The organism is Actinomadura sp. NPDC023710 (genome assembly GCF_040639875.1).
In the GTDB taxonomy this organism is placed as follows: Bacteria; Actinomycetota; Actinomycetes; order Streptosporangiales; family Streptosporangiaceae; genus Spirillospora; species Spirillospora citrea.
Genome location: NZ_JBFAGB010000020.1, coordinates 110,982 through 161,931, shown reverse-complemented (window position 1 = coordinate 161,931; position 50,950 = coordinate 110,982). Strand labels below are relative to the sequence as shown.

Annotated in this window: 49 protein-coding genes (1 of these 49 running past the window's edge); 21 read left to right on the top strand and 28 right to left on the bottom strand. The window is 74.8% G+C overall.

The window, feature by feature from the left end; genetic code table 11:
- Nucleotides 1-111: 111 nt before the first annotated feature.
- The 7 genes from AB0H37_RS23750 to AB0H37_RS23720 form a co-directional block, all read right to left on the bottom strand.
- The gene (locus AB0H37_RS23750; protein WP_360615184.1) at nt 112-1,950 is read right to left on the bottom strand and encodes a glycoside hydrolase family 3 protein; all 1,839 of its coding nucleotides are present in this window, start codon (nt 1,948-1,950) and stop codon (nt 112-114) included.
- A 131-nt stretch (nt 1,951-2,081) separates the two neighbouring features.
- Entirely contained in the window at nt 2,082-3,284 is a 1,203-nt protein-coding gene (locus AB0H37_RS23745) for an AI-2E family transporter (RefSeq protein ID WP_329090797.1), read from the bottom strand.
- A gap of 107 nt (nt 3,285-3,391) precedes the next feature.
- Nucleotides 3,392-6,595: a DUF4132 domain-containing protein gene (locus AB0H37_RS23740; protein WP_360615182.1), complete on the bottom strand. Its 3,204-nt coding sequence runs from the start codon at nt 6,593-6,595 to the stop codon at nt 3,392-3,394.
- Between the two features lie 159 nt (nt 6,596-6,754).
- On the bottom strand, nt 6,755-7,162 hold the full coding sequence (locus tag AB0H37_RS23735) for a DUF2255 family protein (protein WP_329090801.1): 408 nt from the start codon (nt 7,160-7,162) through the stop codon (nt 6,755-6,757).
- A 119-nt stretch (nt 7,163-7,281) separates the two neighbouring features.
- Nucleotides 7,282-7,698, bottom strand: coding sequence for a cupin domain-containing protein (locus tag AB0H37_RS23730; RefSeq protein WP_360615180.1), 417 nt, complete (start codon nt 7,696-7,698; stop codon nt 7,282-7,284).
- A 29-nt stretch (nt 7,699-7,727) separates the two neighbouring features.
- A complete protein-coding gene (locus tag AB0H37_RS23725; protein ID WP_360615178.1) occupies nt 7,728-8,606 on the bottom strand; it encodes an aldo/keto reductase in 879 nt (292 codons plus the stop codon).
- 53 nt (nt 8,607-8,659) lie between these two features.
- Nucleotides 8,660-9,694, bottom strand: coding sequence for an alcohol dehydrogenase catalytic domain-containing protein (locus tag AB0H37_RS23720; protein WP_360615177.1), 1,035 nt, complete (start codon nt 9,692-9,694; stop codon nt 8,660-8,662).
- A gap of 200 nt (nt 9,695-9,894) precedes the next feature.
- Between AB0H37_RS23720 and AB0H37_RS23715 the strand changes: the two genes are divergently transcribed.
- Nucleotides 9,895-10,785 (top strand): helix-turn-helix transcriptional regulator, encoded by an 891-nt coding sequence (locus AB0H37_RS23715; protein WP_179838699.1) that lies wholly within the window; start codon nt 9,895-9,897, stop codon nt 10,783-10,785.
- Nucleotides 10,786-10,904: 119 nt separating this feature from the next.
- Here AB0H37_RS23715 and AB0H37_RS23710 read toward each other — a convergent pair whose 3' ends face one another.
- The gene (locus tag AB0H37_RS23710; protein ID WP_360615175.1) at nt 10,905-11,498 is read right to left on the bottom strand and encodes a TetR/AcrR family transcriptional regulator; all 594 of its coding nucleotides are present in this window, start codon (nt 11,496-11,498) and stop codon (nt 10,905-10,907) included.
- Nucleotides 11,499-11,615: 117 nt separating this feature from the next.
- On the opposite strand from AB0H37_RS23710, the gene AB0H37_RS23705 reads away from it, so the two are divergent.
- Both AB0H37_RS23705 and AB0H37_RS23700 read left to right on the top strand, forming a co-directional pair.
- Entirely contained in the window at nt 11,616-12,437 is an 822-nt protein-coding gene (locus AB0H37_RS23705; RefSeq protein WP_360615173.1) for an SDR family NAD(P)-dependent oxidoreductase, read from the top strand.
- A gap of 40 nt (nt 12,438-12,477) precedes the next feature.
- On the top strand, nt 12,478-14,133 hold the full coding sequence (locus AB0H37_RS23700; RefSeq protein ID WP_360615190.1) for a TlrC/CarA/OleB/SrmB family ABC-F type ribosomal protection protein: 1,656 nt from the start codon (nt 12,478-12,480) through the stop codon (nt 14,131-14,133).
- On the opposite strand, the gene AB0H37_RS23695 is transcribed toward AB0H37_RS23700, so the two are convergent.
- Nucleotides 14,105-14,662, bottom strand: coding sequence for a TetR/AcrR family transcriptional regulator (locus AB0H37_RS23695; RefSeq protein ID WP_179834908.1), 558 nt, complete (start codon nt 14,660-14,662; stop codon nt 14,105-14,107). The genes AB0H37_RS23700 and AB0H37_RS23695 overlap by 29 nt on opposite strands.
- Before the next feature lie 104 nt (nt 14,663-14,766).
- Between AB0H37_RS23695 and AB0H37_RS23690 the strand changes: the two genes are divergently transcribed.
- Together AB0H37_RS23690 and AB0H37_RS23685 are read left to right on the top strand one after the other, a co-directional pair.
- Nucleotides 14,767-15,174 (top strand): nuclear transport factor 2 family protein, encoded by a 408-nt coding sequence (locus AB0H37_RS23690; RefSeq protein ID WP_360615171.1) that lies wholly within the window; start codon nt 14,767-14,769, stop codon nt 15,172-15,174.
- Between the two features lie 184 nt (nt 15,175-15,358).
- Nucleotides 15,359-15,859: a DinB family protein gene (locus tag AB0H37_RS23685; protein ID WP_360615169.1), complete on the top strand. Its 501-nt coding sequence runs from the start codon at nt 15,359-15,361 to the stop codon at nt 15,857-15,859.
- Nucleotides 15,860-16,002: 143 nt separating this feature from the next.
- Here the strand turns inward: AB0H37_RS23685 and AB0H37_RS23680 are convergent, their stop codons facing one another.
- From AB0H37_RS23680 to AB0H37_RS23670, 3 genes are all read right to left on the bottom strand, one after another.
- Nucleotides 16,003-16,740 (bottom strand): alpha/beta hydrolase, encoded by a 738-nt coding sequence (locus tag AB0H37_RS23680; protein WP_360615167.1) that lies wholly within the window; start codon nt 16,738-16,740, stop codon nt 16,003-16,005.
- Between the two features lie 261 nt (nt 16,741-17,001).
- On the bottom strand, nt 17,002-17,271 hold the full coding sequence (locus AB0H37_RS23675; RefSeq protein ID WP_360615165.1) for a helix-hairpin-helix domain-containing protein: 270 nt from the start codon (nt 17,269-17,271) through the stop codon (nt 17,002-17,004).
- Between the two features lie 47 nt (nt 17,272-17,318).
- Nucleotides 17,319-18,179 carry a sigma-70 family RNA polymerase sigma factor gene (locus AB0H37_RS23670; protein WP_360615164.1) on the bottom strand — a complete coding sequence of 287 codons (861 nt, stop codon included), beginning with the start codon at nt 18,177-18,179 and terminating at the stop codon, nt 17,319-17,321.
- A 69-nt stretch (nt 18,180-18,248) separates the two neighbouring features.
- Here AB0H37_RS23670 and AB0H37_RS23665 point away from each other — a divergent pair, with 69 nt between their 5' ends.
- Nucleotides 18,249-19,391: an alkene reductase gene (locus tag AB0H37_RS23665; RefSeq protein ID WP_360615162.1), complete on the top strand. Its 1,143-nt coding sequence runs from the start codon at nt 18,249-18,251 to the stop codon at nt 19,389-19,391.
- Here the strand turns inward: AB0H37_RS23665 and AB0H37_RS23660 are convergent.
- The 3 genes from AB0H37_RS23660 to AB0H37_RS23650 all read right to left on the bottom strand — a co-directional run bounded on the left by AB0H37_RS23660 (nt 19,388) and on the right by AB0H37_RS23650 (nt 21,022).
- Nucleotides 19,388-19,762 carry a nuclear transport factor 2 family protein gene (locus AB0H37_RS23660; protein WP_360615160.1) on the bottom strand — a complete coding sequence of 125 codons (375 nt, stop codon included), beginning with the start codon at nt 19,760-19,762 and terminating at the stop codon, nt 19,388-19,390. The genes AB0H37_RS23665 and AB0H37_RS23660 overlap by 4 nt on opposite strands.
- A gap of 97 nt (nt 19,763-19,859) precedes the next feature.
- A complete protein-coding gene (locus AB0H37_RS23655; protein WP_360615158.1) occupies nt 19,860-20,237 on the bottom strand; it encodes a VOC family protein in 378 nt (125 codons plus the stop codon).
- Complete coding sequence (locus AB0H37_RS23650; RefSeq protein ID WP_360615156.1) at nt 20,234-21,022, bottom strand: ArsR family transcriptional regulator; 789 nt, start codon at nt 21,020-21,022, stop codon at nt 20,234-20,236. The genes AB0H37_RS23655 and AB0H37_RS23650 overlap by 4 nt, the downstream gene beginning before the upstream one ends.
- 49 nt (nt 21,023-21,071) lie before the next feature.
- Here AB0H37_RS23650 and AB0H37_RS23645 point away from each other — a divergent pair, with 49 nt between their 5' ends.
- Both AB0H37_RS23645 and AB0H37_RS23640 read left to right on the top strand, forming a co-directional pair.
- Complete coding sequence (locus AB0H37_RS23645) at nt 21,072-22,451, top strand: APC family permease (protein ID WP_360615154.1); 1,380 nt, start codon at nt 21,072-21,074, stop codon at nt 22,449-22,451.
- On the top strand, nt 22,444-22,899 hold the full coding sequence (locus AB0H37_RS23640; protein ID WP_179834897.1) for a thioesterase family protein: 456 nt from the start codon (nt 22,444-22,446) through the stop codon (nt 22,897-22,899). The genes AB0H37_RS23645 and AB0H37_RS23640 overlap by 8 nt, the downstream gene beginning before the upstream one ends.
- Nucleotides 22,900-23,047: 148 nt before the next feature.
- Here the strand turns inward: AB0H37_RS23640 and AB0H37_RS23635 are convergent, their stop codons facing one another.
- The 3 genes from AB0H37_RS23635 to AB0H37_RS23625 form a co-directional block, all read right to left on the bottom strand.
- The gene (locus tag AB0H37_RS23635) at nt 23,048-24,058 is read right to left on the bottom strand and encodes a DUF6569 family protein (RefSeq protein WP_360615152.1); all 1,011 of its coding nucleotides are present in this window, start codon (nt 24,056-24,058) and stop codon (nt 23,048-23,050) included.
- 94 nt (nt 24,059-24,152) lie between these two features.
- On the bottom strand, nt 24,153-25,499 hold the full coding sequence (locus AB0H37_RS23630) for a VWA domain-containing protein (protein WP_179834895.1): 1,347 nt from the start codon (nt 25,497-25,499) through the stop codon (nt 24,153-24,155).
- Nucleotides 25,500-25,554: 55 nt separating this feature from the next.
- The gene (locus tag AB0H37_RS23625; protein ID WP_360615150.1) at nt 25,555-26,268 is read right to left on the bottom strand and encodes a TetR/AcrR family transcriptional regulator; all 714 of its coding nucleotides are present in this window, start codon (nt 26,266-26,268) and stop codon (nt 25,555-25,557) included.
- 95 nt (nt 26,269-26,363) lie between these two features.
- Between AB0H37_RS23625 and AB0H37_RS23620 the strand changes: the two genes are divergently transcribed.
- Together AB0H37_RS23620 and AB0H37_RS23615 are read left to right on the top strand one after the other, a co-directional pair.
- A complete protein-coding gene (locus AB0H37_RS23620) occupies nt 26,364-27,308 on the top strand; it encodes an ATP-binding cassette domain-containing protein (RefSeq protein WP_360615148.1) in 945 nt (314 codons plus the stop codon).
- 15 nt (nt 27,309-27,323) lie between these two features.
- Nucleotides 27,324-28,148, top strand: coding sequence for an ABC transporter permease (locus tag AB0H37_RS23615; RefSeq protein ID WP_179834892.1), 825 nt, complete (start codon nt 27,324-27,326; stop codon nt 28,146-28,148).
- Nucleotides 28,149-28,170: 22 nt separating this feature from the next.
- Here the strand turns inward: AB0H37_RS23615 and AB0H37_RS23610 are convergent, their stop codons facing one another.
- Entirely contained in the window at nt 28,171-29,220 is a 1,050-nt protein-coding gene (locus tag AB0H37_RS23610) for a DMT family transporter (protein WP_360615145.1), read from the bottom strand.
- 154 nt (nt 29,221-29,374) lie between these two features.
- On the opposite strand from AB0H37_RS23610, the gene AB0H37_RS23605 reads away from it, so the two are divergent.
- Nucleotides 29,375-32,212 carry a hypothetical protein gene (locus tag AB0H37_RS23605; RefSeq protein ID WP_360615143.1) on the top strand — a complete coding sequence of 946 codons (2,838 nt, stop codon included), beginning with the start codon at nt 29,375-29,377 and terminating at the stop codon, nt 32,210-32,212.
- A 130-nt stretch (nt 32,213-32,342) separates the two neighbouring features.
- On the top strand, nt 32,343-33,464 hold the full coding sequence (locus AB0H37_RS23600) for a WYL domain-containing protein (protein ID WP_360615141.1): 1,122 nt from the start codon (nt 32,343-32,345) through the stop codon (nt 33,462-33,464).
- 28 nt (nt 33,465-33,492) lie between these two features.
- Here AB0H37_RS23600 and AB0H37_RS23595 read toward each other — a convergent pair whose 3' ends face one another.
- The gene (locus AB0H37_RS23595; RefSeq protein WP_360615188.1) at nt 33,493-33,993 is read right to left on the bottom strand and encodes an ATP-binding protein; all 501 of its coding nucleotides are present in this window, start codon (nt 33,991-33,993) and stop codon (nt 33,493-33,495) included.
- A gap of 550 nt (nt 33,994-34,543) precedes the next feature.
- Between AB0H37_RS23595 and AB0H37_RS23590 the strand changes: the two genes are divergently transcribed.
- Together AB0H37_RS23590 and AB0H37_RS23585 are read left to right on the top strand one after the other, a co-directional pair.
- Nucleotides 34,544-35,416 (top strand): metalloregulator ArsR/SmtB family transcription factor, encoded by an 873-nt coding sequence (locus AB0H37_RS23590; protein ID WP_360615139.1) that lies wholly within the window; start codon nt 34,544-34,546, stop codon nt 35,414-35,416.
- Nucleotides 35,413-36,012, top strand: coding sequence for a dihydrofolate reductase family protein (locus AB0H37_RS23585; RefSeq protein WP_360615137.1), 600 nt, complete (start codon nt 35,413-35,415; stop codon nt 36,010-36,012). The genes AB0H37_RS23590 and AB0H37_RS23585 overlap by 4 nt, the downstream gene beginning before the upstream one ends.
- A gap of 157 nt (nt 36,013-36,169) precedes the next feature.
- Here the strand turns inward: AB0H37_RS23585 and AB0H37_RS23580 are convergent, their stop codons facing one another.
- A complete protein-coding gene (locus AB0H37_RS23580) occupies nt 36,170-36,370 on the bottom strand; it encodes a DUF3040 domain-containing protein (protein ID WP_329090855.1) in 201 nt (66 codons plus the stop codon).
- Nucleotides 36,371-36,427: 57 nt separating this feature from the next.
- A complete protein-coding gene (locus AB0H37_RS23575; RefSeq protein ID WP_360615134.1) occupies nt 36,428-38,017 on the bottom strand; it encodes a family 10 glycosylhydrolase in 1,590 nt (529 codons plus the stop codon).
- 190 nt (nt 38,018-38,207) lie between these two features.
- On the opposite strand from AB0H37_RS23575, the gene AB0H37_RS23570 reads away from it, so the two are divergent.
- The gene (locus tag AB0H37_RS23570) at nt 38,208-39,230 is read left to right on the top strand and encodes an Rv2578c family radical SAM protein (protein ID WP_229810571.1); all 1,023 of its coding nucleotides are present in this window, start codon (nt 38,208-38,210) and stop codon (nt 39,228-39,230) included.
- 7 nt (nt 39,231-39,237) lie between these two features.
- Here AB0H37_RS23570 and AB0H37_RS23565 read toward each other — a convergent pair whose 3' ends face one another.
- Nucleotides 39,238-40,017: an NAD(P)H-dependent oxidoreductase gene (locus tag AB0H37_RS23565; RefSeq protein ID WP_360615132.1), complete on the bottom strand. Its 780-nt coding sequence runs from the start codon at nt 40,015-40,017 to the stop codon at nt 39,238-39,240.
- 118 nt (nt 40,018-40,135) lie between these two features.
- Here AB0H37_RS23565 and AB0H37_RS23560 point away from each other — a divergent pair, with 118 nt between their 5' ends.
- Nucleotides 40,136-41,110 (top strand): helix-turn-helix domain-containing protein, encoded by a 975-nt coding sequence (locus AB0H37_RS23560; protein ID WP_329090865.1) that lies wholly within the window; start codon nt 40,136-40,138, stop codon nt 41,108-41,110.
- 4 nt (nt 41,111-41,114) lie between these two features.
- On the opposite strand, the gene AB0H37_RS23555 is transcribed toward AB0H37_RS23560, so the two are convergent.
- Nucleotides 41,115-42,104, bottom strand: coding sequence for a trypsin-like peptidase domain-containing protein (locus AB0H37_RS23555; RefSeq protein ID WP_360615130.1), 990 nt, complete (start codon nt 42,102-42,104; stop codon nt 41,115-41,117).
- 82 nt (nt 42,105-42,186) lie between these two features.
- Nucleotides 42,187-42,987 carry an SDR family NAD(P)-dependent oxidoreductase gene (locus tag AB0H37_RS23550; protein WP_360615128.1) on the bottom strand — a complete coding sequence of 267 codons (801 nt, stop codon included), beginning with the start codon at nt 42,985-42,987 and terminating at the stop codon, nt 42,187-42,189.
- Between the two features lie 103 nt (nt 42,988-43,090).
- On the opposite strand from AB0H37_RS23550, the gene AB0H37_RS23545 reads away from it, so the two are divergent.
- The 4 genes from AB0H37_RS23545 to AB0H37_RS23530 all read left to right on the top strand — a co-directional run bounded on the left by AB0H37_RS23545 (nt 43,091) and on the right by AB0H37_RS23530 (nt 47,123).
- Complete coding sequence (locus AB0H37_RS23545) at nt 43,091-43,807, top strand: spermidine synthase (protein ID WP_360615126.1); 717 nt, start codon at nt 43,091-43,093, stop codon at nt 43,805-43,807.
- A 142-nt stretch (nt 43,808-43,949) separates the two neighbouring features.
- The gene (locus AB0H37_RS23540; protein WP_329090872.1) at nt 43,950-44,537 is read left to right on the top strand and encodes a biotin transporter BioY; all 588 of its coding nucleotides are present in this window, start codon (nt 43,950-43,952) and stop codon (nt 44,535-44,537) included.
- A 219-nt stretch (nt 44,538-44,756) separates the two neighbouring features.
- Nucleotides 44,757-46,070, top strand: coding sequence for an isochorismate synthase (locus AB0H37_RS23535; protein ID WP_329090874.1), 1,314 nt, complete (start codon nt 44,757-44,759; stop codon nt 46,068-46,070).
- A gap of 30 nt (nt 46,071-46,100) precedes the next feature.
- Entirely contained in the window at nt 46,101-47,123 is a 1,023-nt protein-coding gene (locus tag AB0H37_RS23530) for a WYL domain-containing protein (protein WP_360615123.1), read from the top strand.
- Nucleotides 47,124-47,153: 30 nt separating this feature from the next.
- On the opposite strand, the gene AB0H37_RS23525 is transcribed toward AB0H37_RS23530, so the two are convergent.
- Together AB0H37_RS23525 and AB0H37_RS23520 are read right to left on the bottom strand one after the other, a co-directional pair.
- Nucleotides 47,154-47,969 carry a DNA-formamidopyrimidine glycosylase family protein gene (locus tag AB0H37_RS23525; protein ID WP_360615121.1) on the bottom strand — a complete coding sequence of 272 codons (816 nt, stop codon included), beginning with the start codon at nt 47,967-47,969 and terminating at the stop codon, nt 47,154-47,156.
- A 21-nt stretch (nt 47,970-47,990) separates the two neighbouring features.
- Nucleotides 47,991-49,022 carry an acyl-CoA desaturase gene (locus AB0H37_RS23520; RefSeq protein ID WP_179834873.1) on the bottom strand — a complete coding sequence of 344 codons (1,032 nt, stop codon included), beginning with the start codon at nt 49,020-49,022 and terminating at the stop codon, nt 47,991-47,993.
- A 227-nt stretch (nt 49,023-49,249) separates the two neighbouring features.
- Between AB0H37_RS23520 and AB0H37_RS23515 the strand changes: the two genes are divergently transcribed.
- Nucleotides 49,250-50,038 carry a tyrosine-protein phosphatase gene (locus AB0H37_RS23515; RefSeq protein ID WP_179834872.1) on the top strand — a complete coding sequence of 263 codons (789 nt, stop codon included), beginning with the start codon at nt 49,250-49,252 and terminating at the stop codon, nt 50,036-50,038.
- Between the two features lie 146 nt (nt 50,039-50,184).
- Here AB0H37_RS23515 and menD read toward each other — a convergent pair whose 3' ends face one another.
- Nucleotides 50,185-50,950 carry the final stretch of a 2-succinyl-5-enolpyruvyl-6-hydroxy-3-cyclohexene-1-carboxylic-acid synthase gene (gene menD / locus AB0H37_RS23510; protein ID WP_360615119.1) on the bottom strand. 902 nt of this gene lie beyond the right edge of the window, so only the last 766 of its 1,668 coding nucleotides appear in the window; its start codon lies beyond the right edge, outside the window; its stop codon occupies nt 50,185-50,187.

Sequence of the window (50,950 nt, the reverse complement as noted above, 5' to 3'; positions counted from 1 at the left end):
CCGGTCACTGGATTACCGACGTGTGCACCTCCGACCGCCCGGGCCCGGGGGCGGCCGCGGCCGCCGCCCCGCCACCGGGCCGCCGCACGTGCGGCGGCCCGGTCCGGCGGGTCAGTAGCCCAGGCCGTGCCCGAACGGGTAGAGGACGGTGCCCGGCTCGTCGCGGGCGGGGACGGCGACGGGCAGCCGCCCGCGCGGGTCCAGCTCGCCGAACAGGACCTTGGCGGCCGACCGCAGCGCCTCGGCCGTGTAGGAGTAGGTCGCCAGGTAGGTGGTCGTCTCGGGGAACCAGGCGATGTCGTAGGGGTCGCGGACGGCGACGACGACGACCGGTCTGCCGGTGGCGACGAGCGCCTTGACGAGCTCCGTCTGACCGGGCCCGTTGTGGCCGGGCTCCTGCTTGACGTCCCAGGCGCGGTTGGTGACGGCGACGACCAGGTCCTGGTCCCGGGCGGCGGCGACGGCCTCGTCGATCTGGGCCTGACCGGGGCTGAGGCCGGTCTGCCGGATGGTCGCGGTGGCGCCGCGGCGGGCGAGCTCGGTGCCGAGGGACGTGGTGGTGGACACGCCCCATCCGGTGACCAGGACCTTGCGGGCGCCGGGGCGCAGGGGCAGGACCCCGGCGCCGTTCTTGACCAGGGTCGTGGTGCGGTCGGTGGCGCGCTGCGCGGCGGCCAGGTGTTCGGGCGTCCCGACGACCTGGCCGATCTTCGACTCGTCGGCGTAGGGGTCACGGAACAGGCCGCGCCGCTGCTTCAGCTCCAGGATCCGGTAGACCGACTCGTCGATGCGCTTCTCGGTCAGCTCGCCGGACTTGACGGCGTTGACGACCGCGGCGAGCTGGCGGGGGAACACGCCGTTGCCCTGGGCGTCGGCGGGCGGCTTCAGCAGGACGTCCACGCCGGCCTTGAGGGCCAGGACGGGAATGTTCTCGTCGCCGTACTTGTCTCGGACGCCCTGCATGTCCAGGGCGTCGGTGACGACGACGCCGCGGTAGTGGAGGCGGTCCCGCAGGATGCCGGTGAGGATGGGCCGCGAGAGGGTGGCGGGGTCGCCGGAGGGGTCCAGCGACGGCACGACGATGTGCGCGGTCATGATGGAGTCGACGCGCTGCTTGATCGCGGCGCGGAACGGGGGCAGGTCGAGCCGTTCCCATTCGGCGCGGGTGTGGTCGATGTGCGGGACGCCGGTGTGGCTGTCGGTGGTGGTGTCGCCGTGCCCGGGGAAGTGCTTGACGGTCGGGGTCACCCCGCCGGCCCGGTAGCCGCCGATCTGCGCGGTCACCATGTCCGACACCAGGGCGGGGTCGGAGCCGAAGGACCGGACGCCGATGACGGGGTTGGCCGGGTTGACGTTGACGTCGGCGTCCGGCGCGTAGTCCTGGTTGACGCCGATGGCGCGCAGTTCGCCGCCGGTGATGCGGGCGAGCGCGCGGGCGTCGCCGCTGCGGCGCCCGGCGGCCAGGGCCATGTTGCCGGGCGACTGCGTCGCGGGCGGCTGGACGCGGGCGACGATGCCGCCCTCCTGGTCGATGGCGATCGTGGCGGGGACGCGCAGCGGCTGCGCCGCGGCGGCGCGCTGGATGCCGTTGGAGAACGCGGCGAGCTGCCGCGGGTCGGTGACGTTGTCGCCGTAGTAGATGAAGCCGCCGGGGTGGTAGCGGGCGACGACCTGCGCGGCGTTGTCGACCCCGTACAGCCTTCGGTTGGCGGCGACGTCGGCCGGTTCCGCGGTGGTGGCGCTCTTGCCGTAGATCTGCAGGACGAACAGCTGCGCGGCCTTCTCCTGCAGTGACATCGACCGCAGGATCCGCATCAGCCGCGGATCCTTGCCGGCGTGCGGCGCGGCCTGCACGGCGGACGCGTCCAATGCGCCGAGGCCGGTCACCGCGAGCGCTCCGGCCGTGAGGCCGGCGAGCCACCGGCGCCGGCGCGTGCGGGGACGGTACATGACGGCTCCCTCCCGCCCCCGAGCTGCCTGATGATCAAGGTTCCTCCCGGCACGGTAGCCGTGGCGGGCGGCTCCCGTCCACGGCAATGCTCGACGATCCGCTCCGGAACCGTCCCCGATCCGGTAAAGCCTCAGCCGCGGCGCAGCCACCGCCACCAGCGCCCGGGGGGCGCGTCCGGCTCGGTCAGGGGATGCTCCTCCACCTCGTATCGGCGCACGTACGCGCCGGCGAACGCCTGGAGGCTGGCGCCGAGCGGGATCGCCAGCAGGATCCCGATGGGCCCGGCGACGGCGGCGCCGGCCAGGATGAGCCCGAACGCGACCGCCGGGTGCATGTCCAGGGTCCGGGCGGTGATGCGCGGTTGCAGCAGGTAGTTCTCCAGTTGCTGGTAGGCGATGATGAACAGCAGGATCCACAGCGCCGTGCTCGGTGACCTGGTCAGGGCGATGAGCACCGGCACGGCCCCGGCCAGGTAGGTGCCGACGGCCGGGATGAACTGGGAGACCACGCCCACCCACAGTGCCAGGGCCGCCGCGTACGGGACGCCGAGCCCGGCCATGGCGGCGTAGTGGGCGACGCCGGAGATGAGGGCGAGCAGTCCCCGGGAGTAGATGTAGCCGCCGGTCTTGTCGACGGCGATCTCCCAGGCGCGCAGGACCTCGCGCTGGCGGTGCGGCGGAAGCAGGGAGCACACGGTCCGGCGGAACCGGGGGCCCTCGGCGGACAGGTAGAAGGTGAACAGCAGGACGCCGAGGGTGTTGAAGAGGACGCCAAGGGCGGTGGTGCCGAATCCCCACACGTTCGCGGCGAGGTCCGACAGGTGCCGCGACAGCGCGCCGGTGACCGTGGGGAGCCGCTGGAAGACCGTCTGCTGCGACAGGTGCGTCCCGAACGTGGCGTTCACCCATCCGACGAACCGGCGGACGTAGCCGGGGAACCCGCCGATCAGGTTGGTGACCTGGGCCGCCAGCAGCGACCCGATACCGCCGAGGAACCCTGCGATGAGCAGCCCCACGACGACGAACATCGCCGCGGTCGCCAGGCCGCGGCGCCATCCGCGCGCGGCGAGCCAGTTCACCGCGGGTTCGATCGCGAAGGCCAGGAACAGCGAGATCAGCAGGAGCAGCAGCAGTTCGCGCAGCCGCCCCAGCAGCCACAGGCCCGCCAGGAACGCCAGCACGCTCCCGCCGGCGAGCGCGAACGCCTTGGGCAGCCACGGCGGCATCTGGTGCGACCGTTGGGGGGCCTGCTCGGGGGTGGGGGCGTCGGGCGGTTCATGGGCCGGCGTAGCGCCGGGCGTGTCGCCGGGCGGCTGGCCGGGCGTCTGCGGCATTCCTGCACGTTAACGGCGTCCGGGCGGGCATTCCGGGCGCCCCGCACCGCGGCAGGCGCAAGCTTTGCCGGGATTTCAGCCCCCGCCGCGGTCAGGCGGTGCCGCCGTCATCCCTGGGTGGCCGCGGTCAGTTCGGCGAGCAGTTCGCTGGCCTGGACGGCATCGGGGTCGCCGGTCACGTGGACGCCGCCGATCGTGACGATCTCGGCGGGGTCGCGGTCGCCGATCGCGACCGCGGGCTCGAAGCCGAGCCCGGCGGACACGCCGCCGGGCAGGGTGCGCGTCATCCCGCCGACGATGCCGGCGTCGGCGGGCATGTCGTGCTCCCAGCCGTCGTGCTCCAGGCGCAGGAGCCGCCCGAGCGGGACCGTGGCGCCGTCGAACCGGGCGAGGCGGCCGGTCCGGCGCTCCTCCTCGCCGAGGGCGTACACGGGGCGGTCCAGCTGCGGGAACGGCTGCGCGATCTCGTAGTCGCCGAACACCTGCGTCCAGGCGGCCAGGTCCCGGCCGGCCAGGTCGAGGCGGTGCGCGACGCGGACCCGGGCGGCGCCGTCCAGGGCGAGGGCGTCGTCGGCGGAGTCGGCGAGCGTGCCGTCCTCGGCGACCCGGAAGGCCGTGCCGTCGCCGGTGAGCCACACCAGCCGCCGGACGATGTGGCGCAGCAGCGGGTGGCCGGCCAGGAGCCGCTGGAAGTCGGGCAGGGCCCAGGAGCGCCGCTGGACCATGGCGGACTCCAGCCTGCGCACCTGGCCGGCGGCCACGGCGCGCACGTCCTTGCGCAGCGCCGCGAACCGCTTGTGGGCGGCGGGGGCGAGGTCGGGGTCGTCCTTGGCGCCCGGTTTGGGCAGCGCCTTGCGCGGCCTGCCCGCGTCGTCCAGGACGTAGGGCCTGAGCTGCTCGTCGAAGCCGACGGTGAAGCGGCGGGGGCCGTAGTCCAGGACGAGGGTGCCGGCGGCGTCGAGCCCGAGGTCGGGCACCAGGCGGTCGGCGAGTTCGTCCTCGGTGAGCCCGAGGCCGCCGGCGATCTGGTCGATCTTCTGGCGGGCGCGCTCCTTGAGGGCCGTGAACCGCAGCTTCTGGGAGATGCCGTGCAGGTGCAGGAGCGCGACGTCGGTGCCGATCTCGGCCAGGACGTCCAGGCCGGCGGCGGCGTTCCTGTGGCGGCTCTGGCCGGGCCACGCGCGGATCAGCGGGGTGAGGCGGCGGGCGGCCTCGTCGCCGCCGAGCAGGCCGAGCTGGGTGAGCGCCCAGCCGTCCCTGGCCGGGTGCCCGGCGGCCTCCCACCGCTCGAACACCGCCCAGGAGAAGGCGGCGAGCGACTCGGGGTCGCAGGCCCGTTCGACATCGGCGAGGTCGGGGCGCGCTCCGCCGGGGTGTTCGAGCGCGAGCGTGAGCAGCAGGTTGTGCGTCGCATCGGAGGGTAGCGCCCGGTCGCGCCGGGCGGTCAGGATCTGCGGCAGCAGCGCCGGGTCGGCCCAGCCGCCGATCGTCGGCGTGCGCAGCGGGACCAGGTCGAGCGGGTCGGCGGTCATCAGGTCCGCGATCGCGGCGGCGGCGCGGTCGCCGTGGACGCGGGCGGCCTCCACGACCGCCTCCGCGCCCTCGTTCCCGGCGATGTGCAGCAGAGCGAGCTGCGCGGCGCGGCGCTCGCGTCCGGCCGGGCCCAGCGCCGCGGGGATGAGCTGCGGGACGGCGGCGATCCGGTGGCGGGCGAACCAGTCGTGCGCGATGGGCCGCGCCGACTTCAGCCGCAGCGCCCAGTCCGCCATGAGCGCGGCGATGCGCGGGGTGAGGAACGGGAGCAGCACCTCGCCGTCGGAGGCGGGCGCGTCCGCGGCGGCCTTGGTCAGCAGCGGGGCGGCGTCCAGTTCGTAGCGGGCCGCCATCTCCTTCTTGTACCAGGTGAGGGGCGGGTCACCGGCGGCCCATGCGGCGAACAGGGGCCGCACCAGTTCCTCGGGCCCCTCGGCGAACAGCTCCAACGTCTGCCAGTAGGCCAGCCGCCCCGCCTCGTGGTCGAGGATCCTGCCGACCCAGCCGTCCCGGTCCCACCATCGGCCGGACGGCGACCAGGCCTCCCGTTCGCCACGCTTCCAGCGGACGGCGGCGACGTCCGGCGGCACCAGCCCGTCGATCACCACGGCCCGGCGCTCGCGGCGCCGGCGGCTCCAGGGCGGGGTCACCAGCGAGGCGGGCAGCTCCCGCGCCGCGGCGTCGGGCACGCGCGCCGGCCCCGCCTTACCCCCCTCGCCCAGTTCGGGGTGGGTGAGCAGGTGTTCCTCCAGCAGTTCGGCGGCGACCTCGGCGGCCTTGCCGGTGCCCGCCGCCGCGCCGCCCAGAAGCCGTGCCGCCCTCGCGGGGAACCGTTTCATCGCCGTCGCCAGCGCGGGCCTGACACGGTCCTGGTCGGCGCGGTCCACCAGGGCCTGGAACGCCTCGTCGGTGGGCAGGACCGCCAGCGCCTCGGCGCTGTTCTTGCGGGCCTTGGCGTTGTGCGCCGTGTCGTAGGCGTGGGCCAGCGGCGGCGCGAGGGCAGCGCCCACACCGTCCACGGCGGTGGTCACCAGTTCGGCGTTGCCCGCCTGCCACCCCAGGACGCCCAGGCGGGCCAGCTGCGCCGGGGAGGCGATGGAGCACCACAGCATCCAGGAGTACATGTGGTCCAGCGGGCCGCCGGCTTCGGCCAACGACTCCTCGACCCAGTCCTGCCGGGTGGGCGCGAGGTAGGTGGTGACGGAGCGGAGCAGGACGTTGCCGCGGTACTCCGCCAGGCGCGAGACCGCCCGCTCGTACTCGGTGTCGTCCACGGCGGCGAGAACGGCCCGCATCCGGACCAGCGCACCGCGCATCACCCACCAGTGGCCGTACTTCTCGTGCGGGTCCCGCAGCCGGACCCACGCCTCGTGCCGCACACCCTGCTCGATCCACCGCCACGTGGGCTCGGCCTTGCTGAGGCCCGCGACCGCGGCGGCGGCGAACGCGGCACCGCGCTCGGCGCACCAGGCGTCCGCGAGCAGGGTGTGCGATTCGTCCTGCCCGGACTCCTTGCGGACGGCGATCTGCCCGACGACCGTGGCGCCGAGCGGGTCGTCCTCGCCGCTCAGGTACCGCCGGGCCGCTGCGACGAGCCCGGGGTCGCTCCGCGGGTTGCCGAGCACGTCCTCGACATCGGCCGACCGCGCCCGGATCTTCTCGGAGAGCGCGTCGCCCGCCGCGGGGTCGAGCTTGAGCACGGTGCCGGGCGTGCCGCCCCGCCGCGGATGCAACCGGCGCCGCCACACCGCCGGAACGACCAACGTCTCCTCGTCCATGGCGCCTCACCGTAGGACCAGGCTCCGACAGGCGCCCTGGCGGTCGATCCAGGCGCCCCTGGCCGGAGCGGGCATCGGGTGCGTGTCCGGTCCGATGGTTTCGAGGTACGACGTTGCACCCCGCCGGCACTTCACTGATCTCGGTGCTCGTCCGGCCGCTCACCCCTGAGCGGGCTGCGGGGTGAGGCGCATCGTGGTGGTCGCCGCCTGTGGACTGGTGATGCTGTCGACCGGAGCCGAGTAGCGGTGGTACTTCGTGCGGTAGGCGGCGTCGATCCGGTCGTTGAGGCCCGGGTCGACGCCGGTGCCGACGTCGGTGTAGGCGACGTCCTTGGTGACGCCGCCGGCCTGGATGCGTCCCTGACGGCGTTGGCGGGTGGCGCGGAACCAGACCGATCCGGGCCCGTTCACCGAGCGGACGTACAGGTCGCCGTCGACCTCCACCATCCAGATCGTGCGCGGGCTGCTCAGCGAGCCCTCGTCGCGGCGCGAGGCGATCTGCATTTCGTCGGCGCTGTTGATACGGGCGAACTCGTCGTCGTTCCAGGTCGTTGCGGGCGAAGACATCGTCGTTCTCCTCAGCGGTCGGTTGTGGTGGGCATGGTCGCGGTCATCTCCATTTCCCGCCCTCTCCTCCCTTCAGCGCTCCCGAGCCGTAGCCGGCCGGATGTCCGTCCCGGTGTCCGCTAGGTCGCCGGGGTACGTGGCCCCTGGTACTCGGCGTCGGTGACCTTCTCGCCCCACACCGTCTCGGGCCCGCCGTCCGGTCCGGGCCCCTCCCACAAGGCCAGGTGCTCCATGAAGGCGTCCGGGGTGGCGCCGTGCCAGTGCTCCTCACCAGCCGGGGTGTGGACGGTGTCGCCGGGACGGGCCTCGATGATCTGGCCGCCGCGCGACTGGATCAGGGCGACGCCCGACACGATGTGCAGGGTCTGGCCCATCGCGTGCGAGTGCCAGTCGGTGCGGGCGCAGGGCGAGAACCGCACCAGGTTGGCGCGCATCCTTGACGGCTCCTGCCCGGCGTAGATCACGTCCCACCACACGTCTCCGGTGAACCACTCGGCCGGGGCCTTGCTGGTGGGCTGCCGCTTGAGAATCTCCATGGTCCTCCTCGTCGGGATCGGCGGTGCCATCAGGCCTCGGGGATGGGGCTGCCGTAGGCCTCCAAGGTGATGTCCCGGGGGTCGGGGCCGTGGCGGATGCCGGTGTCGAGGGCGTCCAGGGCCGCGCGTTCGGCGTCGGTGAGGTCGAAGTCGAACACCCCGAAGTTCTCGGCGATGCGTTCGGGCCGCACCGATTTCGGGATGGCCGAGCGTCCTTCCTGCAGGTGCCAGCGGAGCATGACCTGGGCGGGGGTCCTGCCGTGGGCGTCGGCGATCCCGACGATCACCGGGTCGTCGAAGGTGCTGGTCGCGGCGCCGGTGCCCCGGTAGCTGGTGATCCCGCCGATCGGCGACCACGCCTGGGTCACGATCCCCCGGCCGGCGTCGGCGGCCTGCACCTCGGGCTGGGTGAAGTAGGGGTGCACCTCCACCTGGTTCACCGCGGGCACCACGCCCGCCTCCTTCATCAGGGCGTCCAGGTGCTCGGGCATGAAGTTGCTGACGCCGATGGCGCGGACGCGCCCGTCCGACAGCAGCGTCTCCAGCGCCCGGTAGGCGCCCCGGGTCAGGTCGAAGCGGGTCGGCAGCGGCTGGTGGAGGATGAACAGGTCGATGCGGTCGACGCCGAGCTTGCCCGAGCTCTTGTCGAAGGCGTGCAGGGTCTCCTCGTGGCCGAAGTCGCTGATCCACACCTTGGTCTCGACGAACACCTCGTCCCGGTCCAGGCCCGAGCGGCGGATCGCCTCGCCGACCTCACGCTCGTTGCCGTAGGCGGCGGCGGTGTCGATCAGCCGGTACCCGGTCTCCAGGGCGGTCTGCACCGCCTCGGTGGTGGCGTCGGGCGGCGTCTGGTACACCCCGAACCCGAGAGCGGGCATCGAGACGCCGTTGTTCAAGGTCAAGATCATCGTTCGCGCCTCCCAGCACGGTCGTCTACAGGTCGATCCGGGCCTCGGCCCCACTACGGCCGGACGAGGACCTTCAGCGCCTCGCGGCGGTCCATGGCCCGGTAGCCGTCGGGGGCGCCGTCCAGGTCGACGGTGCGGTCGAAGACCTTGCCCGGCCGCACCGAGCCGTCCAGCACCGCCGGCATCAGCTCCTCGATGTAGGCGCGGGCCGGTGCCGGCCCGCCGGTCAGGGTGACGTTCGGGCCGAACAGGCTCGCGAACCCGACCGGCGCCTCCTCGTACTGCGGCGCTCCCACCCGGGAGATCACCCCGCCGGGCCGGACCACGCCGACCGCCTGGGTGTAGGCGGGCATGTGGCCGACGGCCTCCAGCACCTTGCGGGCGCCGTGCCCCCCGGTCAGCTCGCGGACCTTGGCGATGCCCTCGGCGCCGCGCTCGGCGACCACGTCGGTCGCGCCGAACTCGCGGCCCAGGTCGGTGCGGTCCTTGTGCCGCCCCATCAGCACGATCTGCTCGGCGCCCGACCGCCGGGCCGACAGCACCGCCAGCAGCCCGACCGCGCCGTCGCCGATCACCACGACCGAATCGCCCTGGCCGACGCCCGCGCGCTTGGCGGCGTGCCAGCCCGTCCCGTACACATCCGACAGCGTCAGCAGGTCCGGCAGCAGCTCCGAATCCTCACCGACCGGGGCTTTCACCAGCGTCCCGTCGGCCAGCGGCACCCGGACGGCCTCGGCCTGGCCGCCGCCGATCCCCTCCCTGGCCCAGAAACCGCCGTGCAGGCAGGAGGTCTGCAGGCCTTCGCGGCAGAACTCGCAGGTGCCGTCCGACCAGGCGAACGGCGCGATCACCAGATCGCCCCGCTTCACCGTGGACACCTGCGAGCCGGCCTCCTCCACCACGCCGATGAACTCGTGGCCCATGGGGGACGCCTGGCCGGCGGGCATCGAGTGGTAGGGGTGCAGGTCCGACCCGCAGATGCAGGCCGTCACCACCCGCACCAGCGCGTCGGTCGGCTCGGACAGGACCGGATCGGGCACGGTGTCGACCCGCACGTCCCCGGCCCCGTACATGAACACTGCTCGCATATCCAACTTCCTTACGTCAACGCCGGTCAGAACCCCTACCCAGAGGAATCACGGTCCGAGCGGGGCAGGTCGTCAAAGCGACCCATCCCCAGCAAACGTTCTTTTGCCGGGCCCCGGCAGTGCCTGTCGTTCCAGGTAATGCCAGTACCTGCTGCGTCGGCCGACGCCCGCATACCGTGAAGGGCATGGACGAGAAGGGCATGGACGACCGCACCGAGATCAAGGAGTTCCTCGCCTCCCGCCGGGCCCGCATCACCCCCGAGCAGGCCGGGCTGCCCGCCTACGGCGGCAACCGGCGGGTCAAGGGACTGCGCCGCGAGGAGGTCGCCCTGCTCGCAGGGGTCTCGGTCGACTACTACGTCCGTCTGGAGCGCGGCAACCTGTCCGGCGCCTCCGACGGCGTCCTGCACGGCGTCGCCCGCGCCCTCCAACTCGACGACGCCGAGCGCGAGCACCTGTTCGAGCTCGCGCGCCGGGCCACCGGCCCCGCTCCCGCCACCCGCCGCAGGAGCCCGACCAAGCCCCCGCCGCCGGCCCTGCAGCACATGCTGGACGCGATCAGCGACGCACCCGCCTGGATCCGCAACGACCGCCACGACGTCCTGGCCACCAACCGCCTCGCGCGCGCCCTGTACGCGCCGATCCTGGCCGACCCGCGCCGGCCGGCCAACACCGCCCGCTTCATCTACCTCGACCCCGCCGCCAGGGACTTCTTCACCGACTGGGACAAGGCCGCCGACGACGTCGCCGCGATGCTCCGCGCCGAAGCCGGCCGCAACCCCCACGACCGCAACCTCACCGACCTGATCGGCGAGTTGTCCACCCGCAGCGAGGTCTTCCGCAAGCGCTGGGCCGACCACAACGTCCGCCACCACCGCGCCGGCGTCAAAAGGCTCCACCACCCCGCCGTCGGCGACCTGGAACTCCACTTCGAGGCCATGACGCTGACCTCCGACCCGGCGCTCACCCTCCTCATCTACACCGCCGCCCCCGACACCCCCAGCGCCGACAACCTCCGCCTGCTGGCCACCTGGGCCGCCACCCAGGACCACCCCACGCCCACCCACCCCCACAAGGAGCAGCACCCCTGACGCACCTGCTCGATCACAGGGTGAGCCTCGCCATGATCACCGCGGACTCCGGTCGCCCCGTGGGGGCGCGGCGGCCGGCCGGGAACACCGGACCAGACCTGCGGCCTCTCTGACGCGGGTCAGGGGGCGAAGGCGCGGAGGGTGACGTCCACGAGCGCGTCGGCGTACTCGGGGATGAGCGGGCCGGAGCGGTGCAGCCAGCGCTGGTAGAGCGGGGCGTACAGCACCTCCAGCACCAGGTCGAGGTCGGCGTCCGCGCGCAACTGGCCCGCCCGCTGGGCGCTGCGCAGCCGTTCCTTCTTGGCCTGGTCGAGGGGGCCGGCCAGTTTCTCGCGGTACAGGGCGGCCAGGTCGGGGTCATCGATGATCTGGGTGTTGAGCGCCCTGAGGGGCGCCTCGAACGCCGGGTCGGCGAACTCGGCGACCGTCGCCCGCATGACGGTCCTGAGGTCGGCCTCGATGTCGCCGGTGTCGGGGAGCCGGACGCCCTCCTCCCCCTCGCTGAGCGCCAGGAACGAGTCGAAGATCACCGCGCCCTTGGACGGCCACCAGCGGTAGATGGTCTGCTTGCCGACTCCCGCCCGCGCGGCGATCGCCTCGATCGTGACCCTGGCGTACCCGAGTTCGGAGACCAGTTCGCGCGCGGCGGCCAGGACGGCCTTTCGGGATCGCTCGCTGCGCCGCGCGGGGTTCGGTTTTCTGGTGCTGGACACGGCCGGGAGTATACCTCCAACGAGACGAGACGGTCCGTCTTGACTTAGGGGCTGCACATCCCCATACTCGTGGCATACGAGACGGACCGTCTCGTCTCCGAGGAGCGAGGAGCGTGCATGACGACCGCCCGGGTCTGGTTCATCACCGGTGCGTCGAGGGGCTTGGGCAGGGCGTTCGCCGAGGCGGCGCTCGCCGCCGGGGACCGCGTCGTGGCCGCCGCGCGCGACCTCACCCCGCTCGACGACCTGGCCGCCGGCCACCCCGACCGCCTCGCACGGCTGACGCTGGACGTCCGCGACCGCGCCGCCGTGCGGACGGTGGTGGACCGTGCGGCGGCGACGTTCGGGCGGCTGGACGTCGTGGTCAACAACGCCGGGGCCATGCTGCTCGGCATGGTGGAGGAGGCGACCGAGGAGCAGATCCGCGCCCAGTTCGACGTCAACTTCTTCGGCGCGGTCTGGGTGGCCCAGGCCGTGGTGCCGCACCTGCGCACGCAGGGCTCCGGCCACATCCTGCAGGTCACCACGATGGGGACCGGCGGCGGGGTCGCGTCCGCCGGGTTCTACGCGGCGAGCAAGAGCGCGCTCGACTCGCTGAGCCAGGCGCTGGCGATGGAGGTGGCGCCGTTCGGGGTCAAGGTGACGATCGTGCAGCCCGGCGGGTACGGCACGGACCTGTTCACGCGCGGCACCACGGTGACCCCGCCGCTCCCGGAGTACGAGCCGCTGCGCGTCCGGCTGGCCGAGATGTGGGGCGAGGACGCCGGACCCGATCCGAGCACCGCGGCCCCCGTGGTCATGGAGCTCGCCGACCTGGACGAGCCGCCCCTGCGGCTGATCGTCGGCGCCGCCTCCTACGACATGGTCCAGCAGATGGACCGGGCGCGCACCGAGGAGTACCGGGCCTGGGAGCAGCTCAGCCGTAAGGCCCCGGGCTGACCCTGAACGCCGTCCGCACCGACTGGAAGGAGGTGGCGCTCTGCGCGCCCCTGCCCAACTGGCACTCGACCAGATCACCAAGCGCTACGGTACCCGCGTCGTCCTGGACCGGGTCTCGCTCACCGTCAGGCCCGGCGAGCGGCTCGGAGTGATCGGCGACAACGGCTCCGGGAAGTCCACGCTGCTCAAGCTCATGGCGGGCGTCGAGCGTCCGGACAACGGCGAACGCGTGGCCGTCGCGCCCGGCGGAGTCGGGTACCTGCCGCAGTCGCTGGCGCTGCCGCCGGCGGCCACCGTCGCCGACGCCGTCGACCTGGCACTGGCCGACCTGCGCGACCTCGAGGCCCGGATGCGGGCCGCCGAACGCTCGCTCGGCGCGACGGACGCGCAGGAGCCCCCGGGCCTGGACGCCTATGCCGAGGTGGTGGCGGAGTTCGAGGCGCGGGGCGGATACGAGGCCGACCTTCGTGTGGACGTCGCGCTGCACGGGCTCGGGCTTCCGGGGCTCGACCGGGGCCGCCCGCTGGACACGCTCTCCGGCGGAGAGCTCTCCAGGCTGGCCCTGGCCGCCACGCTGGCCTCCGCCCCCGAGCTGCTGCTGCTCGACGAGCCGACCAACGACCTGGACGATCAGGCCACGGCCTGGCTCGAACAGCGCCTGCGCGCCCATCGGGGCACGGTCGTGGCGATCACGCACGACCGGATGTTCCTTGAGCGGGTGACCACCGCCGTGGTCGAGGTGGAGGGCGGGCACGTGCGCCGCTACGGCGACGGGTACGCCGGTTACCTCGCCGCCAAGGCCGCCGAACGCGCCGCGCAGGCGCGGGCCCACGAGGAGTGGAGGACGGAGCTGGACCGGCATGCCGCGCTGGTGGCCGCCAACGCGGGCCGGCTCGCCACGATCCCGCGCAGGACGGTCAAGGCGGGCATGGGCACCGGCGCTTGGCGGGCGCGCTCGCGCACCCACGGTGCCGCCGGGCGCATCCGGCAGTCCCGGCAACGGCTGCGCCGGCTCAACGATCACCCCGTCGCGCCGCCCCCGGAGCCGCTGCGCTTCACCGCCGTCCCCGCCACCGGGGGCGCCGCCGGGGACGAGGTGGCCGCGCTCGACGGCGTGGTGGTGCCGGGGCGGCTCCGCCTGGAGTCCCTGACCGTCCACGCCGGTGAGCGGCTGCTCGTCACCGGCCCGAACGGAGCGGGCAAGACGACCCTGATGCGGGTCCTCGCCGGAGAACTGCGCCCGGACGCGGGCGAGGTGCGGCGGGCCGGCCGGGTCGGGTTCTTCCGGCAGGACGGGCCGACCGGCGCGGGGCACCGCACCGTGCTGCAGGCCTACGCGCACGGACGTCCGGGAAGCCCCGACGAGCACGCGGACGCCCTGCTCGCCCTGGGCCTGTTCCGGCCGTCCGACCTGGGGCTGCGCCTCGGGGAGCTGTCCCATGGGCAGCGGCGCCGGGTCGAGCTGGCGCGGCTGGTGGGCGAGCCCCGGGACCTGCTTCTGCTCGACGAGCCGACCAACCACCTGTCGCCGATGCTCACGGAGCAACTGGAAGAGGCGCTGGCCTCCTACCAGGGCGCGCTGGTGGTGGTCACGCACGACCGGCGCCTGCGCGCCGCGTTCACCGGCGCCCGCCTCGAACTGGCCGAGGGACGCCGGGTGCCGCCGGTCAGGTCAGGCCGTGCCGGACGATCGTGAGCAGGCGGCGGACCTGGCCGGGGTCGGTGCAGGAGGTGGCGATGGCGTGGGCCAGTGTCAGCACCTCGGCCACGGTGATGTCGCCGCGGACGTCGCCCGCCCGCTGCGCTCGCGCGAGGAGCGTCTCCGCCGTGGAGGTCAGCGCGGCGTGCCAGCGCGCGAACAGCTCGGTGCGCCGCGCGTCGTCGTCGCCCGCGCCGGCGAAGGCCGGAGCCCGTCCGGTCGCGACCTGGACGGCGAAGGCCTCCAGCCAGGCGTGGAGCGCCTCGCCTGCGCCGGCCTCGGCCGGCAGGGCGGCGCCCCGGTCGCACAGGGCGGCGACCTCGTCGGCGTAGACGGCGGCGAGCAGGTCGTCGCGGGTCGGATAGTGCCGGTAGAGGGTCGCGTTGCCGACGCCCGCGCGCTTGGCGATCTCGTCCAGGGGGGCGCCCGGGCCCCGCTCGTCGAACAGCTCCCTGGCGGCCGCGACGAGCAGCCGCGCGTTGCGCTCGGCGTCGGCACGGCGCGCCCGGCCGGCGGCGGCGGTCATCGCGGCTCCCTGGTTGTCGAACGGGGACGTCCCCGGTTAGTCTAGCGAGGCATTAAACGGGGACCTCCCCGTTTAATGCCTCCGGACGGACCCGAGGAGGAGCCATGGCGTTCACCGCCGACGACCGCACCGAGATCACCGAGCTGATCTCCATGCACGGCCACCTGTGCGACAGCGGGGAGCTGGACCGGCTGGAGGAGCTGTTCACCCCCGACGTCGTCTACGACGTCACCGACTTCGGGCAGGAGCCCCTGCTCGGCGTTGCCGCATGCGCCGCCGCCGCGCGTGCGGTGGGCGAACTCAACCCCGTCGGGCATCACGTCACCAACATCGTCCTCACCGAGGCCGCCGGCGACCGGGTGCACGCGCGTTCCAAGGGGCTCGGCGTCAACGCGGACGGCACCGTCGGCAGCGTGACCTACGAGGACACCGTCGTCCGCACCCCGCACGGCTGGCGGATCAGCCACCGGACGGTCCGCGCGCACCGCACTCCCCTGGGCGGACGCCTGTGATTCCACGCCCTCGCCGCTCCGCCACCTTCCGGGCGGATCCAGGTCCCTCTTTGCCGGAACCGCAAGATTTCGTGCCGAGTCGCGGCGCGCCTGCCAAGACTGGCCGCAGAGCCATCACAGGCCTGCCGCCGACGACGCGCTGCGGCCCGGCGGTCGGCGCCGGTCCCGCGAAGAGGAGATCACTGTGCCCAGCACCACGCGCCGCGCCCGCCGCGGCGACACCCCGCCGCCGCGCACCGGCGGCGACGAGGCCGGGACCCTGCGCGGGTTCCTCGACTACCTGCGGACCTCGATCGCCGCGAAGGTCGAGGGTGCGCCCGAGCCGCAGGTGCGGGCGGCCGCGGTGCCCTCGGGCACGAACCTGCTCGGCCTGCTCCACCACCTGACCTTCGTCGAACGCTCGATGTTCCTCGGGGAGGACGTCACCGACTGGCAGGCGACGTTCCAGGCCGCGCCGGCCGACGGCGTGGCCGACATCGTGGCCCGCTACCGGGAGGCGGTCGAGCGCGCGAACGAAGTGCTCGACGGGTGCACCGACCTCGGCGCGCCCGTTCCCCGACCGCGGCCGGGGCGCACCGCCCCCAGCGTCCGCTGGGCACTGACCCACATGATCGAGGAGACCGGCCGCCACGCGGGCCACGCCGACATCCTCCGCGAACAGATCGACGGCGCGACCGGGCGCTGACCTCCCGCCGGTGTCATCGCGTCAGGTGGTGCCGCAGGGGCGAACCCTTCGGAGTGGTCGCCGCCGCCCCGGCCGGGCGTACCGACGACGGCCGGTGCGCCCGGCCGGCACCGCCTACCGTGCTGCAGGCCGGCGGCCGGCGGCTATCTCAGATGCCGGGTGAAGAACTGGGCCGCGGCGTCCCCCGCGAACTGCGGGACGCCGGTGTGCCCGCCCATGTTGGCGTGCAGTGTCTTCTCCTTGGCGCCGAAGGCGTCGAACAGGTCCAGGGCGGCTTGCCGGTCGTTGCCTTCGTCGTCCCACTGCAGCAGGACGTGCAGCGGAATGGTGACCTGGCGGGCCTCCTCGAAGATGGTGCGGGGCACGAAACTCCCGGCGAACAGAACGGCGGCCGAGATGCGCGGCTCGACCACCGCCAGCCGGACGCCGATGGAGATCACTCCCCCCGAGTATCCGACCGGGCCGTCGATCTCGGGCAGCGAGAGGAGGGCGTCCAGGGTGGTCCGCCATTCCGGGACCGCCTTGTCGACCAGCGGGAGGACGAGCCGGTCGACGATCTCCTCGCCGACCGGCTCGCCGGCCTCCAGCGCCCGGTGCAGGTCGGCGCGGGCCTGCTCGGCGGCGGCCGAGCGGGGCCGGTCACCGCTTCCGGGGAGCTCGATGGTGGCCGCGGCGAAGCCGTCCGCCGCGGAGTGCCGGGCTCGGGCCGCCAGTCGGGGGCGCATCCTGTGCAGTCCGCCGGGGTGGCCGATCAGGATCAGCGGGGCCGGCGCGGATGAGGATGCGGATCCGGGCGTCCACAGGATGCCGGGGATCTCGCCGAGGGTGAATTCGCGTTCGAGGACGCCGTCGTCGAGGCGCCGCTCGGAGGTGAAGTGCATGGTCGTGCCTTTCGGGAGTGCTCGTGAACGGCGCTCCCGGACGACCTACCGTCCGACCGTGACCCCGGAGGGGAGCACCCATGTCGCAATGTTCACGGGTACCACCTCCTCGTCCTCTGGCACGGCTTCCGGAAAGGTAGCAGCGGCCGCCGTGGTCCGCCAACGGGTTTTCGTGGAGGCTCCGTGGCCGGATGCCACGGAACCGCTCACCCGAAGGCCGCGTAGTCAGAGGCTTCGGGTCCGTGCGGGCACGGTGGGGAATCAGGGGCGGGTGCCGGCGAGGAGGCGTTTGCGTTCGGGGGTGTAGTGCCACCAGTGGCGGGCGGGCTTTCCGTCGGCCTGGTCGACGGCGGACATGACGGTGTCGAGCAGGCAGGGGTCGAGGCGGCGACCGCAGGCGGCCGACATCCGCTCGTACAGCTCGACGGGGTCCTGGCCTTCGAGTTGGGCGACGGCGGTGATGCCGATGCGGCCGAAGTAGGCGGCGACGGCCGGTCCCACGTTGGTCAGTTCGGAGAGTTCGCTGCTCATAGGGCCAACGTAGGACGGTTGGGGCGGTGCGGTCTTGTAGGAATCGGTCAGGGGACGGCGAGGTCGAGGGCGGTGAGGCGGGCGGGGTCGGCGATCATCTCGTAGCCGGTGACGCGGCCGTCGCGGACGGTGATGGCGAGGGCGAGCAGGAGGCGGCCGTGCGGGGCGACGACGGCGCCGATCGTCCCGTCGATGAGGGCGGGTCCGGCGTATCGGGCGCGGCGGCCGAACAGCTGCATCTCGCGGGCGACGGAGTCGGCGCCGCGCAGGACGGCGGGGCGGCCGGGGGTGAGGGCGGCGCGGTCGGCGCGGCGGACGACGTCGGGGGCCAGCACGCCGAGGAGGGCGTCGAGGTCGCCGCTGCGGGCGGCGGCGAGGAACGCCTCGACGACGCGGCGCTGTTCGGCGAGTTCGGGTTCCGGTGGGGCGGCGGCGCCGCGGACGCGGTGGCGGGCGCGGCTGGCGAGTTTCTTGGCGGCGGCCGGGGTGCGCTCGACGATGGGGGCGATCTGGTCGAACGGGACGGCGAACACGTCGTGCAGGACGAAGGCGACGCGTTCGGCGGGTCCGAGGGTGGCCAGCACGACGAGCATGGCGCGGCCGACGGACTCGATGAGGACGGTCTCGGTCTCGGGGTCGCCGTCGTCGGGCTGGACGGGTGAGTGCCATCCGTAGGGTTCCTCGCGCCGGGAGGTGCGGGCGCGGAGCATGTCGAGGCAGATGCGGGCCACGACGGTGCGCAGCCACGCCTCCAGGTCGTCGATTCCGGTGGGGCCGGTGCGGTCGAGCCGCAGCCACGCCTCCTGGACGGCGTCGTCGGTCTCGCCGGGGTCGCCGAGCATCCGGTAGGCGACCGCGCGCAGGTTGGGGCGGTGCGCCTCGAAGCGTTCGGCGAGTTGGTCGTGCATCGGTCACCTTTCCGTGCCGCGTTGCGTCTGCTTCGTGGCATCCGAGAGACGACGACGGCAGGAAGACAGATGATCCGACATGACGAGGGTAGCGAGCCGGGCGGTTCGCCGCTGCTGCGGCCGGTGGCGCTCGGGGACCTGGAGCTGCCCAACCGGGTGGTGATGGCCCCGTTGACGCGGTCGCGCGCGTCCGGTCCCGGCCTGGAGCCGACGGAGCTGCACGCCGCCTACTACGGGCAGCGCGCCGCGGCCGGGCTGATCGTCGCCGAGGGGGCGTGGGTCGGTGAGCGGGCGATCGGGTTCCCCGGCGTCCCCGGCGTCTACGGCGAGCGGCAGGTGCGGGGCTGGCGCCGCGTCACCGATCTCGTCCACGCGCTGGGCGGGCGCATCGTGCTGCAGTTGTGGCACACCGGCGCCCACTCCCATCCCGACCACCGGGGCGGAGCACGGCCCGCGGGGCCGTCGGCGGTCGATCCGGGCGAGGTGTGCTGGACGGCGGAGGGCCCCAAGGCGACGGTCACGCCCCGGGAGATGACACGCGCGCAGATCGAGGAGACGGTCGCCGAGTACGGCGCGGCGTCCGCGCGGGCGCGCCGGGCGGGGTTCGACGGGGTGGAGGTCGCCGCGAACGGCACGTTCCTGATCGCGCAGTTCCTCAACCCGCGCCTGAACCGCCGCACCGACGCCTACGGCACCGACCGGGGCCGCCTGCTCCTGGAGATCGTGGACGCGGTGACGGCGGCGTGGGACGGGCGCCGCGCCGGGGTGCGGCTGTCGCCGCACTGGACGGTGCACGACACCTCGCCCGGGGCGCGCCGCGCCGACTACCCCTACACCGCCGACGAGGCGACGCTCGCCGCCTACGACGCCCTGGTGGCGGAGCTCGGCACCCGTCCCCTGGCCTACCTTCACCTGCGCGGGAGAGCCCTGACCGGGCCGGACGCGGTGCCGGACTTCGACGAGTTCGCCCGCTACCGCAAACTGTTCGACGGTGCCCTGGTCGCCAATCACGGGTTCGGGCGGGAGTCGGGGAACGCGGTGGTCGAGGCGGGGATCGCCGACGCGGTGTCGTTCGGGCGGCCGTTCATCGCCAATCCCGATCTGGTCGCCCGGTTCGCGCTGGGCCATGCCGTGGCGCGCGAGGACGAGAGCACCCACTACGGCGGCGGGGCGCGCGGGTACGTCGACTATCCGATCTGGGCGGGGTCCTAGGCGCCGGTTGCGGGGGGCGTGACGAACTCGGGCTGGTCCAGGACGCGCAGCCAGCTGCCGTCGGGCTGGCGGCGGACGACCTGCGCGCGGGCCCCCGCCCCGTCCTTGGGCGGGGTGGAGGTCAGGGCGAGGTCGCCGCTGATCAGGGTGGGCAGCGGCTCCTCGGGGGTGAAGCGGGGGCGCGCGTCCAGGACCTTCTCCCACAGTTCGCGGATGGCCTGGCGTCCGACGGTCTGGGAGCCGGGCGGGTAGGCCAACACCGCGTTCTCCTCGTAGAGGGCGGCGACTCCGGCCGCGTCGCCGGCGTTGGAGCGTTCGACGAACAGGCGGGTGATGTCCTCCGGCCGCATGGCCTTCTCGTACTCCGTCATGGTTCCCCCCCAGGTTGCGTGTGCTGTCACCTCCCATCGTGGGCGCCCTGGGACGAGAAGTCCAAGAGATGCTTCTTCTACCTTCCAGAAGCGTCGCTTATGCGGGCTGGAACAGTTCGACCAGGTTCCCGGCGGGGTCGGCGAGCAGGATCTGGCGGCCGCCGGGCCCGGTGACCAGGTCGCTGCGGAAGGTCAGGCCCGCGGCGCGCAGCCGGGAGATCTCGGCGTCCAGGTCGTCGACGAGCAGGTGGATGCGGTTGCCTCCGGCGACGGCGGCGTCCGCGGGTGTGGCGCGGGCGCCGGAGCTGGCCGGTCCCGACAGCAGGAGGCGCAGCGGGCCGCGCACGACGTCGGCGAACGCGGGCGCCGCGTCGCGGTTGAGGGCGAAGCCGAGGTGGGTGGTGTAGAAGTCGACGGCGGCCTGGACGTCGTCGACGAGGTAGCGGACGCCTGCGTACTTCTCGGGTTCCGTCATGGGTGTTCCTCCGTCATCCGCGTTGGTGGTGGTGTCTGGGCGAGGAGGGGCAGCAGGTGGTGGACGCGCGCGTCGAGGTCGGCCGCCGCCCGGCGGAAGGCCGCGAGCCCGTCCGGCGCCGCGGCGGCCGGGTCGGGAGTGCTCCAGTGGGCGTGCCGCGCGTGGTCGCCGAAGTCGGGGCAGGCTTCGCGGGCCCTGTCGCACAGGGTGATGACGCGGTCGAAGCGGCGGCGCAGGGCGTCCAGGCGGCGGGGCCGCTGCGCGGAGATGTCGATGCCGTACCGCTCGCGCAGGACCTGGACGGCGCCGGGGTGCATCTCGGGTCTGGGGCGGGTGCCGGCGCTGGCCGCGGCGACATGGCCGCCGGTGTGGTGGCTCAGGAGGGCCTCGGCGATGGGTGAGCGCGCGCTGTTGCCCGTGCACACGAACAGCACCGCCGGGGGCGCCTGGTGGTGCGGGCCGTCAGGGAAACGCGGTGGTGCGGGGGCGCACCGCAGCGCGGGGTGCAGGGCGGCGCCGGCGCCGGCGAGGGCGTGGGCGCAGCGGTCCAGGTCCAGGCGGTAGTAGCTGTCGCGGCCGTCGTGGCTGCTGCGGGCGGCGGTGACCAGGCCGCCGTCGCGCAGCAGCCGCAGGTGGTAGGAGACCAGGTTCTGCGGCGCGGCGGCGATGTCGGTGAGCTCGCGGACGCGCAGGTCGCCGTCGGCGAGGGCGGTCAGCAGCCGCCAGCGCAGCGGGTGGGCGGCCAGCCGCACGAACGCCGGGGCGGCTTGACTCGGTGACGCCATGCCCGGACGATACATCAAATGAGCTTGATGGAATAGACGGGGGTGGGCGATGGCGTTCCGGCGCCGGAACCGGGGCCGGGCCGAGACGGCGGCGTCCGGATCGGCCGGGCCCGGACCGGGCGGGCCGTCCGCCGGGGGCGACCGCCTGGCGCGGCGGCTGGGCACCGGGGACGCGGTGCTGATCGGCCTCGGGTCGATGGTCGGGGCGGGGGTGTTCGCCGTGTTCGGGCCCGCGGCGCGGGTGGCGGGCACGGGCCTGCTGGTGGGGCTGGTGGTCGCGGCGGTGGTCGCGTACTGCAACGCGGTCGCCTCGGCGCAGCTCGCGGCGGTGTATCCGATGTCGGGCGGCACCTACGTGTACGGCCGCGAGCGCCTGGGCCCGTGGTGGGGGTTCGCGGCGGGCTGGGGCTTCGTGGTGGGCAAGACCGCCTCGTGCGCCGCCATGGCGCTCACGTTCGCCTCCTACGCGGTGCCCGGCCCGGGGTGGGTCCGCCGCGCGGTCGCGGCGGCGGCCGTGGTGGCGCTGGCGTCGCTGAACTATCGCGGGGTGACCAGGACGGCCCTGCTCACGCGGGTGCTGGTGGTCGCCGGCTTGGCGGTGCTGGCCGTCGTGGTGGCGGGGATCGCGGCGGGCGGGCAGGCGAGCGCGGCGCGCCTGGGCGGGTGGACGGCGGTGGGCGAGGGCGGCGTCCACGGCGTGCTGCAGGCCGCGGGGCTGCTGTTCTTCGCCTTCGCGGGCTATGCCCGCATCGCGACGATGGGCGAGGAGGTGCGGGACCCGGCCCGCACGATCCCCCGGGCGATCCCGGTGGCGCTGTTCATCGCGGTGGCGGTGTACCTGGTGGTGGGGGCGGCGGCGCTGCTGGCGGCGGGGCCGGACGTTCTGGCGGCCGCGGCGGCGCCGCTGGCGGCCGCGGTCGAGGCGGCGGGGGCCGGGGCGCTGGCGCCGGTGGTGCGGGCGGGCGCGGCGGTGGCGTCGCTGGGCGCGCTGCTGGCGCTGATCGCGGGGATCGGCCGCACGGCGCTGGCCATGGCGCGGCACCGCGACCTGCCGGGGTGGCTGGCGGCCGTGCATCCCCGGTACCGGGTGCCGCACCATGCCGAGGTCGCCGTGGCGGTCGCGGTGTGCGCGCTGGTGGCGGCGGCGGACCTGCGCGGGGTGATCGGGTTCTCCTCGTTCGGTGTCCTGGTGTACTACGCGGTCGCCAACGTGTGCGCGTTCACCCAGCCGGCGGCCGATCGCCGCCGGCCGCGGGCGCTCAACGTGCTCGGCGCCGCGGGGTGCGTGGTCCTGGTGGCGGCGTTGCCGTGGACGTCGGTGCTGGCGGGGGCGGCGATGTTCGCCGTGGGGCTGGGCGGCCGGTGGCTGGTGCTGCGGCGGCGGGGCCCGGGTGCACCCGGCGGCGTGCACAATGCCGGGTATGGGTGAGATCTTCGCGCATCGGTTGCGGGTTCGGTACAGCGAGTGCGATCAGCAGGGCGTGGTGTTCAACGGCCACTACCTGTTCTTCTACGACGTGGCGTTGACGGAGATGTGGCGGGCGCTGTTCGGCGACTACGCGCAGATGGTGGAGCAGGGCTACGACCTGGTGGTGGCCGAGGCTCGGATCCGGTTCCGGGAGGGCGCGCGGTTCGACGAGCTGCTGGAGGTGTCGATGCCGGTGGCGCATCTGGGGACGACGAGCATGATCGTGCGGCCGGTGTTCCGGGTGGATGGGCGGCTCATCGCCGACGGGGAGGTGCGGCACGTGTTCATCGACCCGGCGTCCAAGGCCAAGAAGGAGATGCCGCCGCAGGTGAGGTCGGTTCTGGAGCCTTACCTGGACGGAGTGGCGGGACAGGCGGCCGGCGCCTCGTCAGGTTCACTATCGCCTTGACGATGTCTCGAGCATCGCGCGTTTCCCGGATCTGGAATCGGGTTTCAGCCTGACGTGCCCGGCACAGTTCCCGCGGTTCTGATTCAACCGGGCGCCGCGCCCCGGGGGCAACCCCTTTTTTCGTTCGGGGACGCCCCGGGGCGGGCGGTCAGCGGGCGAACAGGGACGCGTAGACGGTGCGGTCGCCGTCGGTGACGATCTGCCCGGCCAGGTGGGGGCCGGTGACGGTGGACAGCCGCAGGTCGAGGTAGCGCTCCTCCTCGCGCAGTTCGACGGGGCCGGCGGGGGCGCCGGCGAGCCAGCCGCCGATCTCGGTGAGGCGGGCGGAGCGGTCGCGTTCCAGGGCGGCGCGCAGCCCGGCGAGCCCGGCCGCCTCGTACGGCCCCCCGCCGTTGGGGGCGAGGTCGGTGGGGCCGAGGTCGTAGGGGGCCGTGTCGGGGCCAGGCGGGGAGGGTTCGGCGTGCCAGGCGGCGACGCCGTAGGCGAAGCAGACCAGCGCGGTCCACATCTCGGCGAAGTAGCGGGGGTCGGGTGCGATCTCCAGGCCGGCGAAGCGGCCGGAGACGAAGAACAGGGCGCCGAGCTGGCCGGGCTGCGGTTCCAGGCGGGACTGGAACTGGGTCAGCACGGCCCGCTTGCGGGACAGGATCTGCTCCAGGTGGCCGCGGCGGGGCAGGCCGTGGCGGGCGTTGAGGGCGGCGATGTCGTCCCACAGCTTGCTGTAGCCGGTGACGCCGCGCAGGTCCAGGGCGCGGGCGCGCAGTTCCAGCGGCAGGACGAAGAACCACTGGTCGCGCTCGCTGAGGTAGCCGCCCTGGCTCTGCTGGACGCAGCAGGCGTCGTCGAAGCGCACGGTCTGCCCGGCGGCCAGGAACGCCGACCGGCACAGGGCGTGGTTCTGGGCGTGGTCCTGGATGTAGCCGATGTGCAGGGGGACGATGGCGACGCCGGAGTCGGCGCGGTTGGCGAGTTCGACCTGCCCGTAGCCGACGACGCGGGTCAGTTTGAGGCCGGTGCGGGGCGGCACGAAGCCGCGGTGGGCGGGTCCGGAGATGGGCACCATGGTGAGCGCGCCGGCCTGCTGGGGGGTGCCCAGGCGGTGCCCGGCGAGGCTGAGGGGGCCGGGGACGAGGGTGTCGAGCGCCGTCATCTGGGTCATGCGGTGCTCCCTTCAGGGTGGTGGGGGCGTGCATTGCGCGTGCGTCGGGCGTGCGTCGGGCGTGCGGGCGCGGCGCGTCCGCGCACGGGCCGGTTCAGGCGGCGATGCGGGCGGTGAGGGTGTCGGCCTGCCGGTCGAGGGCGTCCAGGCGGTCGTGCAGGGCGGCGCGCAGCCAGGGCGCGCCGGCGTCGCAGTGCCCGAACATCCAGGGCAGCAGTTCGGCGAAGTCGTCCTGGTGCCAGAAGCCGCGCTGGGGCAGGGCCGGGGCGGGGCGCCGCAGCGTCAGGTCGTCGCTGCCGGTGAACAGGGCGTGGCAGAACACCACGGGGGTGGTGATGCCGGCGTGCGGCAGGCTCGCCACGACCCTGGCCAGGTCGCCGGGGAAGACGTTCTCGTAGCCGTCGGAGACGACGGCGACCAGGTCGGGGCCGGCGCCCAGGGCGTCCAGGACGCCGGTGGCCAGGTCGGTGGCGCCGCGGGGGGTGCGCTCGTCGCCGCCGGTCTCGATGACCTCCAGCCGGGCGCACACCTGCGACAGCACCATGCGCAGCGCGGCGGTTTGGGACAGTGCGGCCCATTCGCGGTCGCCGTAGCCGCGCATGGACGCCGAGGCGTCCATGACCAGGGCGACGGTGCCGGTGAAGCGGGGGAACGCCGCGGCGGCGGCGCCGACGTAGCGGCCGAGGGCGGCGTAGAGGTCTTCGGCGGGCCCGCCCCGGTACAGGTGGACGAGGGTGGCGGCGATGTCGCCGCGGTTGGTGGCGGTGATGGTGGCGGGCCGTTCGCGGACGGTGTCGACGGGCAGCACCGGCTCCCCCACCGCGGCGGGGCCGCCCGCCGCGGCCGCGGCCGCCGCGTTGTCGGCGTTGTAGAGGGCCCGGACGCGGGCGGGCGCGGCGGCGGGGTGGGTGAGGAAGCGCAGCAGGCGCCGCTGGAGGTAGTCCGACGCGGTGTCGCCGCCGGCGATGCGGGAGGCGCAGCCGCGGGCGGTGGCGGTGCCGAGGGCGTGCTCGAAGCAGTCGCGCAGGGCGGGGCGGCGCGCGGCGATGAGCGCGTCGGCGGCGGGGTGCTCCAGGACGAACCGCAGCGCGGTGCGGGTGGTGTGCTTGTGGTTGGCGCGCAGCCGCCGCAGCGCGAGCAGGACGGTGATGACGTGGGCGGGCGGCAGGCCCAGGGTCAGGACGCGGGCGACGCGTGCCTGCACGGCGCGGGCGCGGTCGTCCAGGCCGGCCTGGGAGGCGGCCAGGATCTGCAGCAGCACGCGGGCGCGCTGCCAGGGCCGAACGCCGGGGGCCAGGCCGAGCAGGGCGTAGCCCTCGGGGTCGCCGGTGTGCGCGGCGCGGTGCAGGTCCGCGTCGTCCCAGCGCAGGAAGGCGCCCCGGGGCAGGCTCAGGGCGGTGTCGTGGTGGTGCAGGTGGGCAAGGAGCGTGGGGGTGTCCATGGTTGTTGGCCTCCGCAACCATGAAGTCTAGGAATGATCTGCGGTGGGCCGACACTCAATTTCCGGCCACCGGGCCTTCGGCGGCGGTGCCCGTGGCGCCGGCCGCGGGGGCGGCGGCGTAGCTGCCGAGGCCGTGTTCGAGCAGGTCGAAGGCGCGGGCCGCGGCGGCGTAGACGTCCTCGGCCATCTCCTGCAGGGTCTCCCCCGCGCTCTTGCGGTCGGCGATCTGCTCGACGAGCGTGTTCTGCACGGCGAAGATCATGGCGGCGGCGGCGCGGGGGGCGATGTCGTCGGGGCCGGCGCCGGTGGCCTCGGCGAGCAGGTCGGCGAGGCGGTCCTGGGCGCGGCGGCCGATCTCGCGCTGGCGGGCCATGAGGGCGGGGCTGTCGCGGACGGTGCGGGTCCAGACCTCCGAGCCCTCGTGGAAGGCGGTCTGGTGGCCGCGGGCGTCCAGGCCCTCGAAGAAGCGGCGGCGGAACAGCGCCACGGCGCCCTCGCCGGGGCGGCGGTCGCGGAAGTCGCGCCCGGCGGCCTCGATGACCTCGTCCTGCCGGTCGAAGAACAGGTCTTCCTTGGTCCTGAAGTAGTTGAAGACGGTGTTGACCGACACGTCGGCGGTGCGGGCGACGTCGGCGATGGTGACGTTGTCGAACCCGCGGGTCATGAACAGGCCGGTGGCGATGTCGGCGATGCGGCGCCGCGTCTCGCGCTTCTTGCGTTCCCGCAGCCCCAGTTCCGGCTCTACGCCGGGGACGTGGTCCTCACCCATGCACGGAAATATACCTTCACTGGCGTCACTGCAAATTTGGAGTGACTGCAAATTTGGGGTTACGCTAGCGGCCGTCGTTCTCAAAGGAGGTCATCGTGATCGAGGCTCGCGGGCTCGCCCGCACCTTCACCGGCGGGCACGGGACGGTCGAGGCCGTCCGGGGCGTGGACCTGTCGGTCGCGCCCGGGGAGGTCGTCGGGTTCCTCGGCCCCAACGGGGCCGGCAAGACCACGACGCTGCGGATGCTGACGACGCTGCTGGCGCCGACCGCGGGGACCGCGACCGTCGCCGGCCACGACCTGCGCGCCGACCCGGCGGCGGTGCGGCGCCGCATCGGCTACGTCGCGCAGGGCGGCGGCACCGACCCGGGCGTCCCGGTCGCCGAGGAGCTGGATCTTCAGGCCCGCCTGTACGGCGTGCGCGACCGGTCGGCGCGGATCGCGCGGCTGTGCGCGCAGCTGGACCTGGAGGGCCTGGGGCCGCGTCCGGCGGGCTCGCTGTCGGGCGGGCAGCGCCGCCGCCTGGACATCGCGCTCGGGCTGGTGCACCACCCGCCGCTGCTGTTCCTGGACGAGCCGACCACGGGCCTGGACCCGCAGAGCCGCGGCAACCTGTGGGATCACATCCGCGCCATGCGCGACGACGGCGCGACGGTGTTCCTGACCACGCACTACCTGGACGAGGCCGACGCGCTGTGCGACCGGCTGCTGATCATCGACCGGGGCCGCATCGTCGCCGAGGGCACGCCCGCCGAGCTCAGGCGCCGCGTCGCCGGGGACGTCGTCACGGTGGAGCTGGCGGAGGCGGCCTGCGTCGAGGACGCCCGCAAGGCGCTGGCGGCGCACCCGGCCGTCCGCGAGGCCGCCGTGTCCGGCGCGACGCTGCGGCTGACCGTCGAGGACGGCGAGACGGCGCTGATGTCCCTGATCCGCGCGCTGGACGGCGCGGGGGTGGAGCTGGCGTCGCTGAACCTGGCCCGTCCCACGCTGGACGACGTGTTCTTCACCGTCACCGGCCGCTCGCTGCGCGACGCGGCCTGAACCGAGGAGTCCCCCATGTCTCTTGCACCGACCGCCTCTCCCGCACGGACCGCGGGGCCCGGCCGGGCCGCCGCCCTCGGGCGGGTCGCGTCCGACACCCGCCTGATCTTCCTTCGGTACCTGCGGCAGACGCTGCGCAGCAAGGTCGCGGTGGTGTTCGGCGCGGTGCAGCCGCTGCTGTACCTGGTGCTGTTCGGGCCGCTGCTGTCGGACCTGGTCGACGTCCGCGGGTTCGGCGCGGGCAGCGCCTGGCAGGTCTTCGTGCCCGGGGTGCTGATCCAGCTGGCGCTGTTCGGCGCCGGGTTCGCGGGGTTCGGGCTGATCGCGGACCTGCGGTCGGGGGTGGTGGACCGGCTGCGGGTCACCCCGGCCAGCCGGACCGCGCTGCTGCTGGGGCGGGTCCTGCGCGACACGGTCGTGGTCGCGTTCCAGGGCGCGGTGGTGGTGGCGGCCGGGCTGGCGCTGGGGCTGCGGGCCCCGGTGGGCGGGATCGCCGTCGGGCTGCTGCTGGTGGTGGCGCTCGCGGTGAGCGTGGCGTCCCTGTCCTACGTGGTGGCGCTGCGCACCCGCAGCGAGGACGCGTTCGCGCCGATCCTGACGACGGTCACGCTGCCGCTGATGCTGCTGTCGGGGATCCTGCTGCCGATGAGCCTGGCGCCGGGGTGGCTGGACGCGGTGTCGCGGTTCACGCCGTTCCGCTACATGGTGGACGCGGCGCGGGCGGCGTTCCTGGGCGACTACGCGACGGCGGCGGTCGCGGAGGGGGCGCTGGTGGCGGTCGCGCTGCTGGTGGCGTCGGTGGCGCTGGGCGCCCGCCGGTTCCGCCGCGAGAACGCCTGACCCGGCCCTGTCACCGGCCCGGTCACCGGCGCAGGGCGGCGGCCCGGGCCTGCGGGCCCGTCCCGCCGCCCTGCGCGGCGTCCCGTGCACCGTCCCGCGGGCGGTCCTGCGGGCGGTCCGCGGGGACGGCGGGGGCGACGTTCAGGACCTCGGGGTGGGTGACGGTGGCGCGCTGGGCGATGTAGGCGCCGGCCAGCACGATCGCGCCGCCGGTCATCTGCGCGGCGGTGAGGCGCTCCCCGAGGGCGGCCCAGGCGATGAGGGCGGCGGCGACGGCCTCGGTGTAGCAGATGGCGCCGCCGACCTGCGCCGACAGGCGCTGCAGCCCGGCGACGCCGGCGAGGTAGGCCAGGACGGTGCTGACCAGGCCGATCCAGGCGACCAGCGCCCAGCCGGGCGCGGCGTGCCCGGCGACGGGCACCGGGGCGGGCAGCACCTGCCAGGGCAGCGCCCACGGCGCGGCCAGGGCGGTGAGGGCGACGGCGGCGACGGCGCTGCCGGCGGAGGTGATGACGACGGGGTCGACCTTCCCGGTGAGGCGGTCGACGATGAGGAAGTAGCTGGCCTGGCAGGCGGCGGCGCCGAGCCCTGCGGCCAGGCCGACCGGGTCGAGCGACAGCCCCGTCCACACCTGCACGACCAGGGCGAGGCCGGCCATGGCGATCGCGACGCCGGCGGCGGCGGTGCGGTGCACGGGGGCGCGGCGCACCAGCCGCAGCCACGCCAGCACGATGACCGGGCCGCTGAACTCCAGCAGGATCGCCACGCCGACCGGCAGGCGGGAGGCGGCCACGAAGTAGAACGCCTGGCAGCCGGCGACGCCGGTCAGGCCGTAGAGGGCCAGGGCGGGCAGGTGGGGGCGCAGGCCGCGGACGGCGGCCCGGCCGCGCAGCAGGAACGGCAGCGGCGCCAGGACCAGCGCGGCGACGGTGATGCGCAGCCACACCGCCTGCAGGGGGCTGAGCCCGGCCTCGATGAGGGCCTTGCCGAACGGCCCGGACGCGCCGAAGCACACCGAGGACAGCACCGCCAGGGTCAGGCCCCAGGCGCGGGTCCGTGCGGCGCCGTCCATCCTCACCCCCGGGTCGCGCGGTGTGCCGCCGAGCCCGCCCCCGGCGGGCTAATGAGCATCCTGCCATAACGGTCCTTACACGTCGATCGCGGGATACCGGCCCGTAATGCAGGCGATGCCGGATGCGACGCCCGCTGCTACTACTATTCGCCGGATGAGCTGGCAGGCGGCCGGGGCGGGGCCCGGTGGAACCGGAGGGGGCCCGAGCGGCGATCTGTTCGCCTCGGTCGAGGGCAACGTGCGCGAGCTGGTGGCCTCACCGTGGTGGCAGAGCGCCCAGCAGGCCGACCGGGCGGCGCAGATCGCCGCGCGGATGCTGTGGGGCGCCGGCGAATGGTGGCTGTACGGCGCGTGGGGACGCTGGTACCGGTGCGGCCTGGACGGCACCTGGCACCCCTGCCCGCCCCCCGCGCAGTTCGAGGACCGCCGCGTCGCCGTCCCCGCCCCCCAGGGCGCCGGGACGCCGCCCGTCCCGCCGCAGCTGTTCCCCACCGGCCCGGACCTGTCGGCCGGGCGCGTGGCGCCGCTGGGGTTCCTCGGGCCCGTCCCCGACACCGCCGTCGTCGCCCGCATCTCCCAGGCCCTGACCACCGCGCTGGCGGTCAACCCGCAGCAGTTCGCCCAGCGCGACCCGATGTTCCAGCCCGGCACGCCCAGCACCGTCGCCGCCGCGTGGGGCGCGCTGCTGTGGTGCGCGGGATCCCCGGTGGTGCTGACCGAGCACCCGCTGATCGAGTCGTTCATCCCGTTCCTGACGACCTCGGCGGACCACCTGCACTGGATGATGCCGCCGGACTTCGCCACCCTGGCCGGCTACTACGTCCACCGGCTCGGCGCCGGCGACGGCGGCGGCGCCGCGCACATCGCGCGCGTCATGTACGAGGTCGCCGCCGGGCTGCAGGCCGACCCGCGGTTCCGCCCCGGCGCCGACGCGCTGGCCGCGGTGACCGCGGCGTCGCTGCGGATGGTCAACCAGGACATGGCCACCGTCCGGTACGGGCCCGAGGCGATCCTGCAGGAGTGGCGGCGCCGCTGCCCCGCCGAGTTCGCCACCCCGATGGTCCGCGACACCGCGCCCGGGGAGTACCTGCGCCTGGCCCTGTACGACCTGCAGGAGATCGTCGCGGGGCTCACCGGGCCGCGCCCGGCCGCGGCGGGACGCAGCCACGACGAGGTCCGCCGCGCAGGGATCGCGGTGCTGGCCGCCGACCTGCAGGCCGCGCCGGGCGCGCTGCCGGCGCTGCAGCGCTGGCTGGACGCCGACAGCGCCCGCACGCTGCAGGCGGTGCTGGCCGACCCGGCCAACCCGCTGCGGTCGCTGTGGCCGCGCGACGGGCGGCTACCCGACGCGCTGCGCAGCGACGACTCCGACGCCCTGGCCGCGCTGCTGGCCACCAGCTACACCCTCGGGCTGACGTGGTGCCGGCTGGCGCAGGTGCCGCCGCCGGCGACGGGGTTCGCGGTGCCGCAGGCGGTCGCGGCGGAGCTGACGTCCCCGGCGATGCACACCCCGCCCTCCACCGACGAGCTGTCGGCGTGGGACATCATCAAGGCCGCCCGCGCCCACATGGCCGCCGAGCGCGCCGCCTCCGGCGCCGACCAGCCGGTCGCGCCGGTGCCCGAGCCGGCGCAGGAGGCCCCGGGCCCGCCGCCGGCGGTGGCGCCGGCCCCTCCCCCCGCCGCCCCGCCGGTCCCCGCGCCCGCCGCGCCCGGGCCGCCCGCCCCGGCCTCGCTGGAACCGCCCTTCCAGTACGCTCCCCCGCCCCCGCCGCAAGCGCCGCCGGAGCCGGGCTCCCACCACGAGCAGGGCCCGCCCGAGCCCCCCTCGCCGCCCCCCGAGCGGCCCGCGTCCCCGCCGGACCCGTTCGGCTCGGACGTGCCGCCGCCGCGGATCGCGCCTCCCCCGGCGCCCGAGCCGCCCGCCCCGGCGCCCGAGCAGGCCCCCGAGCGGCCCGCGGCGAACGAGCCGGTCCCGGAGCCGGTGTGGCCGTCGGAGCCGCACGCGACGCAGCTGGACACCGACGCGTTCCGCACCCAGCTCGACCCGGGCCCGGCGTGGCCCGGCGCGGACGCGCCGCCGGCCCCCGACCGGCCCTCCCCCGTCCCGGCGCCCGCCCCGCAGGCGGACCTGCCGCCGCCTCCCGCGCCGGTGCCCGAGCCGCCGCCCCCGCTGCCGCCCGCGCCCGTGGCCGAGCAGGCCCCGCAGGTCGCCGAGGCCTACGGGATCCGGTTCCTGTGCGGCGCCGACGACATCGAGCGCGTCGTCACCGAGGTGCGGCGGCGCGGCAAGTGGGCGCGGCGGCTGCGCGGGCAGGAGGTGTCGAGCGCGTCGACGCCGGCGCTGCTGCTGATCGGCGCGCCCTCCAGCGGGCAGCGGCGGCTGGCGCGGATGGTGGCCCGCGCGCTGGCGGAGGTGGAGGCCTCCAGCGGCGAGGTCCACGCCGTCCACGCCGAGGACCTGCGCGAGCACGGCCCCGACGGGCTGCGCGCGGCGCTGGAGGACCACGCGGGCCACGTCCTGCTGCTGGACGGCCTGGACGGGCTGATCCTGGACGAGTCGCAGGGCCCGGCCTACGCCTCGGTGCTGTACCGGACGCGGCTGGAGGGCGTGAACGAGACGGCGCTGCTGGGCACGTGCGAGCCGGACCGCGTCGGGGAGCTGTCGGCGGCGTCGCCGGAGCTGGTGACGGACCTGCGGGCGGTGCGGCTGCCGGACCTGTCGGCGGCGCCGGCGCGCGCGACGCTGGTGCGGCTGCTGGCCGAGGAGCGCAGCCTGCGGCTGGGGTCGGACGCGTGGGCGGTGGTGAACCGCGAGGTGGGTTCGCTGCGCCCGCGGGGCCGGCTGACCGGGGCGCGGCTCGTGGAGGCCTACCTGGACCGCGCCGCGACGCGGCATCTGGGCAGCGCGCAGGCCACGCAGGCGATCGGCAGCGCGCTGTCGCTGACGGCGGCCGACTTCGAGGGCCTGGCGGTGGAGCTGTCGGGCCGCTGACCCCGCGCCGGGCTCACCACCCGGCGGCGGCCCGGCGGCTCGTCGTGCGGGGCCCGAAACCCCGCGCCGGTAAGGGTTTTAAGCCCCTGCGGGAGGGTGTATCGCCGGCGGGCGGGGTCACGATGGGGGCGTGGATCGCGTAGATCGGCTGCTGGCGCTCGTCGCGGAGCTGCGGGCGGCCTCACCCGAGCCGCTGGACCCGCCGGTGCTGGCGGCGCGGCTGGGGGTCAGCGAGCGGACCGTCCGCCGCGACCTGGAGCTGCTGACGCACGGCGGGCTGCCGGTGCGGGCCCGCAAGGGCCGCGGGTACGCGCTGCCCGCCGCCGCCGCGCGCGAGCCGCTGGGCGAGGTGGGTTCGCTGATGGGCCCGGTGCACGACACGCTCGCCGAGGCCGTGCGCTCCCGCCGGGTCGTGCGGCTGGCCTACACCGATCAGGCGGGGGCGCGCAGCTTCCGCGACGTGGAGGCGCACGGCCTGGTCGTGGCCCCTTACGGGGAGTACCTGGTGGGGTGGTGCCGCATGCGCGACGGGCCGCGGATGTTCCGGCTGGACCGGATCGGGGCGGCGGTGCTGTCGGGGCGGGGCGCCGAGGTGCGGGATCTGGACGACCTGCTGGCGGCGCTGCGGGTGCCGGTGCCGCGCCCGGCGCCCGGGGCGGGGCCGCGGGGCCCGGCGGGGGCGGCGCGGGCGCGGGGGTGGACGCTGGACCGGCTGGAGTTCGTGCGCTCGCGGCTGCGGGAGGCGGCGGCGCAGGTCCGCGGCGGCGGCGAGGGCGCGGCGGCGCTGCGGGGTGTGCTGGGGCATCTGGCGGAGTGGACGCGGTGGCAGGCGGCCGCGATCCGGTCGGCGGCCACGGGCGAGGAGCCGGTGCTGGAGGGCCGCCCTCCGCCGTTCCCGCCGGCCTTCGGGCGGGAGTTGCCCTATGACGCGCGGGAGCGGATGATCCAGGACGCGATGGCGCTGCGGTCGCTGGGCGATCTGGCGCGCGATCTGCAGCAGGTGCTGGAGGCGGTGGCGCACTGGGCGGCCGGCTGCGACGACGCGCTGTGGGAGGCCGAGCTGCCCGACCCGCGCCCCTACGGGCCGCCGGGGCCGCCGCGCCCGCTGGCGGACCTGCTGGCGGGCTGGCGGGGCCCGCTCGCCCACATCGAGTGGCATCTGGACCGGCTCACCGACGAGCCGCCCCTGCCGCCCGCGGGCGGCGAGGAGGAGGACGTGTGGGTGGTGGACCGCTGCCCCCTGCAGGCCTGACCCTGTCCGGTGCGCCGGTCCCGGGGAGTCAGCCGGCCGGGGCGTCGGCGGTGAGGGCGGGGGCGTCCAGGGGGGCGAGGTCGCGGGTGAACCAGACGGTCTTGCCCGGCGGCGCGGGCCGGGCGCCGAACTCGGTGGCCAGGCAGGCGACCAGCAGCAGGCCGCGGCCGGCCTCGGACCAGTCCAGGACGGGGGGCGGCCCGGTGGGGGCGCCGGGCGCGCGGGGGTCGGCGTCGCCGACCTCGCCGGTGAGGCGGGCCCCGGCCTGGGCGGCCTCCAGGCGCAGGGCCAGGTGGACGGGCCCGGTGCCGTGCACGACGGCGTTGGTGACCAGCTCGTCCACGATGAGGACGACGTCGGCGACGTCGTCGGGGCCGGTGACGCGCCATCGGCGCAGCGACCGGCGGGTGAGCGCGCGCGCCTGTGCCGCGGCGCGGGTGTCGGCGGCCAGGTCCCAGGCCGCCGACACGCCGCCGCCGTCGCTTTCCTCGGTTCCGCCGCCAGCAGGCCTGGTGGTCCCCGTCCTCATGGTGCGCACTGCCGCGTCTCCTCGTCTGTGCCTGGTCTGGCCGCCGTCGGTGTGCGGGCCGGTGCGGCCCCCGCGCGGTGACCGGCCGGTCTCCCCGCATTCCCCCGCATCGACTCATATTCGTGGACGCTTCTCCCGGCAGGGTGGTGCACGGTCGCAGGCGACCCTCACCGCGGGGTGAGGGGAACTTCACGTGCGGGGTGGCGGTGGAGGAGGCACTGGCGCGGAGCCGCTAGAGTGGGTGCGTCGGTGTGGCATGTGTCCCCCGGGCTCTACCTGATGCCTTCGGGGAATACCGCCGGTCCCATGCGGTCCGGGCTGGAGCTTCGTTGTGCCTTTCGCCGTGAGGCGACCACCACACCGGCTTGAACGCCAAGGCCCCGGTGGGTTGATCCCGCCGGGGCCTTGGCGTTCGCGCGTCCGGCGGGCCGTCCGGCACGTCCACCGCGCCTTCTTCCTCCCTCTCGACCTGCCGGCCGCCTGGCGTCGCTGTCGCGCGCCCCAAAATATTCCTTGACACGAATATTCGTCCTGGAGAATACTCTGTGGCATGGAGGAACTCCTCGGCGCACTGGCCGATCCCGCCCGGTGGAGGCTCGTGGCCCTGCTGGCCGAGCGGCCCCGTCCGGTCGGCGTCCTGGCGGAGCTGGCCGGCGCGCGCCAGCCGCAGACGACCAAGCACCTGCAGACGCTGGAGCGCGCCGGCGTCGTCACCTCCCAGCGCACCGGCCAGCGCCGCGTCTACGCGCTGCGGCCCGGTCCCCTGCGGGACCTGGCGGCGGCGCTCGGCCGCATCGCCGACGACGCCGACCGGCCCGGCGGCGCGCTCGAGACCTTCCACCGCTACGGGGCCAGCCTGGGCGCCGAGCGGCTCGCCGCGCGGGAGGCGGGGTGGGCCGACGGCCGCACGTTCTCCTTCGCCCGGTCGCTGCCGCGGCCCCCCGAGCTGGTCTGGCGCCACCTCACCGAGCCGTCGCTGCTGGCGGGCTGGTGGGCGCCGCAGGACCTGCGGGTGTCCGCGCTCGTCTTCGAGGCGCGGCCGGGCGGCAGGGTCGTCCTGGAGTACCGCGACGCCGAGGACCCCGGCGGGTCGGACGCGGTCGCCGGGCGCGCCGAGGGCGTCGTCGAGGAGGTGCGCCCGGGTGAGCGGCTGCGCTACCGGTCCTCCCCGGTGCTGCCGAACGGGGAGCCGGCCTTCACCGCTCACGTCGACCTCGGTCTGCGCTCCGACGGCGCCGGCACCGGCCTGGACGCCCGGCTCCGGATCACCGGCAGCACGGTCGAGTCCGCGGACTTCGTCGCGGGGATCGAGATCGGCTTCGGGCAGAGCCTGGACAAGCTCGCGGCGGTCCTCGCCGCGGCGTCCGCACACGACACCGAGCACGACACCGAGCACGACGATGACACCAGGAGCACGAGATGACCGGCACTACCGGCCGCAGGGTGACCGCGAACCTGGCCCTCACCCTCGACGGGCGCTACCACGGCCCCGGCGGCCCCAGCGATTTCGGCGCGTTCGCGCCGTATGTGACCAGCGAGGTGGCCCGGGAGCACCTCACCCGCATCTGGCGGGGCGCCACGACGGCGCTGCTCGGCAGGGTCAACGCCGAGGGCTTCATGGGCTACTGGCCGGCGGTCGCCGCGGACGCGGACGCCGATCCGCGCGACCGCGGATACGCCAAGTGGCTCGTGGACACCGAGAAGGTGGTCCTGTCCACCACCGTGACCGAGGCGCCGTGGGAGCGCACCCGCATGGTGAACGCGCCCGCCGCCGACGTCGTCGCGGGTCTGCGGGCCGAGGGCGAGGGCGACATCCTGGTCAACAGCAGCGCCAGCGTCATCAAGCCGCTGCTGGCCGCCGACCTCGTCGACCGGCTGTACCTGATGATCGTCCCTGAGATCGCCGGTGGCGGGGCGCGGTTGTTCGACGACGGCCTGCCGTCCACCAGGTGGGCGCTCGGCCGCCAGGAGACCGGAGAACTGGGCGAGCTGGCGATGGTCTACGACCGCGTCCGCTGACCCGGCGGGACGGCGGGACGGCGGGACGGCGGTACCGGGGTGACCGCGGAGGCGGCTTGGGCGCCCTCCGCCGCGGTCACCCCGATGGCGTGCAGGGCCTCCCTGTCGGCCGTCTGGGAGCGGGCACGGGAGGGTCAGGGGCCGGGGCGGGCTGCGTCTAGAGGATCGCGGCGGCGATTCCGGCGCCGATCGCGGCCAGGACGATGATGACGGCGGCCGCGGCGAGGACGATCGTGCGGGCGCGGCGGGCGCGGGGGGTGCCGAGGCGGGCGAGGCGCTGGGCCAGCCGCGGGTCGTCCTCCTTCAGGCGGACCTCGATCTGGCTGAGGATCCGCTGCTCCTCCATCGACAGCGCCATGCTTCATACCTCCGGGGGGTGGTCAGGTGTGAGATTCCTCCCCACGGAGCATGATCATTATCCCTCGGAGGCGGTGGCCGTTGCGCCGCGTCCGGGACGGCTCTCGTGGTGGAGGCGGTCCAGGGCGGTGACGGAGTAGGTGTAGGAGCGGCCGGGCTTGGCGGTGGGGTCGATGATGCCGCCGCCGCGGACGTCGGCGATGAGGCGGCGGGGGTCGACGGGCGCGCAGCCGGGCTTGGCGCCCTCGACGCGGTAGACGGCGTAGGAGGTGGCGCCCTGCGAGGTGCGCCAGGTGACCTTCACGCCCTTGCCGTCCTTGCCGGTGGCGGGGACGGCGGCGGTGCCCTGGACGGGCGGGGGCGCCTGCCCGCCGCGCCGGGCGGGGACGGGCGGGACGGCGGGGCGGGTGTAGTGGTCGCCGCGGAGGCGGGCGGCGAATCCGCGCCGGTTGGCGGCGATGTCGGAGGCGCTGAAGAACACGTCGCCGCCGATCTGCGGGTACTTGGCGTTCAGGGTGAGGTGGCGCGACAGTTCGGCGGGTCTGCGCCAGGTGGCGTCCTCGCCGACGCGGTAGGCGGCCTGCCCGATGGTCAGCTGGACGCCGGTGCCCTTGACCTGGCGGGCCCACCAGGCGGCGAGTTCGGCGTAGTCGGCGCGGGCGTCGCCGATGGGCCAGTACAGCTGGGGGGTGACGTAGTCGAGCCACCCCTGCCTGATCCATTTGCGGGTGTCGGCGTAGATGTCGTCGTAGCTCTGCAGGGCGGCGGTGGACGACCCGTCGGGGTCGCTGCTCTTGTTGCGCCACACGCCGAAGGGGCTGATGCCGAACCGGACCCAGGGTTTGGCGGCGTGGATGCGGCCCGACAGCGACTCCACGAGGGTGTCGACGTTGCGGCGGCGCCAGTCGGCGCGTTTCATGCCGTTGCCGTAGGCCTTGAAGGCGGCGCCGTCGGGGAAGTCGCCGTCCTCGGGATAGGGGTAGAAGTAGTCGTCGAAGTGGACGGCGTCGACGTCGTACTTGGTGACGACGTCCATGACGGCCTTGGTGGCCAGGTCACGGACCTGCGGCAGGCCCGGGTCGTACCACAGGCCCTTGCCGTACTTGCGGACCCAGTCGGGGTGCTGCCGGGCGGGGCTCTTGGGCGACAGCTTCTTCAGGTCGTCCTGGCGGGACACGCGGTAGGGGTTGAACCAGGCGTGGAACTCCAGGTTGCGGGCGTGGGCCTCCTTGAGCATGAACGCCAGGACGTCGTAGCCGGGGTCCTTGCCCTGGGTGCCGGTGAGCCACTGCGACCACGGCTCGTACGGGGAGTCGTAGAACGCGTCGGAGTTGGGGCGGATCTGGACGAACACCGCGTTCATGTTCATCGCGGCGGCGGTGTCGAGGAGGCGGGTGAACTGCTTCTTCTGGTCGACGGGTGAGGCGCCGGGGTCCTTGGGCCAGTCGGTGTTGCCGACGCTGGCGATCCACATGCCGCGCAGCTGCCGCCCCTCGGCCCCGTCGGGGGCGGGGACGCTCGGGCACTCGGCCTTGGCGCCGTCGCGGACGGGGCCGCCGTCCTCGCGCCCGGTCGTGCCGCCGAAGGCGGTGATGCCGCAGGCGGCGAGCGCGCCCGTCGACACTCCCGCCGCCAACGCCGCCGCCACTTGCCGGGTCCTGGATCGCCATGCCATAGCGGCCCATTGTTACGCACGCGCCGGGGTGCCACGCACGAAACGCCGTCGCCCGTGTGATCCCTCACCGTCCCGTTTCGCCTGATCTCCGCGTTGCGATCTTCGAACACACGTTCCATACTGGCCGGATGTATCGTCGCTCACGTGTTCGAGGAGGTGGGGGGTGCGCTGGGATCATCTCCGGCTGGACGGGGACGAGGGCCCCGCGCGGCCGCTGATCGAGCGCGGCGCGGTGGCGCGCACGTTCGACACCCCGGAGTTCCGCGGCATGACCTTCTACGAGGTCCGCGCCCGGACGGTCGTCAACAAGGTCCCCGAGGCCTCCCGCGTCCCGTTCCGCTGGACGATCAACCCCTACCGAGGCTGCACCCACGCGTGCAATTACTGCTTCGCCCGTAAAAGTCACGAGTATCTGGACCTGGATGCGGGTGCGGACTTCGACTCGCGGATCGTGGTGAAGGTGAACGCCGCCGAGCGGGTCAGGGCGGAGCTGGCGGCGCCGCGGTGGCGGGGCGAGCACATCGCGATGGGCACCAACGTCGACTGCTACCAGCGCGCCGAGGGCCGCTACCGGCTGATGCCGGGGATCATCGCGGCGCTGGCCGAGGCGGCCAACCCGTTCTCGATCCTGACCAAGGGCTCGCTGATCCTGCGCGACCTGCCGCTGCTGCGGGAGGCGGCGGCCCGCACGCAGGTCGGCACGGCGGTGTCGGTGGGGTCGCTCGACCGGGACCTGGGGCGGGCGGTGGAGCCGGGCGCGCCGCCGCCGCGGCGGCGGCTGGAGGTGTGCGCGGCGCTGAACGAGGCGGGCATCGGCTGCGGGGTGCTGATGGGCCCGGTCCTGCCCTACCTGTCGGACTCCCCCGCCCAGCTGGAGGCGGCGGTCCGGCAGATCGCCGACGCCGGCGCCACGTCGGTGTCGGCGATCACGCTGCACCTGCGCCCCGGGGCCCGCGAGTGGTTCCTGTCCTGGCTGCGCGAGCACCACCCTGAGCTGGTCGTGCCGTACGCGCGCCTGTACCGGGGCGGCGCCTACGCGCCCCGCGAGTACCAGGAGCGGATCGCGCGGCGGGTCGGTGACCTGGCCGCCAAGTACGGCGTCGGCGGCCGCGCGGCGCACCGTCCGGCCCGCACCCCTCCCCCTCCTTCGCCGCCGCCCCGCCCGCAGCAGATCGCCCTTCTCTGACGCCGCCCTACCCCGCCGGGGACGGGCGGCGGTGGATGGCGGGGTCGGTGCGGCCGGGGGCCAGGTGGGGGCGCAGGGTGAGGTCGTCGGCGTAGTCGCCGCCGTGCTCGCTCCGGTACGGGATGGGGTCGGCGGTGGGCAGGGCGTGCAGGCGGGCGTCCAGGGCGTCGGCGGCCGCGGTGCGGTCGGCCGCGGTGGCGCGGTCGGCGCCGGTGATGACCAGGGGCGGCAGGACGTCCATGCCGGTGTAGAACAGCGTGCCGTGCAGGAGGGGGAACAGGACGTCCTCGGCGGCGCCGTGCACGCCGCGGGGCCCCAGGCCGGAGGAGCGCGCGCCGGCGGTGGTGACGACCAGGGCGCGGCGCCCGGCCAGGCCGCCGTCGCCGTAGCGCAGGGTGCGGCCGGCGTCGTCGGTGACGCCGAACGCGAAGCCCTGGACGAACACGCGGTCGAACCAGCCCTTCAGGATGGCGGGCATCCCGTACCACCACAGGGGGAACTGCACGATCAGCGCGTCCGCCCAGGTGATGTTGTCGTGTTCGGCGCGGATGTCGGGGGCCAGGGCGCCGGCGGCGTGGGCGCGTTCGGACGCGGCGCCGACGATGAGGCGCTCGGCGGGGTCGTGGCCGAAGTCGGCGGGGCCGACCAGGGGGTTCCAGCCCATCGCGTACAGGTCGCGGTGGCGGACGCGGTGGCCGTCGCGGCGCAGGGTGGCGGCGCCGTGGTCGCGCAGGGCGCCGTTGAGGGAGCGGCCCTCGGGGTGGGCGAAGATCCATAGGACGTTCACGGCGCTGTCTCCCTTTCCTGGTGTGTCGTCGGTCGAGGTGTGGGGTCACTCCGATGCTGCCGGGCGGGCGGTGGCGGCGGTGAGTGGCCGGTGGGCCATGGTGTGTAAGGATCGGGCCATGTCGGGCGGGGTCCACCGGGTGGCGGTGCTGGTGCGCGAGGGCGTGCTGCCGATGGAGCTGGGCATCGTCCACCAGCTGTTCGGGCAGGCCCGGTCGGCGGAGGGCGCGCCGCTGTACGAGGTGGTGTCGTGCGGGGTGGAGCCCGGGACGGTGCGGGCGGACGCCGATTTCGCGGTGGCGGTGGAACACGGGCTGGAGGCGCTGGAGGCCGCGGACACGGTGGTCGTGCCGGCGTCGCATGTGCTGGACGAGAGCCGTCCCGGGGAGGGGCCGGTGCCGGGGGCGCTGGCGGCGGCCGCGGGGCGGGGCGCGCGGGTGGCGTCGGTGTGCACGGGCGCGTTCGTGCTGGCGGCGGCGGGGCTGCTGGAGGGGCGGCGCGCCACGACGCACTGGCTGTCGTGCGCGCGGCTCGCGGAGATGTTCCCCGGGGTGCGGGTGGACGCGGCGGTGCTGTTCGTCGACGAGGGCGCGGTGCTGACCTCGGCGGGCGAGGCCGCGGGCATCGACCTGTGCCTGCACATGATCCGCTGTGATCACGGCGCGGCGGTGGCGGGGGACGTGGCGCGCCGCACGGTGGTGCCGCCGCACCGGGAGGGCGGGCAGGCGCAGTTCACGGCGCTGCCGGTGCCGCCGGCGCGGGCGTCCTCGACCGGCGCGGCGCGGGCGTGGGCCCTGGAGCGGCTGGAGCGGCCGGTGACGCTGGCGCAGCTGGCGGCGCGGGCGTCGATGAGCGTGCGGACGTTCACGCGCCGGTTCCGGCAGGAGACCGGCGTGTCCCCGCAGGTGTGGCTGACGGCGCAGCGGGTGCAGGCGGCGCGGCGGCTGCTGGAGGAGACCGACCTGCCGGTGGATCGGGTCGCCGAGCGGGCGGGGTTCGGGACGGCGGCGTCGCTGCGCCGGCACCTGCACGCCGCGATCGGGGTGTCGCCCTCCTCCTACCGCACGACGTTCCGCGGCGCGGGCGGCGCGTGAAGGGTCAGGCGCGCTCGGCGCCGAGCTCGACGGGTTCGGCGATGACGTCGACCATGGCGCCGTTGCGCAGCACGGTGATCGGCAGGGGCCGCCCGATCGCCTCGGCGAACATGAGCCGCTGCAGGGACTGGGCGTCGGTCACCGGCGCGCCGCCGGCGGTCAGGACCAGGTCGCCGCGCCGCAGCCCGGCCCGGTCGGCGGGGCCGCCCGGCACGACCTCGGCGACGCGCAGCGCCTCGCTGCGGCCGGTGCGCTCGCGCAGGTCGGCGGGCACCGGGACGGGCCCGGCGGCCAGACCGAGGAACGCGCGGCGCACGCGGCCGTCGCGGATGAGGGCGTCGATGATGCGGCGCGTGGTGGCGTTGACCGGGACGGCCAGGCCGAGCCCGATCCCGGCGACGGCGGTGTTGACGCCGACGACACGGCCGTGGGCGTCGGCGAGCGCTCCGCCGGAATTGCCGGGGTTGAGGGCGGCGTCGGTCTGGATGACGTCCTCGATGACGTGCACGGCGGTGCCGGTGCGGGTGGGCTGGGAGGTCGGCAGGGACCGGCCGAGCGCGGACACCACGCCGGCGGTGACGGATCCGGCCAGGCCCAGGGGGTTGCCGACGGCGACGACGAGCTGCCCGACGACCAGCGCGTCGGCGTCGCCGAGGGTGACCGGGTCGGGGACGGGCCCCTCGGCGCGGACCACGGCCAGGTCCGACAGGGGGTCGGTGCCGACGACGGTGAACGCGCCGGTGCCGCCGCCGGCGAACGCGGCGTGACCGCCGGACGCGGCGCCGACGACGTGGGCGTTGGTGAGCAGGAACCCGTCGCCGGTGAACACCACGGCCGACCCGGCGCCCTCGCCGCGGCGGTGCCGGACGCGCAGGGCCGCCACGCGCGGGGTCAGGTCGCGGGCGACGGCGGTCACGACGCGCGAGTAGGCGTCCAGCGGCGGCTCGTCCCCGCCGGGCCGGTCCGCGCGGCGTTCGTTCTCGTGGGGGACCATCGCACCTCCCGATGATTACATCGTTACACTGTAACTGTGCGAGAGGAAGGTGTGTTCCCGGCCACGCCGCCCGGTCCCGGGGTCAGCGCAGGGTGGACAGGCCCCCGTCGACGTGCAGCACCTGCCCGGTGACGTAGGACGCGCGGTCCGACAGCAGGAACACCGCGACGTCGGCGACCTCCCACGCGGTGCCCTGCCGCCGCATGGGGATCAGCCCGGCGACCCGGTCGCGGTCGGTGTTCCCCGCGGACGCCTCGCGCCCCATCACGGTGTCGATCAGGCCGGGCGCCACCACGTTGGCGCGCACCCCGCGGGGCGCGCCCTCGGCCGCGATGTGGCGCACCAGCCCGGTCAGGCCCGCCTTGGAGGCGTCGTAGGACGGCGACCGCGACCCCGGCTTGGTCCCGGCCAGCGACCCGATGAACACCATCGCCCCGCCCGCCTCCAGCGCCGGCATCGCGGCCTTGCCGACCAGGAACGGCGCCCGCAGGTTGACGTGCAGGACGCGGTCCCAGTCGGCCAGCGCCGTGCCCGCCAGCCCGTACCCGATGCCGATCCCGGCGTTGAACACCACCCCGTCCAGGCCGCCGAGGCCCTCGGCCGCCAGGGTCACGACACGGTCGCAGGCCGCCGGGTCGGTCACGTCCGCCGCCACCACGCAGGCCCGGCCGCCCTCCGCCCCGATCATCGCGGCGGTCTGCCCCGCGGCGTGCTCGTCGACGTCGGCGCACGCGACCACCGCGCCCTCCCGCGCGGCGGCGACCGCGATCGCGCGGCCGTTGCCGACCGGAGCGGCGGGATCCTCGCTGGGGCGCGTCCCCGCGCCGACGACCAGGATCCGGCGGCCCGGCAGCAGCCCGCCGGACGGTTCGATGTCGGGCATGACCGGCACCGTAGCCGACGCCGCCGGCCCCGCCCACCCCCCGCCGGCCCCGCCCGGCCCCGGGATCGCCCGGGCCACTCTCCGCTGCGGCTAGGGTGCGGACATGGGATCGGCTGCGGACACACGCGGGGAACCGGCGAACGCGCCGACGACGGTCGTCGAGCGCGCCGCCGGCCTGGGCGGCGAACTGGTGCTGCGCCGGACGGGCGGCGACTACGAGATCATCAGCAACGGCGTGTTCCTGATGGACACCCGCAACGGCGAGTCCGAACGGCTGCTGGTCCGCGCCGCCCTCGACGCGGCCGCGCGGCGCCCCGGCGGCCCGGCGCGGGTCCTCATCGGCGGCCTTGGCGTCGGGTTCTCCCTCGCCGAGGCCCTCACCGGCGACGGCGTGGCGCACGTCACCGTCGTCGAGCGCGAACCCGCCGTCATCGCCTGGCACGCCACCGCGCTGCGGCCCTGGTCCCAGGGCGCCCTGCAGGACCCCCGCGTCACCGTCGAACGCGCCGACCTGCTCGACTACGTCACCGCCCCGGGCGCGGGCCCCTTCGACGCGGTGTGCCTGGACATCGACAACGGCCCCGACTGGACCGTCACCCCCGGCAACGCCCGCCTGTACGCGGCCACCGGCCTGGACGCCCTCGCGGCGCTGCTGACGCCCCGCGGCGTGCTCGCGGTGTGGAGCGCCAACGCCGCACCGGCGTTCGAGGCGCTGCTGCGGGACCGGTTCGGCTCCGTGCAGGCCCGGCCCGTCCCGGTGCCGCGCGGCGAACCCGACATGGTCTACCTCGCCCTCGACCCGCACGCGCCCGCCGGCTGAGAGGCGGCGCCGAGCGAGGGCGCCGGCGCCCTCGGGTGGGGCGGCGACAAAGCGGAGACGCCCGATTCTGTAGGCCGCGCCGTCCACTCCGGAAAGGCAGTTCGCTAGGTTTCGGCCTGACACAACCGTTTTGGGAGGATCTGTGGCTACTGCCCACGCAACCCGGCGGCGCCCCGCCGTCCTGGGCGACCTGCTGCCCGGCTCGCTGGCCCGCGACGCCGCGCTCGTCATCGGCGCCGCCGCCTTCGTCGGCCTCGCCGCGCAGATCGCGGTCCCGCTGCCCGGCACCCCCGTGCCGGTGACCGGGCAGACCTTCGCGGTGCTGCTCGCCGGCGCCGCCCTCGGCTTCGGCCGCGCCGGCCTGGGCATGCTGGTCTACCTGCTGGCCGGAATGGCCGGCGTCCCCTGGTTCACCGACGGCACCTCCGGCACCGGATTCGCCACGCTCGGCTACGTCATCGGGTTCGTCGCCGCCGCCGCCGTCGTCGGACGCCTCGCCCAACTCGGCGGCGACCGCACCCCGCTGCGCACCGTCGGCACCATGCTCGCCGGAACCGCCATCATGTACGCCGCCGGCGTCCCCTACCTGATGGCCGCCCTGCACGTCGACCTCGCCAAGGCGATCGACCTGGGCGTCACGCCGTTCCTGGCCGGCGACGCGCTGAAGGTCCTGCTGGCCGCCGGGCTGCTGCCCGCCGCCTGGAAGCTCACCGGCGCCGCCCGCCGCTGACCCCCACCCGGCGCGCCGCCCCGCCGCGTCCCGTCCCTCCCCGCGCATGGGGACGGGACGAACGGGGCATACGCGCAACCAAGCCCCGCGGCCGTCCCCGCAACCCGGCACCACCCGGCCACTCCCGCCGCCCCGCACGAGCCGGTGTGGCGCACACCTCACCACCCACCACCACCCCGCCCGTTTGAACAGGTTCAAATCTGGCGTACAGTGGCTCACGTGAAGCTCGCCGTGACAGCACCGGACCGACTCACCGTCCGCACCGTCCCGATCCCCGACCCGGGCGACCTCATCGCGCGGCTTCCCCACCCCTCCGCACTGGCCTGGATCCGCCACGGCGAGGGAATCGTCGGCTGGGGCGAAGCCGCCCGCCTCACCCTCCCCGGCGGCCACGACCGCTTCGACGCCGCCGCCCGCATGCTCCACGACCTGTTCGGCGCCGCCGCCGTCGACGACACCGTCAACGTCCCCGGCTCCGGACCCGTCGCCTTCGGCACCTTCGGCTTCGACCCCAAATCCCCCGACTCCACCCTCATCATCCCCCGCCGCATCCTCGGCCGCCGCAACGGCCGCGCCTGGCTCACCACCATCGGCGACGACACCGACCCCCTCACCCTCGCCAACCCGCCCCAGCCCCCCACCGGCCTGCACTGGAGCGACGGCGCCCTCCCCGAACACGCCTGGAAGCACGCCGTCGCCACCGCCGTCGACCGCATCCGCCGCGGCCACCTCGCCCCAGGCACCGACCCCGCACAACCCGGCCACCCCACCGCACCACCGCCCCGCCCCGCCCACAACACCGGCCACCTCGGCAAAGTCGTCCTCGCCCGCGACCTCACCGTCCGCGCCGACACCCCCATCGACGCCCGCGTCCTGCTCCAGCGCCTCGCCGCCCGCTTCCCCGGCTGCTACACCTTCTCCTGCGCCGGCATGGTCGGCGCCACCCCCGAACTCCTCATCAGCCGCACCGGCGGCGACATAGAATCCCTCGTCCTCGCCGGCACCACCGCCCGCGGCACCACCCCCGCCGACGACCAGGCCCGCGCCGCCCGCCTCTTCACCTCCGCCAAGGACCGCGAAGAGCACCGCTACGCCGCCGAGATGGTCCGCGACGCCCTCACCCCCCTCTGCTCACACCTCACCGTCCCCGACGAACCCGAACTGCTCACCCTCCCCAACGTCCTGCACCTCGCCTCCCCCCTGCGCGGACGCCTGGCCGCCGACCGCTCCGTCCTCGACGTCGTCGCCGCCCTGCACCCCACCCCCGCCGTCTGCGGCACCCCCACCGACACCGCCATGGACCTCATCCGCGAACTCGAGGGCATGGACCGCGGCCGCTACGCCGGACCCGTCGGCTGGGTCGACGCCCGCGGCGACGGCGAATGGGGCATCGCCCTGCGCTGCGCCGAGATCGACGGCACCCGCGCCCGCCTGTTCGCCGGCTGCGGCATCGTCGCCGACTCCGACCCCGACGCCGAACTCGCCGAGGCCCGCACCAAATTCCGCCCCATGCAGTACGCCCTCCACGGCTGACCACCGCCCCCGCACCGGCACACTGGACCCATGCGCGCGAGCCGGCTGCTGTCCCTCCTCCTGCTCCTGCAGGCCAGGGAACGCATGACCGCCCGGGAACTGGCCGCCGAACTGGAAGTCTCCGTCCGCACCGTCTACCGCGACGTCGAATCCCTCAGCGCCGCCGGCGTCCCCGTCTACGCCGACCGCGGACCCGACGGCGGCTACCGCCTCCTCAACGGCTACCGCACCCGCCTCACCGGCCTCACCGCCACCGAGGCCGAATCCCTCACCCTGTCCGCCCTGCCCGGCCCCGCCTCCCAACTCGGCCTCGGCGACGTCCTCGCCGCCGAACTCAAACTCATGGCCGCCCTCCCACCCGACCTGCGCACCCGCGCCTCCCGCATCCGCGAACGCTTCCACCTCGACGCCCCCGGCTGGTTCCGCACCCCCGACGAGGTCCCCCACCTGCACGCCATCGCCGACGCCGTCTGGAACCAGCGCCGCATCGAGGTGCTCTACCGCCGCTGGCGCCACCCCCAGCAGGTCACCCGCCTCCTGGAGCCCCTCGGCGTCGTCCTCAAGGCCGGCTCCTGGTACCTCATCGCCCACCCCGCCCCCGGCGACCCGCCCGACGACCACACCGACGACACCACGGCGCACGCCCCCCGCACCTACCGCGTCTCACGCGTCCTGACCCTGCGCGCCCTCCCAGGCCACTTCGACCGCCCCCACGGATTCGACCTCGCCACCTTCTGGGCCGCCTACGCCGAACGCTTCGAAGCCGACGCCTACCGCGAACACGCCACCGTCAAACTCTCCCCCGACGGCCTCACCCGCTCACAGATCCTGCTCCCACCCACCATGGCCCGCGCCGCCCTCGACACCGCCACCCCACCCGGCCCCGACGGCTGGGTCCACGCCACCCTCCCCATCGAATCCGTCCGCCACGCCCACGTCGAATTCCTCAAACTCGGCGCCGACGTCGAGGTCATCGACCCCCCGGACCTCCGCGACATGATCGCCGCCACCGCCCGCGCCCTCACCGCCCGCTACACCCCCGACGGAAACTGACGAGCACCCGGGCCGCGCCCCGCTGCGCCCTCACACCGCCGGCGGCTGGCACCCCGGACACCAGAACAGATTCCGCCCCGCCACCTCCACCGTCGCCACCGCCGTCCCGCACACCAGGCACGGCAACCCCGCCCGCCGGTACACGTAGACCTCACCGCCATGACCGTCCACCCGCGGCGCACGCCCCATCGCCTCAGGCATATGCTCCGGCCGCACCGTGTCGATCCGCCCCGCACGCACCCCCGCCGCCATCAGCTCCACCAGGTCGTCCCACAGCGCCGCCCACCGCCGCGCACTCAACCGCCGCCCCGGCAACCGCGGATCGATCCCCTGCCGGAACAGCACCTCCGCCCGGTAGATGTTCCCCGGCCCCGCCACCACCGACTGATCCATCAGCAGCACCGCGATCGGCGTCCGCGCCCGGCCGATCCGCCGCCACGCCGCCTCCGGATCGGCGTCCCCGCGCAACGGATCGGGCCCCAGCCGGTCACGCAGCAGCTTCACCTCACCCGGCTCCAGTAGCTCGCAGGTATTAGGACCCCGCAGATCCGCGTAACACCCACCGCCCTCCAGCCTCAGCCGCACGATCCCGACCGGAGCCGGCGCCGGACCCTCCCCGAAGGTGTACTTGCCATAGATACCGAGATGCACATGCAGCGTCCGGTCGTCATCGAACCCCAGCAGCAGATGCTTGCCGTGCGCGTCCGCCTCCGACAGCACCCGCCCGTCCAGCCACCGCGCCCCCTCGGCGAAACGCCCCTGGGGACTCCAGGCGGCGACGGCGAGGCCGCCGAACATCCGCTGATGCTCGGCGGCCAGCCGGTGAATCGTGTGTCCCTCGGGCATGGCCCGGAGCATAGCCCCGCCCTAGCGGAGCGGCTCCCCGACCTCCCGCATGTGCCCCAGCGCCAACCGGTACGACTCCACCAGCCCGGTCTCCGCGTACGGCAACCCCACCGCCGCGCAGTGCTCACGCACCAGCGGCCGCAGCCGCCGCAGACTGCACCGCGGAACGCCCGGGAACAGGTGATGCTCGATCTGGTAGTTCAGGCCCCCCATCAGCCAGTCCGTCACCAGACCGCCCCGCACGTTCCGCGACGTCAGCACCTGCCGGCGCAGATGCCCCCACCGCTCCCCCGGCTCCGGCATCGCCATCCCCTTGTGGTTCGGCGCGAACACCGCACCCAGGTGCACCCCGAAGACCGCATGCTGAACCGCGACCAACGCCAGCGCCTGCCCCACCGGAAGCAACGCGAACGCCAGCCCCAGATACCCCACCGCGTGGACGAGCAGCAGCCCGCCCTCCAGAACCTGGTCCCGCCGCGAACGCCCCCGCAGGAACAGCAGGCTCCCCAGCTTCAGGTTCACGCCCTCCAGCGTCAGCAGCGGAAAGAACAGCGCGGCCTGGTGCCGCGCCACCCACCGCAGCACACCACGCTTACCTTCCGCCTGTTCACTCGTCCACGCCAGCACGCCCTCCCCCACATCGGGGTCCTTGCCGACATGGTTCGGATTCGCGTGATGCCGGTTGTGCTTGTCGTTCCACCACCCGTGCCCCATCCCCAGCAGCAGGTTCCCCAACAGCAGCCCCAGCCACCGGTTCCCCCTCGCGCTCCCCGCGATCTGCCGGTGCCCCGCGTCATGCCCCAGGAACGCCGCCCGCGCCGACAGCACCGCCAGCGGAACCCCCAGCAGGACCGTCCACCAGCTGTCCCCCGCCCACGCGACCGCCGCCCACACCGCCGCGGTCGCCGCCAGGTTCAACCCGATCACCCACGCGTAGTAGCCGCGCCGCCGATCCAGCAGCCCGCTGCCGCGGACGCGCCGCGCCAGCGGCGCGAAATCACTGCCGGCCGACCGCTCGGACGGTCGGGACGGAGCGGACAGGGTCGCGGGCATGGAGACTCCATTCACCAGGAGGCGGGACGTCGCGTGGAACGCGAGGAAGAAGACACCTCGAAAGCTACGGAGGGTGAGGCCGCCGGGTCGCCCCGCTGCGGAGCCATTCACCGTCTGGCTCCCAGGTCCCGGTACCGCCCCGCCCTGTCACCCGCCAAGTCGATCACCCCGGCACACCGGGCCCTGCACCCAAGTCAGGACAGGGCGGCCATATAGGGTCACAAGTCATGGACGACGACTCTCGGTGGATCGAACTGGACGGTGCCGTCAACGCCCGCGACCTCGGCGGCCTCCCCACGGCCGACGGCGGCGCCACCCGGCTCGGACGCGTCCTGCGCTCTGACAACCTCCAGGACCTCTCGGTCACCGACGTCCGGATCCTCCTCGACGACTACGCCCTCAAGAACGTCATCGACCTGCGCAGCGACGCCGAGGTGCGCCTCGAAGGCCCCGGCCCCCTCACCCGCGTGCCGTCCGTGACGATCCACCAGCTCTCGCTCTTCGCCGAGGGCGGCCGCCACACCGACGTCGCCGCCGACGTCGCCAAGGCCCTGCCCTGGCAGGAACGCCCGTCCGACGGCCCCGAACAGGACCGCTCGACCGGCCACTACCTCGGCTACCTCGCCGACCGCGGCGACTCCGTCGTCGCCGCCCTGCGCGTCATGACCCGCACCGACGGAGCCGCGCTGGTCCACTGCGCCGCCGGCAAGGACCGCACCGGAGTCGTCTGCGCCCTCGCCCTCGACGTCGCCGGCGTCACCCGCGAGGCGATCGTCGCCGACTACGCCCAGACCGGCGAACGCCTCGAGGCCGTCCTGCGCCGGCTGCGCGGCAGCGACACCTACGCCGCCGACCTCGACTCCCGTCCGGCCGACACCCACCAGCCCCACGCCGCCATCATGGAGAAGTTCCTCGCCCGCATCGATGAGCAGCACGGCGGAACCATCGGCTGGCTCGCCGGGCACGGCTGGACCACCGAGGACACCGACACACTTCGCGAGCGCCTCCTCGGCTGAGCCCGGCACCCCTTCCCTGCTGGTTTCTTGTCGTTGCTGGTTTTTGTGAGGCGGGAAGGGGATGCACCCAGCCCGGCGCCTTTACATTGTAATTTGAAGGTTGAAGTAAAGGGGAGGGCCGAGTCTGCGTCGGGTGTTCTTCCAGGTCAGCCGAGGACGTCGCGGACGGCCGCCTGGGCGGCCTTGCGGAGGTCGGCGTGCAGGGCCGCGTTCGCTTCCCTGTCGGTGCGGGCCTCGATGATCCGCAGCCCATCCCCCGCCAGCGCCTTCGGCAGGTCCGCGGCCGCGGCGAGCCGCCGGTACGGGACGCCGTGCGCGGCGGCCACCGCCTCCAGGTCCACCTGGTGCGGGGTGCCGAAGACCCGCTCGAACGGGCCGCGCAGCGCCGCCTGCGGCAGCAGCGAGAAGATCCCGCCGCCCTGGTTGTTCACCACGAGGATCGCCAGGTCGGGACGGCGCTCCCGCGGCCCCATGATCAGGCCGTTCTGGTCGTGCAGGAACGCCAGGTCGCCGAGCAGGGCGTAGGAGCGGCCGCTGTGCACCAGCGCCGCGCCCATCGCCGACGACACCAGCCCGTCGATGCCGCTGGCGCCCCGGTTGGCCATGATCCGGATGCCGCGCCGCGGCCGCATCACCTGGTCCAGGTCGCGGATCGGCATGCTCGCCGCGGTGAACAGCAGCGACCCGCCCGGCAGCGTGGCGGCCATGTCGCGGGCCAGCCGCGGCTCGCTCACCTCCGGGACGGCGTCCAGGACGGCGTCCACCGCAGCGGCCGCGGCCTGGTCGGCCGCCCGCCACGACTTCAGCCACACGTCGTCGCCCGACACCACCGGGATCTCGACCTCGGGCGCCACCTGCGTCGCCGACCGGACCGGATCGGGCCAGTGCGCCAGGTCCGGCGCCAGGACGATG

What these genes read in the sequence shown, in the direction of transcription:
- AB0H37_RS23550 (WP_360615128.1), bottom strand. Translation starts at nt 42,987, where the DNA reads ATGCCCGACATCGAACCGTCCGGCGGGCTGCTGCCGGGCCGCCGGATC.
- AB0H37_RS23695 (WP_179834908.1), bottom strand. Translation starts at nt 14,662, where the DNA reads ATGACCGCCGCCGCCGGCCGGGCGCGCCGTGCCGACGCCGAGCGCAAC.
- AB0H37_RS23515 (WP_179834872.1), top strand. Translation starts at nt 49,250, where the DNA reads ATGGACGACGACTCTCGGTGGATCGAACTGGACGGTGCCGTCAACGCC.
- AB0H37_RS23660 (WP_360615160.1), bottom strand. Translation starts at nt 19,762, where the DNA reads ATGACGGAGTACGAGAAGGCCATGCGGCCGGAGGACATCACCCGCCTG.
- AB0H37_RS23715 (WP_179838699.1), top strand. Translation starts at nt 9,895, where the DNA reads ATGGACGACCGCACCGAGATCAAGGAGTTCCTCGCCTCCCGCCGGGCC.
- AB0H37_RS23720 (WP_360615177.1), bottom strand. Translation starts at nt 9,694, where the DNA reads ATGCGAGCAGTGTTCATGTACGGGGCCGGGGACGTGCGGGTCGACACC.
- AB0H37_RS23545 (WP_360615126.1), top strand. Translation starts at nt 43,091, where the DNA reads ATGGGATCGGCTGCGGACACACGCGGGGAACCGGCGAACGCGCCGACG.
- AB0H37_RS23745 (WP_329090797.1), bottom strand. Translation starts at nt 3,284, where the DNA reads ATGCCGCAGACGCCCGGCCAGCCGCCCGGCGACACGCCCGGCGCTACG.
- AB0H37_RS23650 (WP_360615156.1), bottom strand. Translation starts at nt 21,022, where the DNA reads ATGGCGTCACCGAGTCAAGCCGCCCCGGCGTTCGTGCGGCTGGCCGCC.
- AB0H37_RS23605 (WP_360615143.1), top strand. Translation starts at nt 29,375, where the DNA reads ATGAGCTGGCAGGCGGCCGGGGCGGGGCCCGGTGGAACCGGAGGGGGC.
- AB0H37_RS23680 (WP_360615167.1), bottom strand. Translation starts at nt 16,740, where the DNA reads ATGCACTTCACCTCCGAGCGGCGCCTCGACGACGGCGTCCTCGAACGC.
- AB0H37_RS23670 (WP_360615164.1), bottom strand. Translation starts at nt 18,179, where the DNA reads ATGCACGACCAACTCGCCGAACGCTTCGAGGCGCACCGCCCCAACCTG.
- AB0H37_RS23675 (WP_360615165.1), bottom strand. Translation starts at nt 17,271, where the DNA reads ATGAGCAGCGAACTCTCCGAACTGACCAACGTGGGACCGGCCGTCGCC.
- AB0H37_RS23595 (WP_360615188.1), bottom strand. Translation starts at nt 33,993, where the DNA reads ATGAGGACGGGGACCACCAGGCCTGCTGGCGGCGGAACCGAGGAAAGC.
- AB0H37_RS23530 (WP_360615123.1), top strand. Translation starts at nt 46,101, where the DNA reads ATGCGCGCGAGCCGGCTGCTGTCCCTCCTCCTGCTCCTGCAGGCCAGG.
- AB0H37_RS23580 (WP_329090855.1), bottom strand. Translation starts at nt 36,370, where the DNA reads ATGGCGCTGTCGATGGAGGAGCAGCGGATCCTCAGCCAGATCGAGGTC.
- AB0H37_RS23640 (WP_179834897.1), top strand. Translation starts at nt 22,444, where the DNA reads ATGGGTGAGATCTTCGCGCATCGGTTGCGGGTTCGGTACAGCGAGTGC.
- AB0H37_RS23750 (WP_360615184.1), bottom strand. Translation starts at nt 1,950, where the DNA reads ATGTACCGTCCCCGCACGCGCCGGCGCCGGTGGCTCGCCGGCCTCACG.
- AB0H37_RS23630 (WP_179834895.1), bottom strand. Translation starts at nt 25,499, where the DNA reads ATGGACACCCCCACGCTCCTTGCCCACCTGCACCACCACGACACCGCC.
- AB0H37_RS23730 (WP_360615180.1), bottom strand. Translation starts at nt 7,698, where the DNA reads ATGGAGATTCTCAAGCGGCAGCCCACCAGCAAGGCCCCGGCCGAGTGG.
- AB0H37_RS23645 (WP_360615154.1), top strand. Translation starts at nt 21,072, where the DNA reads ATGGCGTTCCGGCGCCGGAACCGGGGCCGGGCCGAGACGGCGGCGTCC.
- AB0H37_RS23690 (WP_360615171.1), top strand. Translation starts at nt 14,767, where the DNA reads ATGGCGTTCACCGCCGACGACCGCACCGAGATCACCGAGCTGATCTCC.
- AB0H37_RS23705 (WP_360615173.1), top strand. Translation starts at nt 11,616, where the DNA reads ATGACGACCGCCCGGGTCTGGTTCATCACCGGTGCGTCGAGGGGCTTG.
- AB0H37_RS23560 (WP_329090865.1), top strand. Translation starts at nt 40,136, where the DNA reads ATGTCGGGCGGGGTCCACCGGGTGGCGGTGCTGGTGCGCGAGGGCGTG.
- AB0H37_RS23635 (WP_360615152.1), bottom strand. Translation starts at nt 24,058, where the DNA reads ATGACCCAGATGACGGCGCTCGACACCCTCGTCCCCGGCCCCCTCAGC.
- AB0H37_RS23610 (WP_360615145.1), bottom strand. Translation starts at nt 29,220, where the DNA reads ATGGACGGCGCCGCACGGACCCGCGCCTGGGGCCTGACCCTGGCGGTG.
- AB0H37_RS23590 (WP_360615139.1), top strand. Translation starts at nt 34,544, where the DNA reads ATGGAGGAACTCCTCGGCGCACTGGCCGATCCCGCCCGGTGGAGGCTC.
- AB0H37_RS23725 (WP_360615178.1), bottom strand. Translation starts at nt 8,606, where the DNA reads ATGATCTTGACCTTGAACAACGGCGTCTCGATGCCCGCTCTCGGGTTC.
- AB0H37_RS23520 (WP_179834873.1), bottom strand. Translation starts at nt 49,022, where the DNA reads ATGCCCGCGACCCTGTCCGCTCCGTCCCGACCGTCCGAGCGGTCGGCC.
- AB0H37_RS23735 (WP_329090801.1), bottom strand. Translation starts at nt 7,162, where the DNA reads ATGTCTTCGCCCGCAACGACCTGGAACGACGACGAGTTCGCCCGTATC.
- AB0H37_RS23740 (WP_360615182.1), bottom strand. Translation starts at nt 6,595, where the DNA reads ATGGACGAGGAGACGTTGGTCGTTCCGGCGGTGTGGCGGCGCCGGTTG.
- AB0H37_RS23655 (WP_360615158.1), bottom strand. Translation starts at nt 20,237, where the DNA reads ATGACGGAACCCGAGAAGTACGCAGGCGTCCGCTACCTCGTCGACGAC.
- AB0H37_RS23555 (WP_360615130.1), bottom strand. Translation starts at nt 42,104, where the DNA reads ATGGTCCCCCACGAGAACGAACGCCGCGCGGACCGGCCCGGCGGGGAC.
- AB0H37_RS23615 (WP_179834892.1), top strand. Translation starts at nt 27,324, where the DNA reads ATGTCTCTTGCACCGACCGCCTCTCCCGCACGGACCGCGGGGCCCGGC.
- AB0H37_RS23525 (WP_360615121.1), bottom strand. Translation starts at nt 47,969, where the DNA reads ATGCCCGAGGGACACACGATTCACCGGCTGGCCGCCGAGCATCAGCGG.
- AB0H37_RS23665 (WP_360615162.1), top strand. Translation starts at nt 18,249, where the DNA reads ATGATCCGACATGACGAGGGTAGCGAGCCGGGCGGTTCGCCGCTGCTG.
- AB0H37_RS23585 (WP_360615137.1), top strand. Translation starts at nt 35,413, where the DNA reads ATGACCGGCACTACCGGCCGCAGGGTGACCGCGAACCTGGCCCTCACC.
- AB0H37_RS23625 (WP_360615150.1), bottom strand. Translation starts at nt 26,268, where the DNA reads ATGGGTGAGGACCACGTCCCCGGCGTAGAGCCGGAACTGGGGCTGCGG.